The following is a 57,671-nucleotide window of genomic DNA, read 5'->3' as shown; positions in this document are numbered from 1 at the left end:
GGCAAGCTTGACGAAGTCCGGGCTTCCCGATAAATCGATATGGCTATACCTGCGGGAGTAGATCAGCTCCTGCCACTGTCGGATCATGCCAAGCGTGCCGTTGTTGAGCACGACGATCTTGACCGGAATGCGATGAATCGCGCAAACAGCGAGCTCCTGAGCGCACATCTGCATACCGCCGTCACCATTCACTGAGATGACGAGTTGGCCGGGATTGCCGATTTGCGCGCCAATCGCGGCAGGGAAGCCGAACCCCATCGTGCCGAGTCCCCCTGAAGTAATCAGCGAACGGGGACGTTTCCAACGATAAAATTGCGCGGTCCACATCTGGTGTTGGCCGACGTCGGTCGTGATGATCGCCTCCCCTTCCGTCGTACGGGAGAGCATTTCGATGACATATTGTGGTTTCAGCGTCGTACCGGGGTCGTCATAACGAAGCGGGTAATCGAACTTCAGCGCCGACAGCTTGGCAACCCACCCGTCGTGTTTTGTGCGGCCGCTTAACTCCATGGAGCACAATGCACCACCCGTACTTGGTTCGTTAAGCAGTTTCCGATTCAATCGCTCCAGCACTTCTTGCGCATCTCCCGGTAAACGGATCGCCGTCGGTACGAGCTTGCCGATCTCTGCGGCGTCGATATCGATATGGGCGATCGTTGCTTTCTGCGCAAAGCTGTCCAGCTTCATGGTCACCCGATCGTCGAATCTAGCGCCCACGGAGAGGAGCAGATCGCAATGGATGAGCGCGTGGTTGGCGGCCACCGTTCCGTGCATACCGGGCATGCCGAGCCATAATGCAGAGTCTCCCGTATACCCACCCAATCCGAGCAGTGTTGTCGTGACCGGAATACCGGTCAAACGAACGAGCTCGTCCAGCGCTTCCGATGCTCCTGAAGAAATAACTCCGCCGCCGCAGAGAATAAGTGGGCGTTCGGCTTGTCGCAGTGCGTCCGCCAACCGTTCGAGAGGCTGTTCCAACGTGTCTGTATTCGGCGTAACAGCTTTGCTGTGCAAAGAATTCTCGCCCGCCCGCACATATTCCTCAGAAGAGAAGCCGGTTAAAGCGGCGCTGACGTCTTTGGGAATGTCGATCAGCACAGGCCCTTTCCTCCCCGTCCCGGCGATATGGAACGCTTCCCGGATCGTACCCGCCAAGTCCTCGACGTTGCGAACGAAAAAGTTATGTTTCGTGACGGGCTGCGTAATGCCGATAATATCAGCCTCTTGGAAGGCGTCAGAGCCAATCAGGTCAGTCGCCACATTGCCCGTAACGACGACGAGCGGGACGGAATCCATGTACGCCGTAGCGATGCCGGTTACTAGGTTGGTCGCGCCTGGACCCGAGGTCGCGAGACATACGCCGATTTTGCCCGTCGAACGGGCATAACCGTCAGCCGCGTGAATGGCTCCTTGCTCATGACGAGTTAGCAGATGGCGAAAATCAGAGTTGCCGTGCATGGCGTCGTAAATATAGAGGACTGAGCCTCCCGGATAGCCGAACACGCACTCGACACCCTCGGCGAGCAGCGCCCGCAGCAGTATTTCCGAGCCGCTTATTAATGATGTTTGAGTGTTCAAACCGCTTTCCCCCCTAACCTGACTGATTAGGTCTACCGTAACATTGCTGCCATCGGAAGGGGCTACCCTTTCGGATAGTTCGATAGTATACTTTTCGATAAAATGTTGGATCGGAGGCAACGCAATGGGAGAAACGATCGGCGATCGACTGGCAGATATGCAAAACCGACACTTCGTGGGGCGTGAGTTCGAGCTCGATTTATTCATGGAATATGTCGGCCAACTCGCCGATCGGTCCGAACGCATCCTTAACGTCTTCGGTATAGCGGGTATCGGCAAATCGGAATTGCTGTCCCGTTTCGAATCTCTTGCGATCCTAAGCGGGGCCGATTCCGCGACAGTGGACGTTCGGGAGGCACTTGGGGAACCTGGAACGCTCTTGCGATTGATCTGGGAGGCGATGCCCGATTCTGAGCCGACTGGCGACCTTACACTGCGGGAATGCACGTCTTCGATTAATCGCCAGGCAGCAAATCGATCGTTCGTGCTCATGCTCGACAATTTCGAGGCAGTCGGCGGGGCGGATGCTTGGCTAAGGAAAGCTTTTATCCCGGCACTCGGTTCGAACGTGCTTATTGTTATTGCGGGGCGTTTCCCATTGGAGGGGCCGTGGGCTCACTCGCCCTCATGGAGAAAGTTAATCGTGCGCCTTCCGTTAAAGGAGCTTCAATACGAAGAGTTTTGCGCCTATTTGCCTGTGTGGGGCATATCCGATGACAATGACGCGGACGAGTTGTGGCTGCGAACGCTCGGTCATCCGTTATCGCTTGCGCTTGTGCTCGGCGATCTCCCGGGGGAAGGTACCATTTTCAGAAAAAGGATTATTACCCAGGATCCACTCGGTACACAGATCGGCCATTGGCTGGAAGAAGCGCCTGACGACGAGCTTCGCAAACTGTTGTACGCGAGCGCGGTATCTCGTTCGTTCCATCAAGATTTGCTAACCGAGATAACGGGTAAGGAAGTGCCGGACTCTTTATTCGACCGGTTGATCGGGCTTTCTTTCGTGAATCGATGCTCTCGCGGATGGGAGTTAAATGAGAGAGTATGGGAGACGCTGCGCCGTACGTTCAAAGAACGGACACCAGAAACGTTTCGTGTGTATGTGAAGAGGGCAACGAAGCATTACTATCGCGCTGTTACGCAAGATGCTGCGGGAGGCCGCTCTCCGGCATGGCCGCTTGCCCAACTGCTGAGGTTTACCTCAAACCCGGTGCTTCGAGCACATCTGAGGCATTCCCGAACATCGCGGTATTACACGGAACCGGCTGACGAAAGTCATATAGACGAGATTGAATCCTACTTCGCGAGAAGAAGAAACAACAACCGCGAATGGAAAATCCGCTGCTCCGATTCGGAAAATATTTTCCGCTTCGACATGCCGCCGGAGCATTCCGTCTTAAGGCTCGAGAAGATAGACGCACGTATGTTAATCGATTTGAACTGCGGAGCGCTTCGGATCGTTCGCGCGCCGGAAGGCCACATCGCCGGGCTGTTTGCAATCGTGCCAATCCAGGCGTCCACACTGCCCTATTTGCAGGAAGCGGCACTGTCGGCTTCGTATTTCCGAACGTTAAGCAAAGCGGAAGTACGAGCTTGGACGAGCGCGGCTACGGATCGATCGATCGGTTGGTTTATTTATGCTATGGACGCGGAAAATTTGGAGAACGAGGAACTGCGCGCGGAGATCGTTCAATGTGTATTCGAGCTGGCGCTGCAGGGCGCGCTGCTTGTGCAGTCGCCGCCGCCTCTCGATTATTATGAGTTTTCATGCGACGGTCTTGGCTTCGAATCCGTTCCCGGAACGGAGCACGACGGGTATGGCATGGACAGAGCCGCCTGCGCATACATTCTCGATACGAGAAAAGAGAAGCTTCCAACCTATTTGCGGAAAATGGTGCCGGAACTGCAGGATGAGGAAGCGGTAGATGGGGCGGAGCAGGAGACTTCGACGTCATCAAGAATGAATCAAACGCGATTGCAGCGCGAGACTGCGGTACTATCAGCATTAACGCCGAGAGAGCGGGAAGTCTCCGATCTGTTGGCTAACGGGCTGACCAACGCCGAGATCGGCGCCTCTCTGTTTATTAGCGAAGCGGCAGTCAAGAAACACGTCAACGCGATGCTGTCGAAATATCATTTGCGGAATAGAACCGAATTGGCTCGTGCGGTGTTGGCCGGCCGGACCGATAATGCCGAATAATCGAAGAAGACGGGTCATCCATGAAGGCCGGACCCGTCTTCTTTGTTATTTCTTTGTATCGACGTTCGACTGATTCGAGGAGCTTACCAATTTGAGCAACTCGCCTTGCAGCTTCACGATCTCTTTCTGGTGAGCGAGAATTTGCTTCTTCTGTTTGACGATCCCTTCGAGATCGTTCTTGGCGTTGCTCCATTGCTTGACTTCGGTATGCTGGTGAAAGCTTTCCCAAGCTTCACGTTTCTTGCCGCGCAATTTGTGTATGCTCTCGCGGGTCGATTTCATTTGTCCGATCAGCTTCAAAGCCGGTTTCTTTAACGAACTACGTTGGTCGCTCGTCAAAGCTTTGCGGGCTTCCCGGATCTGGTCGCGGTTTGCGTTCATTTGTTGGAACAGATTTTTCTGTTCTCCGCGAATTTGATCGAGCTGAGTTTTCAGCGCTTGAATATCGGCAGGGAAGCTGCTCCAGTCCATGACCGGCGCTTGCTCTTTGCCATGCTGGCGATGATGGTCGGGTGAGAGAGAAGGTTCTTCGCCGTGACCATGCCGTTCGTGATCCGGGTGAGAGACGATTTCCAGGCCCGTAGCCGAAGCGGTCGAGGCGAATGCCAGCAGCGCGACAAGCGCGAGCAATACGATTTTTTTAGCACGCATAGAGGTTCCTCCCAAGAGATGGATTCCCCTCTAGTATGGACATCATTTCCTTTTCCATTCTTTGGTTCGGCTCAATTCGGCTTTCCGCTTGCAATGTCTTCGTCGACATCTGCTTGATAAGCGATCAGACTGATCGGGTGTCCGACTTTCTCAGTCATTTTCTGCTCCATCGCACGGACTTCTTCCACTTCGTCTGGTTTGAGCAGGGCGAGCGAGAAGCTGTTTTCGTTAATTCCGGATTCCATTCGTGTGCGGCCTCCTTCGGTTTTGTGCTTCTAGTATGGCTCCTTGAAGCACAAAACCATCCCCCGGTAGGGAGATGGTTCGTGAAAAGGATATTCGCTCGTTCTAAGCCGTGGCCAATATTTCAGTCAATTTCGCCTGCATCGCCTCGATGCCTGCCCGTTCAACGAACTGGTGGAACGATTCGCCGGCTTCGCGGGATTCTTTGTAATGAAGGATGAGTTGGGCCAATACGCTGCCGACCTGATCGCTTCTTACGCGGCCTTTAAGTGCCGTGTTATACTTGGCCCCAGGTCCGAGCGTTCCTCCGACGGCGATGTCGTAAGCATCAACCATGCCTTCGGGAGTTTTGACCAATGAGCCCTGTAGGCCGATGTCGGCAACGTGTTTCTGGCCGCAGCCGTTCGGGCAGCCGATAAAATGAATACGAATCGGTTCGTCGATCTCGACGTGCTCGTCCAAGTAGAGGGCGATTCGGCGTGCGTATTCTTTCGTCTCGACGATGGCGAGGTTGCAGAACTCGTTGCCTGTGCAAGAGACGGTACGGCTCATGAACCGGTTCGGGTTCGGCGATAACCGTTGCAGGAGCGGTTCATTTAGCAACGATTCGACTTTATCGTCAGCGACGCCGGTCAGAATAATGTTTTGCGTCACCGTCGTGCGAATCGTACCGTCGCCGTACTTGTCCGCGTAATCGGCAAGTTGATTGAATTCGTCGCTGCTCGTGCGCCCGACAGGCACGTTAAGTCCGACGTAATTCAGCCCGGATTGAAGCTGAGGGTGTACGCCGTCGAAATAAGCCGCGTTCCATCCGACGGTGCGGTCATCGCCGAGAGGCGGCATCTCGCCGATCAGCTTCACGAGTTCCTCCTGGAACTTCTCGATGCCCCACTCCGCCACCAAGTATTTCAGACGGGCGTAGTGGCGCTTCTCGCGATAACCATGATCACGGAATAACGTTGTCACGCCAATGGCGACTTTCAGCGCTTCTTCCGGGCGAACGAACATATCAAGTCGTTTCGCCAGATGCGGCTTGGCCGACAGGCCGCCGCCGACGAGGACGTGGAACCCAAGCACCTCTTGGCCGTCAATGATTTTAGAAGCCGGAGTGAAGCTCAAGCACTGGATTTCCGCATTTGCGCTGTTATAGATATTCGAAGAAATGGAAATCTTATATTTCCGAGGCAAGTTGGAGAAGTCTCTGTTGCCCAGGAAAAAACGTTCAAGCTCGTCCACCCATGGCGTCGTATCGAACAGTTCGTTCGGATCCACGCCGGCCAGCGGATTGCCGACGATCGTGCGCGGACAGTCGCCGCAAGCTTCGAAAGCCGACATGCCGACCGCTTCGAGACGGTTGAAAATATCCGGCATATGCTCGATCTCGAGCCAGTGGTATTGAATCGCCTGACGGGTCGTCACATCGATCAGACCGCGCCCATATTCGCGCCCCAATTGAGCTAGCACGCGAGCTTGGGCCGAAGTAAGCACGCCGCCCGGAATCCGGATGCGCATCATGAAATGGCCGGTATTTGGCTTTTGCTGATAGACCCCCGCCCATTTGAACAAATTGAAGTCCTCTTGAGGAATAGAGGCGAAACCTTCCTTGGAGTACTTCTCGACAATGTCGCGAATGATGTCCAGGCCGTCCTTCTCCATTTTGTAAAATTCAAACTTATTAAGCTTGGACGGGTCGCGATCCATCCATACCGCCTTGTAAGTCATGTTGCGGCGACTCCCTTCGCAGGAATATTGATCATTCCGATTCGTTTGGTATGAATACAAATGCGCCTAAATCGTACCACAGATCAGATGAAGCGACAATATTCGCATAGGAAAACATCGCCAACCGAAACATGTGTCCCCGAGTTTGGGCAAGGCTCACGGGAGACGGTTACATGAATAAATCGAGCAACTCCCGCTCGGACGAGGCTCATAGGAGGCAGTTACAAGAAAAAATCGAACTACTCATGTACGAACAGGGCTCACGGGAGGCAGTTACGCGAAAAAATCGAACAACTCATGCTCGAACGGGCTCGCAGGATGTAGTTGCACGAAAAAATCGAACAACTCATGCTCGAACGAGGCTCACGGGAGACGGTTACACGAAAAAATCGAGCAACTCCCCCTCGAATGAGGCTCACGGGAGGTAGTTACGCGAAAAAATCGAACAACTCCCCCTAACTCGAAATGAGCCGTGACGAATCGGGACATCCTAACGTTGGAAGTGTGACAAAGTTGTTACGGCGCGAACTTCGGACTTGCAAGCGGGGCGCGCAGAAGCTAACATAGATAAAGATGGGTTCATTAGGTTCAAATGAATGCGAAATAGCGCCGCGAAGGAGGTCACTCTCATGAATTTTCTTGCTGAGAACGCAACGGAAGCTGTTAAAAGTACATACTCCCACTTCGATATTTTCATGCTCGTGTTTACGATCTTGATCGCAATCGGACTCGTGCGCCTGCTGATGCAGCGGCCGCGCAAGAACGTACTGGCAATCGGTTTCGCGACGGTTTCATTGCTCGTATTCCTTGCCGCCGATTACAAGATGGTTAGCGGTTGGGTATTTTAGAACGGATAGCAATAATAATGAACGACGTTAAGCGGGCTGGAGAGGCGAACTCTCCGGTTCGTTTTTTTTGTTGCGTTTAAACAGGTTAAAATCTCCATAAATCTAGTTTCCAGAAAACGCTAATTATGATAGAGTGAGCCTGTTAGAGATATAAAATCATTTCGATCTATTGCAAAGGGGAACTCATACGATGAAATTTCTCAACCAGATCCAATTAAGAAGCAAGTCCATATTGTTGGCAGCGCTCGCGTTCGTGCTTCTCGCTATGAATGCCGTTCCGGCGTCCGCGGCGACAACCGGCGTTACGATTCGGGTTAAAGTCGGCAGCACACAGATGAAAATCAATACCGAAATCGTTAAAATCACGGCGCCATACTTATCCTCCGGCAACGTCATGGTTCCGTTAAGCGTGTTTACGAATACGAAAGGTTTCGGAGCCAAGCTCCAACTGACCAATAATAAAGTCATTAAGTTGACGTATGGCACGCATAACATCGTCCTGACCGTCGGACAGAAATCCGCAACGATCGATGGCAAGAAAGCAACTGTCCCTGCAGCGCCTGCCAATAAAAGCGGAGTGATGACCGTTCCGCTGGCCAGCGTCATTAAAGCATTCGGGAAAACGGTGACGCAGGACGCGAAAACGAAAGAATACGTCATTAACGGTGTTACGAGCGCTTCGGGCACTTCGGGCAACAAGCCGACGGGCATCGATTCGGATTCCGGCAAATCGCTGATCGGGGACAGCTACTATCAATGGTCGATGAACTATCCTACCGGGTTGGTACAAGGGTATGTCAGCAGCTCGGGAAATTGGATCACATTCGGAGACGTGAAAGGCGATTATCGTTTGGCCTTGTCGGTTGAAGAAACTTCCGAATCGATGGACTCGAAGGATCAAAGGGATTACATTATCGACAACTTTATAGACGACGAACAGATTTTGGACGTTTCCACGATCAAAAAGCCGGGCGGCACTTTCCAGAAAGTCGTAACGAAATACAGCGATACGACGACGGAGTATCGGGGCATACAAGCAAACGATCATTTCTATACGGTAATACTGACGAAGAAAGGGAAAGCCGCTTCGAACACTAGCGCGTATGCCGCGCTGCTGGACAGCTTCAAACCGAGTTTCGACGCTTCTAATAAGTCGCTCAAAGATTTGACCAAAGTGAAGAACGGATTGATCGCGTTTGAGGATAAAGCCTATGGGTTGCAGATCAATCTGCCTGTAAAGTGGGTTAAGCATTCAGAATCGAATGGTTTGTCTTTTGTCGGGCCTGATGACGCTGAGCTGACTTTTGAGGTGACTTCGTCTGAGCCGGGCGATACGTTGGATCAATGGGTTGCAAGCAGGCAGAAGATGTACGAGGATTTGATGAATAGCGACTACCGCGCGAAATCGACGATTACGCCGACGACATGGAACGGTGTTCCTGCCTTGCTGTTAGAGATTTCTTACACGGATAATTTGAAAGACTGGACGAACGAGTACTCGATTTTCGTGATGAACGGCAAGCATAAGCTGGAACTGAACCTGACTTACCCGCAGAAAGACAAAGACAAAATACAAACGATCTTCGAGCAGATGAGCAAAAACATGAAAGTCGATTTAGGCAAAATAGAGAAGGACTTCGGTTATTTGCCGGATTCAAATGACATAGAGTTGCGAGAAACGACTGAGAAAACAAGCAAAAAATATGGGTACCGCATTACCGTGCCGAAATATTGGGCTCGCGGCGTCGACATGGAAAGGTCCGGAGTTCTTTTGGAAGGCATCGGTGTCTCTGTGAGGGTCGCAGCGTTGGAAAACGGGAATCTGACTGAAATGTTGGACAAAATGGACAAATACGCCAACTCCGGTTTAACCGGGACGATCGTTGAGTCGAGGACGAAGGAAACGTTTGCCGGCGTCGAGGCTTATAAATTTGTGGAGAAGACGCTGAGCGGTGCTGAGACGCCAACGCGCACAACTACTTATTTGTTTGAGAAGGCAGGCACGGTTTACCTTGTTCTAGGCGTCATCGAAGATATGTACACGTCGGAACTGAACGTGAAACAACTTCAGGATGCGCTGGCATCATTCAAATGGACGTCTAATTAAAGGGCTTGACGAGAGCCGCTCTGTGGGGACTATTCCTTCGCAGGGCGGTTTTCTTTCATCCCCCATCCGACGTAGAAAAATAATGTTGAGTAGAAGGGAAAAATCCCCAAAAATCTAGTTTCCAGAAAACACTAATTATGATAGAGTGAGCCTGTTAGAGATAAATTTCGGGGAGAGAGTCGACTTGATTAAAGTAAAACGTCGCCGGTGGCTGATCGCGGCTTCGCTAGTCGCGTGTTTGAGTATCGCTGGTACCGTCGGAGCGGCGAATGAAACAGGTAACGGGGTAACGGTAGATGCGAAAGTAATCGGCGGAGAAGTGTATGTGAAAGCATCGTCGCTTGCCGCACAGCTTGGGGGCACGGGTACTTACGACGCAAGCACGAAGAAATACACGTATTCGCCCGGGCCAAGCGTGCCGGACGTCGTGAAGAAAGTATCGCCCACGGTTGTAGCGATTATCGGCAAGCCGTCGGACGGGCAGTCGGGCAACCGCTTCTCGCTCGCGCACGGCACCGGTGTCATCGTTAAAGCCGACGGCTGGATCGTGACGAACGCCCATGTGGTCAAAGATATGAACGCGATCGTGGTCGTGACGGCCGATGGCAAAGAGTATGCGGGCACGCGCAAGCAAATCGACGTGACGAGCGATCTTGCGCTTGTAAAGATTAATGCGACGGGACTGAAGACGGCCACGTTCGCGCCTGCGCCGCTAAAAGTGCAAGTGGGAGAGACGGTTGTTGCGATCGGCACGCCGGTGTCCTTCTCGCTCAGAAACACGGCTACCGTTGGCGTGATCAGCGGAATGAATCGCTCCATCTCGTCGGATTACAATTTGCTGCAGACCGACGCGGCGATCAATCCCGGCAACAGCGGCGGTCCGCTCGTGAACATGAAAGGGCAGATCGTCGGCATCAACTCGATGAAGTTCGTCGACGTCGACATCGACAGCATGGGCTTCGCGATTCCGGCGGACACGGTGCAGTATGTGTTAAATCATTTTTACAAGTACGGTAAAGTGAAACGCCCTTCGCTCGGGCTGGAGCTTGAGGAGAGCTGGTCAGCGGTTGTCGGGCTGCCGACGGAAGAGCCGATGACGATTCTCGCTATCGCATCGCCTAACGCGCAGAAGGCCGGGATACAGACGGGCGACCAGTTATACGCAGTGAACGGCAAGCAAATATCGACCAAGGTAGAACTGAACGAGGTACTGAAAGCGTATCTGCCTGGGCAAACGGTCAATCTGACGATACTTTCCGACGGGGATCTCATAACGAAGGCGCTTGTTCTATCGGAAAGCCTGGCGAACTAATTTATCCTATTTATTCATCACACACCAATCGGAGGCAATGAGAAATGATTTCTCGATCCATCGGCACCAAAGCTCTGGCATTATTGCTCTCGCTTATTATGTTTATCGGTTATGCGCTTCCGGCAAGCGCGGCAACGGCGACGGGCACAAAGGAAATTCGCCTGAAAGTGGGCAGCGCCCAAATGATAATCAACGGTGAGGCAATCAAAATTCAAGCGCCTTTCCTGTCTGCGAACAACGTCATGGTGCCGCTTAGCGTGTTCACGAATGCCAAAGGCTTCGGCGCGAAGCTGCAGTTGACGAACAACAAAGTGATCAAGCTTACGTACTTGAAACACGTCATCACGATGACGACAGGCAACAAATCTGCGACGATCGATGGGAAAAATACGACGCTAGCCGTCGCTCCGGCGAATAAAAACGGCGTATTGACAGTACCGCTTGTTCCCGTTGCCAAAACGTTCGGCGCGAAGCAGTCGACGGACGCGAAAACAAAAGAAATCGTGCTGTCCGGCGTCGTATCTGCGACTGCTGCGGCGGGTACGGGCAACACAGGTAACGCAGGAAACGGCGGTTCGGTGTCCATTATCGACAGCGACTTCGGCAAATCGAAGATTGGCGACAGCTATTATGGCTGGACGATGAGTTATCCGACCGGACTGTTGATGGTCGATCAGTCGGACGACGGCGATTATATTATTTTTCAGGATATCAAAAAAGACTATGAACTTGGCGTATTCGTCGAAGAAGCGCAAAACGACCTGACGACGGCTGAGAAACGCACGTCCATTTACGGGCATTTCACGAAAACGGAAAAAGCGGTCGATATTCGCACGGTCGCCGGCGGTCCGACAGGAACTTACGAGAAGATCGTCTCCAAAAATAACGAAGGTTACTTCTTCGAATCGCGGGCCATTCAGGCGAACGGCTTCCTGTATGTCGTCTATTTCGGCAAGCGGGCGACATCGGCTACAGAATTGAATCGTTATTCGCAAGTGCTCGACAGCTTCAAGACGTCCTTCGACCGCTCTGACCGTTCTCTGAAAGATTTCACTCAAATTATCGACGGATACAAGACGTTCTCCAATGACGATTACGGCTTGGCCGTGAAGCTTCCGAAAGAATGGTCGATCGACGACAAGTCCGCTTATCCTTACTTTTACACAAGCGACGCATACATGTATGTCGATATCAGTTCCAAGAAAGCCGGCGACACGACGGACGCTTGGCTGAAGCGCAAGCAGGCGCGTTTCGAACAATCGTTCGCGCCGGAATACAGGAAAGTGCTCGAGCAGAAAGATGTTGTATGGAACGGTGTCCCTGCGAAAGCATTAAAAATTTCCTATTCGTTCGATACGGAAACGTGGTGGGAAGAGTACGAAGTGTTCGCAATTCAAGGCGAATATCGTTACTATACGGAAATCGCTTATCTGGATAGCCACAAATCGACGTACGCGAATTTGTTCGATACGGTACTGCGGACGTTGGAGGTCAATACGGGGACGGTCGAGAAAAACTTCGGACTCATTCTCGATGATGCCGATGAGGCAGACCGGGTAGCTACTGTGTCTAAGAAAAGCAATAAATACGGTTATAGCGTAATGTTCCCGCAATACTGGACTGGCTCGAAAAAGAACTTCGAGGAAGAAAGTATCGAGTATGATTTTGACGGCGGCGGTTTCGGCGTTGACGCTTGGAAAGACCCTGAGAGCAGCTTTAGCGATTTGTCGAGTTATCTCGACCAGTTTTATCGGGATCAGACCGCCAAAAACTCCAAAATGACGGTCATCGAAAATTCGGTGACGACGTTAAATGGATTGCAGGCGAAGAAAGTCGTGGTTGAAGACAAAACTAACGATGACAAAAGTACACCTAACCGAATGACAATGTACTACGTATACAACAATGGTCAAGTGTACACCGTATGGGGATTGTATTATCTCGCGAGAGGAACGGATTTCGTCAAGAAAAGCTTGGAATCCGCGATCAATTCCTTTACCATACCCGCTCGTTAATGTCTCATTGATTGCCGCCCTCTGGAGGAACCTTCCTCCGCAGGGCGGCTTTTCTCTTTTTTTGGCCTGTACTCCCCGTTTTTGGTATACTAGCGGAAGATACGCCGCGTGGCGACGCGGCTTGGAGGGTATTGATACATGACGGACAAGAACGCTTTACGGCGTGAAGATATTGAATTGCTTGCCCCAGCGGGGGATTGGGAATGTATGCGGGCGGCGGTCGCGAACGGGGCGAACGCGGTGTTTTTCGGCGTGGAGAAGTTTAATGCCAGGGCGAGGGCTCACAACTTTCAGATGAATGAACTGCCTGAGATTATGGCTTTTCTGCATAAGTACGGAGTGAAAGGGTTTCTGACGTTTAATATTCTCGTGTTCGAGGACGAGCTACCGGAGGCGCGCAAGCTAATCGAGGCGTGCATCGACGCGGGCGTGGACGCGGTCATCGTTCAGGATCTCGGCCTTGTGAAAATGATTCGCGAGATTTCTCCGGACTTCCCGATTCACGGCTCGACGCAGATGACGATTACTTCGCCGGAAGCGGTTGAGTTCACGAAGCCGTTTAACATCGAACGGGTCGTGCTTGGACGCGAGAACAACTTAAAGCAAATCCAGAAGATCGGCGAGCAAGCGAAGCTGCCGATGGAAGTGTTCGTACACGGCGCACTGTGCGTCTCGTATTCCGGTCAGTGTTTGACATCAGAAGTGTGGGGCGGCCGCTCGGCGAACCGCGGCGAATGCGCACAAGCTTGCCGCTTGCCGTACGATTTGATGGTCGACGGTGTAAAACAACCGATGGGAGACATCGCTTATTTGCTGTCGCCGAAAGACTTGGCAGCGATCGATATCGTGCCGGAATTGATCGAAGCGGGCGTGACGTCGTTCAAAATTGAAGGCCGGCTCAAAAGTCCGGAGTACGTCGCGAACGTCGTAAGTAAGTACAACAAGGAGATCGACAAGTACTTCGAGGGCGATGAATCCGGACCCTCTAAAGATGAAGTACGCGAACTGCAGCAGAGCTTCTCGCGCGGCTTCACGCATGGCTTCTTGGACGGTACGAACAACAAACAGCTTGTCGAAGGAACATTCCCGAAAAGCCGGGGCGTGTACTTGGGCAGAGTGGAGAAAATCTTGCGCGATGCCGTCATCTGTGTGCTGGAAGCGCCGCTGAAGCGCGGCGACGGCATCGTTTTCGACGCAGGGGATCCGACGAAGAAGGAAGAGGGCGGCCGCGTGTACGACGTGCGCAGCAGCGGAGGGATCAAGCTGGAAGGCGAAGCGGCCGAAGGTTCGCGGATCGAGATTGTGCCGGGACGCAACGACGTTGATCTGACGCGCTTGCACGAAGGGGATCGCATCTGGAAGACAAGTGATCCGGCGCTCGATCGCAGGCTACGCGGAACGTTCGAGACGGAGAAGCCATACCGAACATTCCCGCTTGCCGTGTCTGTGTTTGGGCATGAAGGTGCACCGCTGCGTACAATCTGGACCGACATCGGCAAAGGAACGACCGTAGCGGTCGAGTCGACGATGCCGCTCGAGCGCGCGGAGAAGCGGCCTCTTGGTGAGGAAGTGCTTGGCGAGCAGCTAGGGCGGCTCGGCGGCACGCTGTATGCGTTGGATAGGCTGGAGGTCGCCTTGAAAGGCGACGTCATCGTGCCGAAGAGCGAGTTGAACCGGATTCGTCGGGAAGCAGTCGAACAACTGGAAGCGATGCGAGAGTTGCCGCCTCGGTATATCAAGCGGACGATCGACGAGTTCGCGGATTCCGCCGATGGTGCGGATGTGTCCGTGGAGCCGAGCGAAGTCACGCTGACGGCGCTGTGCCGGACGCTGGAGCAGGTGAAGGCGGTCGCGGAGACGGAAGTCGGACTGATCTACGCCGACTTCGAGTTCATCAAGCAATTCCCGGAGGCGATACGCGTATGCCGCGAAGCGGGAAAACGCATTGCGCTTGTTACGCCGCGTATTCACATGCCGGGCGAGAACGGCTACCACAGGAACATTCTTAACCTGAAGCCGGATGCAGTACTCGTGCGTAACACCGGCGCGTTGTATTACTACTTGAAAGACCGGATGGAGAATCCGGACAAAGACCATCCGACACTGATTGGCGACTTCTCGTTGAATGTGGCCAATCATAAGACAGTCGATCTTTTCCGCGAAGCGGGACTCGATTGGGTGACGCCTTCGTACGACTTGAACATTCAGCAGATGGTCGACATGCTCCGCCGCTCCGACACGTCGCGGCTCGAGCTTGTCATCCATCAGCACATGCCGATGTTCCATACCGAGCATTGCGTCTATTGCACGTTCATGAGCGAAGGCACGAACTATACGAACTGCGGCCGCCCGTGCGAGGAGAAGCGCGCGTCGCTGCAGGACCGGATTGGCATGTCGCATCCAGTGCGCGTCGACGAAGGCTGCCGCAACACGGTATACAACGCGATCGAGCAATCCGGGGCGGAGTATTTGGATCTGTTCATGGAGTTAGGCGTTCGATCCTACCGCGTCGAGTTCCTGGAAGAGAACGCGGACAACGTGCGCGAGGTGCTGTCGCTGTACCGCGCGGCGATCGACGGTCGGATCGGCGGCACGGAAGTGTGGAAGAAGCTCAAGGCGACGAATCAGCTCGGCGTGACCCGGGGGCAGTTGGTGAAGTAGAAAATAGTTGTTATTCATAAAAAAGCGCGCTACGCGATTTGGCGAGCGCGCTTTTTTGCTGTTCTTATGCATATCAACCATTCCATGAAAATGCATATTTTTGCGAGAAATTAGTTGATTCGATAATATTCGACAACAATCAACAAAATACACCTCTACCATATTTGTGAAATACATATAAAATTCGATATTGTACTTCGTTTTGACCATTAAATCGGGAGGATCTGTGAGTCTATGAAGAAGTTGAGAATTGCATTACACGCGTTGCTTTGTTTTGTGTTTTTGATAGGAGGGTTGTTCTTAACGGAATACGACCAAGTTGCACAGGCAGCTACCGTTCGAACGACCCAAACTATTTTCCCGGATAGCAGTTCGAATGCAAGCCGTACGCAAACGGTGACGCTTCCGAATTTGAAATCAGTAACAAGTGTTACGGTTCAGCCAACAAACGCAACAGTTACTTACACAGTGAATGGGGATCAAGTTACGATTACGGCAGGGGGCGGGAGCCCTACTTCATCGATATACGATAGCTATAAATACTCAATGTATGCTTCAAAGTATGTTATTAGTGTGAGTGGTAACTTCCAAGATAGCTTCTATTATAACGATGGCTCTGGTTATACAGGATACCTTTACAAGAATGGAAGTCCTGTTCCAACGAATCCTTATCGCCCGCCTAGCTCCACTACTGTTTCTGCAACGCTAACTCAGTCAGGTTCTTGCCCATCAACAAGTAGTTATTCCTACTCATCGGGTTACTACTCAGGAAGCTTGCCTATGAGCGGTTCTTGTTATGTATCCACACCTGGATATACGTTATATCAAACATTTACAGGATCATTCACTAATACATGTACTTCAATCTATAAAAATGGCGTCTATCAGGGAAATGAATCGTGTACAGGGGCTGCTCCGAGTTCTCTGTCTATAAATTCGAATGGTTTCGTAGGGTCAATTCCAAGAGTGGGAACTACACTTGTTTCCGATAATGGCCCCTGTTCAACATGTACGAGAGTCAGAGTGTGGCGAGCTGATTACTCTGGAGATATAGGAAAGCCAATTCCAACAGTATATGGACAAAACTATTCTGGAACCGCTACCGACCCCGGAACGGGCTACTTGACCCAAAACTATACAGGCTATTTATATAGTGGTGGTTACAATTACTATTACTCCTACACCGTAACTATCAACTATCTAGAGAACAGCTCGCCGCAATTCGATCTCTCTTTACCTAAAGAGAATACGATCGTATCCAATCAGCCCGGTTACAATACGCTTACGATTAAAGGCATTATCAACAAACCGGATGCCGGCGATACCGTCACGGTGAAGTACAAAATAGACAATCAGGTGACGGCAAGTAATGTTCAAACGCTGACGACGACAGGCGGCATGCAAGCCTTTGGACCTTTGACACTCAACGCGGACCCGTCCTGGACGGAAGGCAATCATACGCTCTCCGTATGGTCGGAGGACCAATTAGGCGCGAAATCGAATGTGATCGCTCGTACTTTTAATTACGATAAGACAGCTCCGGCAGCTCCGTTGGGTTTGAAGTCCCCGAGACAGAACGTGACTTCGCTTGATTTGGCATGGGATCCCTCCGCTGATGCCGATGCCGTCGACTATCAGGTTTATCAGGACGGTCAACTCCTCGGCCGCTCGAACGGCATAACTTCATTCCCGGTAAACGGCTTGATCGAAAATCGCACATATAGTTTTACCGTAAAATCTATTGACCGGGGCGGCAATATTTCCGCAATGAGCAGCCCGCTTAGCGTGGCGACAGTTCCATGGGACGGCACTCCGGATACGCAACCGCCAAGCGTGCCAACATCGATCACGGCAACGAATGTTACATTTGATTCTGCTCAATTGCAGTGGGCCCCATCCACCGATAATTTCGGCGTCATGGTTTACGAGATTTACGATGCTGCAACTTCATCTTTGTTGGGAACATCGACGCGGCCAGTCTTTAATTTGAATCATTTAGAGTCTGATCAAACCTATCTGATTAGAATAATTGCAAAAGATGCTGCCGGAAATGCCTCTGCGGCTAGTTCCGAATACAGCTTTAGAACAACTGTTTATCCCTTAAGTCTGCAATCATCATTCCCTTCTTCCGGGAGCCAACAAGTTCCGTTAGACACAATGATAAATTTGAAATTTAATCAACCTGTTTCAATAATGCCGGGGCCATCCGAAATTACACTGTCAAGTCGCGGAGAAAAAGTTCAAGTGTCGATCACAGCAGAAGGTTCCAATATCAAAATTATTCCACAACAATTGCTGATGCCGGATACGAGTTATGTAGTAAAAATTCCGCTAGAGTGGGGGACATTAGGTCTAGCATTTCGAACGGAATCAAACGGTGAGCAGCGAAACCTAGTATTAAACGGCGGGTTTGAATCCGAGAACGCCACCACTCCCGGAGTCGGCGATAGCTGGGTCAGCGCGACAAATAACACGTACGGCTGGCAAACGGCTTCCGATGCCATCAATGGTGCATATGCAGGCTTATCGGGACAACCGCACTCCGGAACATACGCACAACAGTTGAAACTGATGGATGCGCCAGCAGGGGATATCGCTGAGGTGACCCAACAAGTCAGTATTGGCGGCTCGATGCCGTTTCATTTCGAGTCCCAAGTTAAGCTTTCGCAATCCATAGGGTCGAAGGCTTCTATCATCGTGGAGTGGTTGAACTCGGAAAACGTGCTGCTGGATACGCTGACGCAAGACGTTACGACGGTCGGCGGGGCTTATATTCCGATTTCGGTTGACGCTGTGACTCCGGTAGGCACTTCCGCTGCCAAAGTTCATTTGCGACTCGCCTCAACGGCAGCAAACGGACAAGGTTCGGCTGAATTTGACGATATCGTGCTAAAGCTCCCGGATAATCATAAACCTGTTGCGTCCTTAATTTCTCCGAACGGAACGGCAAGTGTTCCTACGATCGTGACACAAACTTCTCCAACGATCCAGTGGAATCAATCAGACGCCGATTCGGGAACGGTATTCATGAAGTATCAAGTACAAGCGTGGGATAGCGGATTAACTTCGTTAAAGTACGATTCCGGAGCCGTTTCTTATGCCGGAATCGGCAACCAAGGCGTGCATACGATCGATAGCTCGCTGAAACGTAATCAAGACTATCAAGTTCGCGTACGCGTATTCGACGGTATCAATTGGTCCGCATGGTCTGCGCCGGGCTGGCTGCGCATTCAAGATGCGCAAGAGCCGAACGATACGCCCGCGCAAGCATCGGCTGCCCAAGCGTTCACGGTTTATTCCGGAACGATCGAATCGGCAACGGACATCGATTACTACAAGTTTACGCCGCAATTCACAGGGCTCTATCATCTCACGGTTAAAGTGCCGGCGGGAGCGAATTACGCTGTCGCCATACTTGACGCTGCCCAGAATACGATTGCGGTCGGAAATCAACCGGCCGGAGAAGCTAAAGAGTTGAGCTTTAGAGCGACTGCGGGAGCAACTTACTACATCAAGCTATCAGGAGTAAACGGCGATTTCAGCTTAAAACCGTACACGCTCGGCATCAGTCGCGTGCTCTATAACTACCAATACGATGCCGCGGGTCGACTGAAAATGATGAACGTTCAAAAAGGCCTGCATCTCTACATGGCGGAATACAAGTACGACTTAAACGGCAATCAGACGGATACCGACTATCAAACGATCGAAGTGGACGAATAACGGAGGATGCGACTTATGATGAGAAGGAAGTTATCGATATTATTTTTCACGTTAATATTATTGTTCAGCTCGACTGTTCCTAACTTCGCATCCGCCGAAGCTCCCAATGTCGTGCCGATTACGGAGGAAGATTTTATTCCTTACGATGGTCTTCCGGTTCCGAACGTGCCAGTGGATTTGCCGGCTTCCAGGCCGAGCTTTAACGATATCGCAGGGCAGAAGCAGACGATCGATCCTTACGGCAATACGCCACTTCAAGATGCCGATCCCGCGCAGCCGGCCGACTTGGCGAAAGATCCAAGCAAAGTTCAGAAGGTCAAGGACCTGCTCAAGAGCAAGCTAAAGACGCCGAAATTGCGCGCCAAAAAGGCGAAAGACGAATTTTCATCCGCGATGAAGCAATTATCGTCTTATTACAATCCGAATTATTTCGCGCTGTTGTCGGATATAGAACAGAAGGAATTGCTGAAGTGGGAGTCGTCGAAGGTTGCTCAAGAGCTTTCGAAGCTTACCGCCAAGCAACTTGACGATTTGGACAGCGTAGCTCCCGCAGCCGTCGACAACTTCGACTACCTGACTAACAAAAAGAAATATATGGACAAGCATCCGATTCTCTACGACAAGTCGGAAGAGGAGAAGGACAAAGAAGAAGCGCGCGCAGATCGAGAGAAGTACAAGAAAGCCAAAGACAGAGAAGAGGGGCTTGTTGCTAGCAAGTCCGAAGTAAAAGCACTCGCGACTTCGTCCTACAAAGTGACGGAGTTTAAGAACAAGTACAACTACAAGACGAACACGGACGATCTCGTCGATGCGACATACCGCACGGCCAATCACGGGGTGACCGATCTGTCGCTTCCGGGCAAGAGCGGACTCGACATCGTGCTTTCGAGAAATTACAGCTCTCTAAGCAGTAAAATCTTGAATCCGGAATATACGACGCTGCTCGACGCCGCGACGAATACGTATGCCCAAGATCAAGGCAATCTCGGCAGAGCTCCGACGTTGACGGATATGCGAGGTTTTATCGCCACTGGCTGGACGTTGTCTTTGCCGGCGATGGAAAAAGCCGACATTCAGGCAGAAGTCCAGAACTACCGCTACAGCCAGAGCTGCAGCGGGGGCTATAACAATACGAACGTATGCTACAAGGACGGCTATGCGCTGACCCCGCTGAGTACCGCCTATGAGAAAGTATCGTTTACGCTGGATACCGGGGATTCGTTCGAATTCCGCAATGGACAAGTTTTCGACTATCCCTATCAGAATGTCAGCTATAACAAAACTCTCAATACGACTACGAACAAAAACGAGTACAGCATCACGGTAAACGGGCGGATTACGTATAAGTTCGACGACCAAGGCAATATCATGAGCAAAACGAATGAGTTCGGCGATCAGGTGACATATGCTTATGCGCCGGGTGCGATCACCATTACCGATTCGTACGGTCGCATCATTACTATCTCGCGCGACAGCACGACGCAGCGAATCACTGGCATTAAAGCGATGGACGGGACCAGCACGATTCGCGAGGTGCAATATAACGCCTCGCAGGCGACTTCCGCGGTGACGTACCGCAAATGGACGGTAAGCGGCTATCAGAACGTAACGGAGAATTTATCTTATTGGCAGCTTAACAACGTAACCGACATTCAAGCGAACAAGACGTTGGAATCCTATACCTACTATACCGTCGATTCTACGAAGCTAGCGGATTTCAACTTCAAGCCGGATGGCTACTCTTACTGGTCGACGCCTAACGGCGAGCCTTCCCGCGCGAACTATACGAGTTCAATCGATACGTGGAGCGACGGACAGTTCATTGAGCTGTCGGACATACGGCTGAACAATACGAGCACATACGGGGAGATTCCGTATTTGCTGCTGAAGAATATCAACTACTTCGACGGCTTGGCCGTTCAGTTCAACTATCAGAACTACAGCCCGAGCTGGTATACGCAGACGACGTGGCAGGCGCAAGAAGACGCGCGGGGCACGACGCGGACGTATCAGGACGATTTCGCTTTGCAGTACGTCTCCTACCATGCGGTAGAGCGGGTGGATTACAGCTATACACAAGACGGCATCACGAAGTCGATGTCGGATTATTACTACAACCTGCATATGGACCATGGATTCAACTGGAAGGAATATTGGAAGACGGATAAGAACGGCAACCCGAGACTTCGCTTAAGCTCCCGTTTTGGGGACAAGCAAACGGTTAAGAAAGGCGAAAAGAATGCGGACGACAGCTTCTGGAACTTCACTTACAGCCAATATGCCAATAACGGCAAGAACTTCGTCAAGACGTTCGATTGGACAGAAGTTACCGGGCTTAACCCTTGGACTTACACGTACCAGAATGTCCAGTATAATCAGAAATCGCATGAAGTCACGGCCTACGAATACGAGCCTGGACAGAAGCTTCCGCGGGCCACGCATACGTTTGTCGGGACGATAACGGATTTACAAAATCCGTCGATTCCGAACGTTGCGAACCGGATCACGAAGCAAACGACGACGAATACGTTCGACTCATGGGGTGAAGTGGCCAGCGAGACGGACGCGCAAGGCAATGTGACCGCATTCGAGTATAATGGTCCATTCCATCAGCTTAGCAAGAAGACTTACACTGCGCAGGATGGCACCTTGACGTCGGTAGACACGAATACTTATTACGCCGCTAACGATTCGGATACGAACAAGCGTAATTTGTTGTGGAAGCAAGTATCGTCGACGCAATACAAAGATGCTGCGGCTGTTGGCGGTACAAAGACGGATAGCTTGACGACCGAATATCTGGAGTATAACGGACTGCATCTTCCGAAGAAGACGATTGAGTCCGCTTCCGGCGATCAATACGGACAAGATACGACGACTACGACAAGAAGCTATACGTACACAACAAGAGGGCAAGTCGATATCGAAACGACACTTGCTTCGTTAGGAACGGGACAAGTGCAGACCGCGCTGACCGTCGATTACGACTACGATCTTCGCGGCAACGTGTTGAAGACGACTTATCCTGATTTTAGTTACGAGGATTGGACTTATGATGATAAGGATCGCGTTTTGACTGAAAAATTTACTCCTGCGCCGACGCCGAGCGCAGCGGCAAGACTGACTTCCATTGAATACGACGACTCGCTTCGCAAAGTGAAAGTCACGACGCCGGACGGCGAAATTCAGGAGACGTTTTACACACCTTTCGGACTGGACGTGAAAAGTCAACGTACCGTTAATGGTACGACGCGTGTCACTCAAGTTAACGAAACGAAAGACGGAATCAACGTACTGAAGTCTTTGCCGTACAATCAAACGAGTTTGGCGACGCAATATGCGTACGATTCCAAGTCACGCGTCAAGGCAACGACCAATCCGCTTGGTCAAACCACTGCGTATTATACGAACCAGGCGCTTTTGAACCAACCAGGCGGTTACGACAGCTGGACGGAGACGAGCAGCACGATCGCACCGGACGGCAGACAAACGATCGATATTCAAGACGCCTACGGCAGAACGATCCGTTCTATCGAGCAGACGCCGAACCAAGCCAAGGTTAAAACGACGGCGTTTACCTACAATGCATCCGGCCAGATGCTGGAGAAGAAGGAGTCCACGTCTTCGGGCATTCAGGTGACGACCTACGGCTACGACGGCAGCGGGAAACTGATTTACTTAAAGGACCATATCGGTCAAGTGTATCGGTTTACGTACAATCGGCTCGGTCAGATGCTTGCTTTTACGATTAACGGGAAAGTTCAGAAGAGCAAAGCCTATAACGAGCTGGGCTGGCTGCTGAAGAGCGTGAACGCGGAAGGCAAAGAGGAAAAGACGTATTACACGAACAACGGCTCTATCGATCATGTCACCGACAAAATGGGGCAAAACCGCTATTATACCTATACGCCTTACAACGAAGTCGATCGGATGTCGGTGAAGAACGCGGCGAATCAAGAGATTTACTGGCAGCAAAACAGCTATTATCCGACAACCCGATTGCTGCAGTCGGTGACGACAAGCGGGAACGAAACGCAAAGCTATCACTACGACCAGTGGAAAAGAAAAGATCAAGAAACGGTAGCCGGTCGCACCTACGGCTTCGGGTACGACGCATACGACCGGAACACGACGCTCACTTATCCGGACAACAAGCAGGTCGTCAATACGTTCGACGGAATGAATCGTTTAACGACGGTTACTTACCCGGACTTCGGCGCGACTCCGGTGAACTACACGTATACAGTGTCGAGCAATAACAACGCCACGACGGTACAGTTCCCGAATAACGTCAAGCAAGAGACGAAGCGCGATGCGCTGCTGGAATTGCAAACGCACACGATCAGCGCAGGCACCGTGACGAACTGGGCGGAAACGTACGGTTACGACGGTTTCGGTAATATCAACACGCTCGATCGTGTCCGGTCAGGCGTCAGCGACCATGCCGAGTACAAATATGACGGCGTGAACCGTATTCGGCAGGAAGACAAGGGTACGGAGCAGAAGAAATATACGTACAACGACCGCGGCGACCGTCTGACGATGGAGTCTAGCGAAGCGCCGATCGCGACAAGCGGAAGTGAACGCTACACGTACGATGCGCTTAACCAACTGAAGACGTATACGGACTCTAAAGGAACAACAGCTTCGTATACCTACTACGGAGATGGCAAACGCGCAACGAAAACGGTTAACGGCGTCACGACGCGTTACATCTACGTGGGCGGCAAGCTACTTGAGGAACTCGACGGCCAAGGCAATCTAAAAGCCCGGAATGTATGGGGGAACGATCTTCTCTACCGTCAGGACGTTAGCGCGAACAAAGCCGGCTACTACCAGTACAACGGCCACGGCGACGTCGTGCAAATCACGAACGCTTCAGGCACGGTGCTGAACAGCTACGACTACGACATCTGGGGCAACCTTGCCGCGAAGTCAGAGACGATGAGCAACCCGTTCAAGTACACGGGCGAAGTATACGACGACGAAAGCGGCTTGTACTACTTGAGCGCCCGGTATTACAATCCTAAGCTGGGCAGGTTTATTAACGAGGATACGTTTGAGGGGCAGATTGACAATCCGCTGACGCTCAATCTGTATATCTACGTCGGTAACAATCCGCTTATTATGACTGACCCTACTGGACATTCGTGGTTTTCAAGGTTGGCAGATGCAGCAAAAGCAGTAGGAAATGCGGCTAAAGGAATTACGATTGGCGTTGTAGAATCTCTTGGAGGTAAGACAGGTTACAGTAACGATTCCATCTACTATAAGCTCGGTAAGATGGCTGGCGATGTGGCTGTTATGTATGCAGGAGCAGCATTGGTCGTTGGTTCTGGTGCTGCAACTGTTCTGAGTGGGGGAACGCTGACTGCTGCTGCAGCAGTAACTGCTTCTTTAGGTGTGGCTATGGCTGCCAAAGCCGGTGGAAACCTTGCTAAGGATACTTATAGTTTTGCTAGTGGCATATCTTCAGGGTCTCCAAATACAGGTAAAGGGAAAAACAATCTGAAATCAGACCCAAATGCTACGGGAGACCATACGACTTTTAAGAGAGACCCAAAAACCAATGAAATAACGAATTATGAAACCTACAAGTCAAATCCTCAAAACCCTAATGGGTTTGATAAGGTTCAACGTTATGACGGAGTAGGAGCAAGTCACTACAATAAAGTATCAAAGCAAAATGTACCTACTCCACATGTAAACAGTAAGTCAGTTCCGGGTGGGGTAAGACCAGCTACCAAAAATGAAATGCCAAAAAAGAGGTGATTAAGTGAACGTTGTTTTATGGCTTGAAGATTGGTTTAACGGAAATTGTAATGATGATTGGGAACATGGATATGGAATACAGATTGTTACACTTGATAATCCAGGTTGGTCAGTTGATATTAGTTTGGTAGATACTGATATTGAACACGAGAGTTTTAGTGCAATGGAAATTGAACGCAGTGATGAGAATTGGCTGCATTGCTTTATTGAGGATGGGATTTTTAAGGGGAGAGGAGGGCCAAAGAATTTGGGAGAAATATTAAACATATTTAGAGACTGGGTAACTAATCTTAAATCAGAATAACATTACTACCACATGTGAGTGTAATAACTTGCATGTGGTATTTTTTGTTCCCACCAGGTGCCGAATGAAGCGGGCGGCTAAGTCAGGATGAACTTAACGCTCACTATCCCAAATAGAAAAACCGCCCGAGTTGGACGGTTAAGGTTCGTCGACGAGATCGACGATGTCGCGTATGTCGGCAATATCAAGTGCTTCGGCGATCTTCTCTATATGCTGGAAGTTGATGTTCTGCCGCTTGGAATTGGAAAGCTCGCTAAGCGCGGCGTGGCGAATGTCTGTGAGCTAGGCAAGATGGCTGGCGATATAGCTGTTATGTATGAAGGAGCAGCATTGGTCGTTGGTTCTGGAGCTGCAACTGTTCTGAGTGGGGGAAACGCTTCATGTCCATTGAACGGCAATAGGACGACTCCAATAAATCTTAAATATTATTGCAACATGCAGGTGTAATAGCTCCCATGTGGTTTTCATTTTATTTACACTCCCCTTACATAAAACTCGAAATCCGCCGACAGTCCGATGCTACACTCTGTTCAGATACTGGCGAAAGCGCCGTCTTAAGGAGCGTGGATGACGATGAAAATAACAGTCGTGGGAGCGGGGGTCGTCGGATTGACGACGGCGGCGGGATTTGCGGATTTGGGACATTTCGTGCACTGCGCGGATATCGATACGGCCAAAATTGCCTCCTTGTCGAGGGGGATTGTACCTTACCACGAGGCGGGGCTTGAGTCGATCGTCACGCGTAACGTGTCAGCGGGGAGACTGAGCTTCGGGCACGATCCGTCCAAGGCGTTGGCGGAATCTGAAATGACGTTTCTTGCGGTAGGAACGCCTTCCGAGGACAGCGGGGAGATGGCGCTTGGAGCGCTTTGGTCTGTCGTTGATCGGTTCGAGCCGTGGACGGATAAAGGGAGACGTGTCGTTGTCATCAAGAGCACCGTTCCGATCGGTACGGCGGAGCGGGCGGAGGCGCGGCTAAGGGCAAGATTGCCGGAAAATTGCGAAGTCGATGTCGCGTCCATTCCGGAATTCATGAGAGAGGGCAGCGCTGTTCGCGATTTCTTCGAGCCGACCCGAATCGTTATCGGTACGGCTTCGCCTGAGACAGCGGAACGTCTGACACTGCTGCATCAGCGGCTGCCGGGACCGATCATGTCGACTGATCGCCGCAGTGCCGAACTCGCGAAGCTGGCTGCCAACGCGTGCCTTGCGGTGAAAATCTCGTTCGCGAACGAGATTGCCGCCCTTGCGGAGCAGACGGGCGCCGACTATCCGTCCGTCGCTCATTCGCTTGGGCTAGATCCACGCATTGGCCCGCATTTCTTGGCGGCGGGACTAGGGTTCGGCGGCTCTTGCCTGTCGAAAGACACGCGGGCGCTCGTAAGAATCGCGGACGAAGCCGGCGCGCCGCAAACGGTCGTAGAAGCGGCTGTGCGGGCGAATGCGATGTTGCCGCTGCGGATGGTGCGCAAGCTGGAAGCGGCGCTGACCGATCCGTCCCGCCGTAAAGTCGCGCTGCTCGGGCTGGCGTTCAAGCCGGGCACAGACGATGTCCGCGAGGCGCCGTCGCTCCGCTTGATCGCAGAGCTGAAGCGCAGACATCCGGGTATTGCAATATCGGCATACGACCCTGGCGCAAATGCCGCAGCGAGGAAGCTCGTACCGTCTGGTGTCGAGATCTGCGAATCTGCAGAGGAGGCGCTGAAGGGGGCCGACGCAGCGATTGTCGTGACGGAATGGCGGGAATTTCGCCAAATCAAGGCACATGACTTTAAAAACTGGATGAACAGACCTATAATTATGGATGGAAGAAACGCGCTGGATGCGGCTGCGCTGAACGCGCAAGGTGTCGTTTGCATCGGTGTTGGCCGGTTGCCGGCAGCGCCGAAGGAGTCGGCGGCAACCGCATCGCGGAAGCTCAGCGAGCTGGCGTAAGCGCTGCGCGCGTTTCTCGTGATAGTTGGAGAGGGATGCAGGCCATGAGCATGAGAATACGCAAAGCGATTATCCCAGCGGCAGGACTGGGAACAAGATTTCTGCCGGCTACGAAAGCGATGCCTAAGGAAATGTTGCCGATTATCGACAAGCCCGGCATCCAATATATCGTAGAGGAAGCAGTCGCTTCGGGAATCGAGGATATTCTCATTGTGACGGGCAAAGGGAAGCGCGCCATAGAGGATCACTTCGACAGTTCCTTCGAGCTTGAGCAAAATTTGCTCGCCAAAGGGAAGCTCGACTTGTTATCGGAAGTCCAGAAGCCATCGGACCTCATCGACATTCACTATATTCGGCAGAAAGAACCGCGCGGTCTTGGTCACGCGATCTGGTGCGCGCGGAAGTTTATCGGCAACGAGCCTTTCGCCGTGCTGCTTGGCGACGACATAGTCCAATCGGACGACGTGCCGTGCCTGCGCCAGATGATGGATGTGTACGACCGTATGCAAGGTTCGGTGCTTGCGGTCAAGAAAGTGCCGGACGCCGAAGTTTCCCGCTACGGTATCGTTGACCCTGATCCGACAGGCGGCGACGGCGATCGCATCTTGAAGGTGCGCGGCGTCGTCGAGAAACCTTCGGTCGAGCGTGCTCCATCCAATGTGGCCATTATCGGGCGTTATATTTTAACCCCGGCTATCTTCGATATTCTCGAGACGCAAGACGTCGGCGCGGGCGGAGAAATCCAGCTAACCGATGCGATTTCCCGGCTTATGGCGGACGAATCGGTATTCGCGTATAACTTCGTAGGCACGCGTTACGATACGGGGGAGAAGCTCGGCTATTTGAAGACGATCATCGACTTCGCTCTCGAGAGGCCGGATTTGAAAGATGAGGTTCGCGCTTATTTGCTGGAGAAGTTGGGGCAATAAACTGCAGCGAATCAAGAAAACTAAGCAAACATTTCGGTACGAAAATAAACGGACCCCGCTCAAAGGCGAGGTCCGTTGTCTATTGTCCGGAGAGATACCGGAACTGAAGGGGGGTGACCCCGTTCATTTTCTTGAATAGCCGCCCGAAGTAATAAGGATCTTCGTAACCGACCTCGCGTCCGATCGCGGCGACGGTGTCGCCCGTCGTTTGCAGCAAATATTTGGCGCGTTGGAGGCGCAGGGAATGGGTGTAGGCGGTGATGGTCGTTCCGGAATATTTCTTGAAGATGGAACAGATGTGGCCGTACGTTCGGCCGATCGCCGCTTCGAACATCTCCTTGGAGAGCTCCTGTTGAAAGTTTTCATCCAGCGTATTGACGATTCTGCGATAAAGAATAAAAGACTCCGGCGTCGAGGAGTCCGGATGCTGGCTCTCCATAAAGTCGTTGGCGATCAGTTCCAGCACGGTCCAGATCAACACTGCAAGCCGCACGCGGAAATAACCGGCAGGTTTTCTCGTCTCGGCGATCATCCGCTCGAACTTCAAAGCCAGATCGAAACGGCATGAGGGCCGAGAGCGGCGAGGCAGCAGCATTCGGATCTCGGTCGAGGCTGCGCTGCGAAGATCCCCGGACGAACGGATATACGATAAATCCTGCGCGTAGTCGGTGTTGTCGTCTACCTCCTCGATCTGCGGATCGGCGCCGAACTGCACCCAGAAGAAGTTGAAATGATTACCGCCCTCCTGCCATCCGAAATGTCGCTCCCAAGGTTTGAGCAGCAAAATTTCCCCGGAATGCAAAGTCAGCTTTTCCTCTTCGACCTGCAAGTAGACGGGACCGTCGTTGACGAGAAACAATTGAAAATTCGGGTTGGCATGGGGCGTGTCGAAGAACAGCGGATCGCCCGTATGGCTGTTGACCCATTTTACGTCCAAGCGCGAACGGCTGGACAATGAAAAGAAAGTCACTGGACACCTCTCCGATCCGGACGAGCGCAAATCGTAATGTCGTCCATTTTATCGCGATATGCTCTACGGTATAGTCTGCTTGAATCGATTATATCATCGCGCAGAGGAGATGTACCTATGACCCGGCTATCCGACGAAGAGTTGTACGAAAAGGTGTATGGGGGTTGGTTAGGCAAAAATATCGGAGGCACGCTGGGTGTGCCGATGGAAGGGAAGAAGGAACTGCTCGATCTGACCTTCTATCCGGTGCTTCCGGACGAGCCGCTGGAAAACGACGATCTGGACATGCAACTCGTGTGGCTGCACGCGCTGGAGCAATACGGCGCCCGGCTGACCGCGAAGGAATTGGGGCAGGAGTGGGTGGAGCACATCTTCTTTCCATTCGACGAGTACGGCTATGCCTTGGGCAACTTGCGGCGGGGGCTCCCGGCACCGCTCAGCGGCTCGTTTAACAATCCGTTTAACGACTGTATGGGCTCACCGATCCGTTCCGAGATTTGGGCGATGGTTGCGCCGAACCGTCCAGACGTGGCCGCCTTTTATGCTTACCAGGATGCGATCGTCGACCATGCGGGAGGAGAGGGCGTCTACGGGGAAATGTTTTTCGCAGCCATTGAAGCCGCTGCTTTCTCCGAAAGCGATCGCGATCGTCTGATCTCTATCGGACTGTCGATGATCCCGGAGGACTGCCGGACGTCTCGGGCTGTTCGCGATCTGATCCGTTGGCACGGGGAAGGCGTCGACTGGAAGGAAGCGCGGGAACTGATTCTGAAGCATCATGGACGGGAAAATTTTACGGATGCACCGCAAAATATCGCATTTACGATTCTCGGCTGGTTGTACGGGGAGGACTTCGGGGACGCGCTGCTGAAGGCGACGAACTGCGGCTATGATACGGACTGCACGGCGGCGACGCTCGGGGCTATTCTCGGCATCATCGGAGGACGCGCAAGCCTGCCTGCGGAATGGGTCGAGCCGGTCGGGGACCGCGTCGTCGTCAGCCCGCCGGTGAAAGGTTTCCCTGCGCCGGCCAATCTGGACGAGCTGACGCGGCGGACGATTCGCATGTCCAAGGAAGTGCTCGCCGTCTGGGAGGATCGGACGATTCGCTTGGAGGATTACGAGATCGCTCCCACCGCGGTGCGCTGCCTTCTGCCTCAGGGCTCTTCCGAGCCGCAGGGGCTTTCCGTTACGGTTGATTACGGATCGGAAGGACCGTCGATCGGTGCCGGACAGCGCAAGCGCGTTCGCATCGCCGTGTCCAATCGTTCGCGCGAGGCTTGGAGCGGAACCTTGGAACTGGAGGTTCCGAAGGAATGGCATGCCGTTCCGGAGCAGCCGTTCGCCTTGGCGGTCGGAGAGACGTGCGAGTGGGAGGTAGAGATTGAAGCGGGGATGATTCTGAGGCCGACATATGTTCTCCAACTGAACGTTCACAGGCATCACGATCGCGTCGTATGGAGTACCGAACGCCTTCCTTTGGCATTGGCCGCCGCCCTCCATTGGCGGGTTGCCGGACCTGGCATGCCGGAAGGGAAGGACGTCGTCTTCCCGAGCCACCAACTGCGGCTTGCGGAAGCGTTAGGCGCCGAGAAGCCAGGGACATATCGCGCCTCGACTATGCTCGTCGTTCCGACGGCGCGCGACGTCAAGCTGATCGTCGGCACCTCGGTATCGGTTGCGGCGCGCTTGAACGGCGAAGTCGTCCTGGATAACACAGAGCCCGCGGAATATATGCCCGCCTTCCACCGTGCGGCGCACAACCGCTGCGTCTACGTGAACTTGCCTGCGGGGGAGCACGAGCTGGATCTGGAATTCCGCATCGACGGGAATCCGGCAGATACGGACATCTTCGTTCTGCCCGTGTCTCCGGAGCAATCGTCCTTGCCAGGCGGCACTTATTTGTATTCCGACGTCATTTTTGCCAAAAAATAAATGGACAAGGAGCCCGACTAAGCTACATTAGAGTTAGGGCTCCTTCTTCGATTCCGGAAAGATCATCTTGAGAGAGGCTGTGGTGTCTGTTGATAAAGGTATTGATCGCTGAAGACGAAATGCTGGTACGGATCGGACTCAAAAATTCGGTCGATTGGCAGAAATTCGGCATGCGAGTCGTTGCCGACGTGTCGAACGGTCAATTGGCCTGGGAGGCCGTCCAACGCGAACGGCCCGACCTTGTCTTGACGGATATCAAGATGCCGGTGATGGACGGTATAGAATTGATTACGAAAATGAAGGACAACGGGGCTCGCGCCAAGTTCGTCATTCTGACCGCGCACGAGGAATTCGGCTTGGTTCGGAAAGCGCTTCAATTGGGCGTGAAGGATTATATTTTGAAGCTGAAGATGTCAATCGAAGAGATCGAGCAATTGCTGGAACGTCTCGGCAAGGAGATCGACGCGGAAGCGGGGTCCGGTTCCGATGCAGGGGCTGTATACACCGAGAACGCGGTCGTTCGCAAGCAAAGTCTGATGAAGGATTTTCTGTTCTCCGGACGTTACTCGGAAACGGAGTTTGCGGCTCTTGCCGCCAAGCTGAACGTTCGCGTCCGCCCCGAGCGGATCGTTATGGCCGTTATGGCGATTGGCAAGTACGAACGGATTGAAACGAAGCTGAAAGATCGGCACGGCAGCCTGGTTCGCTTCACCGTGCTTAACATATTGGACGAAGTTATCGGCGATTCCGGGCAGGGAGAAGCTTTTCACGAGAAGGACGAACGCTATATTCTCGTATTCGGTTTCGAGGAGGAAGCGGACGATCGGCGCATCTATGAGACGGTCGAAGAGAAGATCGGGCAAATGCGACAGGTGATAAAAACCTATTTGGGCTCGACGCCGGTGTTCGGAGTTAGCTCGATTGGCCGGGACTACGCTTCGATGGGCCGTTTGTATCGAGAATGCGCTTCGTTGCTGGAGCCTCTCTATTTTTCGGGAAACGAGTCTATCGTCAGACAAGGGAATGAAGCGCCGCAATCGACCGCAGATCGGTGCCGCTCGCAATTGCGGAGTATGCTGGCAGAGCTCGGGGGAGCGGACGGCCGCTATCGGCGAGAGATGGCGTCCGACATCGATTGGCTTGACGGCGTCAGGGAGATCAAGAAGGATCAGATCGAGAGCTTGTTGATCAAATGGATTCATTGGCCGATCCTGCACCTTGAAGGTTATCGGAGTGGGGCGGACGCCCGGGCGCTGGCATGCGTCAGGAGAATTCACGGCTGCGCGACGCTGGAGGACGCGATTGAGACGTTCGTCTCTTATCTGGACGAGTTGATGCGCGAATATTCGGATGCACCGCGGCTGAGCCGGGAAATCGCCGAAGCCGTCTCGTACATGGAGCGACATTATTCGGAGGCGATCACTTTGCAGCAGGTCGCTGAGATAGTATTCATGAGCCCCAATTATTTCAGCAGCTTGTTCAAGAAGGAACTGCACATCAGCTTCGTCGAATATTTGAACGGGATTCGGATCGAACGCGCCAAGGAGCTGCTCGTTCAAACATTTATTAAGTCCTACGAGGTTGCCGAGAGAGTCGGATATGCCGATGAAAGCTACTTTGGGCGCATGTTCAAAAAAGCGACGGGAATGAGTCCTAACGCATACAGAAGGCGGTGCGTCGTACATGCTCAAGCGCATAGGCATACGGATGCTGAAGAGGTTCGATAGAACATTCCGCGGCAAGCTTTCCAATCAATTGATCGTCTCCTTTATCGGGATGTTTCTGATCGTGCTGTTCGCCAGCATGACGACGGTGTATTACGCAATTCTCGGCATTCTGAAAAGCAACTCGAAGGAAAACGGATTAAACGTCATGAGCCAGTACAGCTACAATCTGGATATGATCCGCAACGAGATGGATCAAATTTTCAGGCAGATGATTTTTCCGAACCAGGCGGGGACGACAGTTGTCGTACAGCGGCTGATTACCGCGAATCAATTGCCGGAGGTCGATCGGACCGTTCTGTTGTATTCCGGGTTTCGGTCGTTTAAGCAACTGATGTCTAACTATTCGTATATTCGTTCGATCAATTTCTATAGCGACGAAGGAACCGCTTTAAGCGCCAGCCGGACAGCCAACCAAATTGCGCTTGGAACGGACGGAGAATACTACGGCTTCTACCGGACCGTTCTAAGGGAAAAAGCGATGTCCGATCCGGATAGACCGGCATGGCTGGGAGGATACGGCGAGCGACAGTTCGATCTGGAGGGCGGCGCGCAACAGAAACATGCCGAATCCAAGCCGTACATCACAGCGGTAAGGGGCTTCCTCTCGGGGGGCAAAGCAGGCTTGATCGCAATCAATATCGATTTGAAGTATTTTACGAGCATCTATAATCGGGCGGGAGGCGCGCAGACCGACAGAATGTACATGGTCGACTCGAACGGAATGATCGTCGCTCATAACGATCCGTCCCGTATAGGGGAGCAGATCGATATTCGAAGCTTGCCGGAGTTATCGGAGGGGTCGCCGTCCACGAGTATGGAGCGAGATGGCCACCAGATTATGGCTTACCGCATTAGTGGTCTAGATTGGATTCTTATTCAGGAGATTCCGCTGAGCATATTCGTGCAAGATGCCGCTAAAATTCGTGTAATCGCGTTGGTAACTTTGTTTGCAAGCCTGGTTTTCGCCATTTTGCTGTCGCGCTATTGGATCAGTAGGCTTACGCTGCCGCTGGTCCGTCTAACCGCGGCTATTCGCAAAGTCAAAGCAGGGGGCTTGGGAACCAAGGTCGAAGTGCGAAGCAACAATAACGAATTAGGCATCCTGATCGATCAGTTCAACCGGATGTCGTCCGAGCTTGCCAACGTAATCGGCCAGAAGGAGAAGATCGAGGAGGAGAAACGCACGATAGAGGTTCAAGCGCTGCAGACGCAGATCAATCCGCATCTGATCTACAATACGCTTAATACGATTAAATGGATGGCGGTTATCATCAAAGCGAACAACATCGTGGAGAGCATTACCGCGCTGAGCGATATTCTAGGTCCTCTGTTCAAGAAGCAACAGGTGCTGTGCACGATTGAAGAAGAGCTCGATTACATTCATCCCTACATCAAGATCATGAGATTTCGATACGGAGGCAGCTTTAAGGTGGACATTGCCGTTTCGGAGGAGATGATAGCTTGCTTGACGCTGCGCTTCGTGCTGCAGCCGATTGTCGAAAATGCGATCTATCATGGACTGAACGGACGTCAAGGCGGCTGCCTGTCCATCACGGGCGAGCTGCGGGAGGGGAAGGCCGTTCTGACGGTAAGGGATGACGGGGAAGGCTTGACGGAGAGCAGGCTGGCCGAAATTCGAGGTCTGTTAAACGATACGGTCTCGGGCGAAGGGGAGGAGAGCGAAGCGGGCATCGGGCTGCGCAATGTGCAGAGAAGAATAAGGCTGCACTTCGGGGAACGATACGGAATCGCGATAGACAGCCGCAGTGGCACGGGAACAGAGGTAAGAGTAACACTTCCGGGCAAAGAGACGAGTGTGGAGAAAGCGCGCGCATCGAACGAATAATCGATGCACGCGCTTTTTTATGGTCGCAGGTACAGAAATCATAAAATCGTCCGATACGATCCGGATCGGCATGCAAGGCTTGAGGCAAGAGCGTAATTGCGTCCGATTAATCGTTGGGGATTTCATCGTATTCGCGCCGGGGGCGGCGATATAATGAGTTCACGTTGAACAGACTTAGCGAAAAAGGCGGAGGATACGGAAGTGACAAGCTTAACTAGAACGCCGAGGGCGAGAAAATATAGGAGCGGAAGCTATAAATCCAAGCGGGGGCTGCAATATTTCCTATACGCCTTGCCGTTCGTTGCATTCGTGTTCGCGTTCGCCTATGTCCCGCTGTTCGGGTGGATCTATGCTTTCTTTAATTACAAGCCCGCCCTCTCGATGGGGCAAATGGATTTCGTAGGCATGGACAACTTCGTCAAGCTGTACCGGGATCGCGAGGTCGTCGCCCAAGTGTTGACGAATACGCTGGCGATCAGCTTCATTTCTCTGTTGTTCACTCCTTTGCCGGTCATTATGGCTGTCCTGCTTAACGAGATCGGCAGCGGCAAGTTCAGAAGAATCGTGCAAACGACGACAACGCTTCCGAACTTCATCAGTTGGATCGTCGTGTTCTCTCTCTCTTATGCGCTCTTTTCCACGAACGGCGGGCTGGTCTACGAGCTACTAGGCAAGCTCGGCGTGCCGATTCCGATGATCGGAGTGCTCGGAAGCAATGAATGGGCATGGATGTTTCAAGTGCTTCTCGGCATCTGGAAGTCTCTCGGTTGGGGGATGATCATCTATATCGCGGGAATTGCGGGAATCGACTCGGAGCTGTACGAGGCGTCCAGAATCGACGGAGCGAACCGGTTTCAGTCCATCCTTCACATCACGCTTCCGGGACTGGCGCCGACCTTCTTCGTCCTGCTGTTATTGCAGATCAGCAATCTGCTCAACAACGGCTTCGAGCAATTTTTCGTATTCTACAATTCGCTTGTCTCGGAGAAGCTGAACGTCCTGGATTATTACGTGTACAGCTCGGCGTTCCGCGCTTACGACTATAGCTACTCGACCGTGCTTGGAATGCTCAAGACGTTCGTCAGCGTGCTGCTTCTGTTCGGAGCGAACCTGGTCTCGAAGAAGCTGCGCGGCGAGTCGCTAGTTTAACCCCAAGCAAGGAGGATAACGATGGCAGTCCGCACAAATACGGCTTTCTCCGGCAGACTTTTTAATGTTCTCAATTATGCGCTTATGACGGCGTTCATGATCGTCTGTCTCTATCCGTTCTACTACATCATTATTTATTCGTTAAGCGATCCTGGCGAGATCAGTCGCGGGGGCGTGTTCTTCTGGCCGGTGAATCCGACGGTCGACAGCTACGCCAAAATTTTCTCTTTGCAGACGGTGCCGCACGCCTTCCTGGTATCGGCGGCCAAGACAATTGTGGGTACGGCGCTGTGCATTTACTGTTCATCCTTGTTCGCTTACCTGATGACCAAACAAGAAATGCTGTTCCGCAAATTCATCTATCGTTTCGTCATTACATCGATGTATTTGGGAGCCGGGCTAATTCCGTGGTACTTGACCATGAAATTTTACGGCCTCCAGAACAATTTCTTGCTCTACATCGTCCCCGGAATGCTGAACGCTTTCTTCGTCATTCTGGTCAAGACGTACATCGAGTCGATCCCGCCTTCGATGGAAGAGTCCGCGGAGGTGGACGGAGCAGGTTTCCTGACGACCTTTCACCGGATTATTTTCCCGCTGTCGAAGCCGATCGTCGCAACGGTGGCCGTATTCTCAGCCGTCGGCATCTGGAATGCCTGGCAGGATAATTTTTTCTTGGTCAGCAACCCTGATCTGCAGACGATCCAACTGATTTTATATAACTATTTCAACGAATCGACCCGTTTGGCGGCCGAAGCGGCCCGCAACCCGTCCGGGATTAAAGAGGCGCCTAAGGTGTCCTCCGAAACGGTCAAAATGACGATGAGCGTCATCTCGATCGTACCGATTCTGCTCGTCTATCCATTCATGCAGCGCTATTTCGTCAAAGGCATCATGCTCGGGGCGGTCAAAGGCTGACGGGCGGCGGATTGCGATTTACACATCTACGGGGTCACCGGTTAACCCAAATAACCGTTAAACTCATAAATCATTACGGGAGGTTATGGCATGTTCAAGAAAAAGAAACGGGTTGCGAGTCTTGCTCTGCTCCTGTCCGCAGTTATGCTGATGTTAGCTGCTTGCTCGGGTAATGGAGGGAAGAACAGCACTGCGAGCGAGGCCAAGACGGAGGCGCCGGCGGCAAGCGGTCCGTCCGCATCCGCATCTGGGGGGACGCAGGAGTTGTCGCGGGACCCGATTACGCTGAAGCTGTACTGCTTCGGATGTCCTCAGGAAGGGATTCAGAATACGCCCGTTGATCAGGCGATCAAGGAAAAATTCAATGTGACTTTCGATGTGATCAGCGGTGATGAGCAGAAGCTTCAGGCGCTGATCGCAGGCGGAGAGCTGCCGGACGTCATCTCGTTGACCGGCGGCGTCGCCAATATGGCTGATACGTTGATTCAAGGCGGACAGGTTGTGCCGCTCGACGATCTCATCGATCAATACGGACCGAATGTCAAGAAGCACGGGGAACTGGCCATAAACGTGATGAAGAAGCTGTACAGCAACGGAACGGACAAAGTTTATTTTCTTCCGCAGAACCAGCAGAAATCCTACGATCTGATCAGCAGAGGTGGTTTCGTCGGCTTCTTTACCCGGTGGGACTTGTATAAGGAGATCGGCGCTCCCGAGATGAGCACCGAAGACGATTACCTGAACGTGCTGAAGCAGATTCAAGACAAGCATCCGAAAACGGCGAAGGGCAAAAAGGTGTACGCGTTCTCGGCCTGGACCGATTGGGGCGCATGGCCGTACCAGATCTCCTATCCGTTTATGCATGGCTACACGAACGTCGCCGATCAGCTGATGAATCGGGAAACGGGAGAATTGGAGGATATGTACACCGATCCGAACGGTGTCTTCTGGAAAGGAATCCAATTTTTTAATAAGGCTTTCCGAATGGGGCTGTTCGATCCGGAGGGCTTTCTTCAGAAGAACGATCAGTATACGGCCAAGGCGGAAAACGGGCAACTGTTGGTCACGGCGGCCAACTGGTTTGGCGGCAAGGCGCTTATGAACGCGGCAGGAACGGAACTGGCCAAACACATTGCGCTTCCGAGTCCGTTCCCGGTTATTTCGGGCGTATACCCCGACGATGCTCCGCTCGGTTACGGCATTGCGAACGCCAAGGCGATTACCAAAAACAATAAGTATCCGGAAAGAACGATGGAGCTGATCGATTACTTCAGCTCGCCCGAAGGCAATCGCCTGTTATGGGGCGGCATACAGGGCAGAGGCTGGGATGTCGTGGATGGTAAGCGGGTGCTGCTCAAAAACGATATCACTAACGATCCCGACTATCAGGTGAAGGAAGGCATCGCGAAGTACGCCAACAATTTCGGCGCATTCGCGGCGAATTATCCCGATGACGACGGCAAGCCTTCCACGCCGGGGATCGAAGTCGACGAGTCGTTCCTGGACGAAGCGGAGAAGGATTTCGCGGCTTATTACGGCGAGGGACTTAAGTATCCTGGGCAAGTGTACGACAAGCTGATCAAGGAGGGCCGTCTGAAATCGCCGACGAAGTTCTGGCTTGCCCAGTCCATGGTCAAGTATAGCTCGGATACCGCTCAGCAAGCGGCGAGCAAGGCGGCGGAGTATTTCATGGCGAATGTCGCCAAGTACATCATGGCCAAGGATGACGCCGCGTTCGAGTCGGAAAAGACGAAGGCGATCGAGGCTCTCAACAAGCTCGGAATGGATAAAGCGTACGAGGAACTGCACCAAAGCTTTGCGGAAGCGCAAAAGTTGGCTGAAGGCTTGACCCAATAAATCGAAACGAGGGACCGCGCCGATTGCCCGAAGTATTCGGGAAGCCGGCCGGTCCTCTACGAAAGGAAGGGATACGGATGATTCGCAAATTTTCGAGAGCGCTGGCTTTGGTAGTGGCCGTCCTCTTGCTTGTTCCTTCATCCTTCGCGGGGGTCTCCAATACGGCCAGCGCGAGCGACGCAAGCGGCGGCGGGTACGTGCAGGATCAGTTTTTCTTATCCACGTTCAGAGCGGCTCATTGGGGGGATGCGCTGAATTTGGACGATTACAAGGCGGTTATTCAGGCTACGAAGGATGCGAACTTTAATCTCGTCGAGAACGCCATTCTGCCCCGAGGCAAAATGCTTCAAGCGCTCGCGGCCTGCGAAGAGGTCCAAATTCAATGCTTAGCGCAAAATATTACGAACGACCTGGGCTTCTCCGGAATGGGGCAGAGCTATCCGGCGTTCACCGAAACAACCGTTCAATCGGCGGTAGCGGAGCTCAAGGACTTCGCGACGTTGGAAGGCTACTATATTTGGGATGAGGTTTTTAAACCGCATTTCGGCGTTGCGCGGCAGTTGAAGGACTATTTTAAGCAGCAGGACCCCGACAGGCTAGTCTATTCTATCGCTCTGCCCAGCTATGGACCTTATAGATGGGACGATACGACGGGGAACGCTTACGACGATTATATCGACGAGTACATTCGGACGGTAGACCCCGACGTGCTGGGCTTCGACTATTATCCTTTCTGGAACATTCTCGGACCTAATGCCGAGCAAGCGTCTCTGATCGAAAACGATCTGTGGAGAGATATGGGGCTGTTCCGCCAGAAATCGATCGAAACGGCGAAACCGTTCTGGTTTTATTTTCAAGGGGTGGATATGACTCCTGTTAACGAAAAATGGGTTCTGGGGCATATGACTCCAGAAAAAATGGGCGTGCAGATGAAGGCTGCTTTGGCGTACGGGGCGAAGACGGTCAGCTATTTCCTGACGCTCGATATGCTCACGGATGTTCAAGGCAACAAAATGCCAATCTACAGCGACATCCAAGCGCTAAACAAGGGAGTTATGAACCTTGGCAATAAGTTGTTCGATAAGCAATCGAAGAAGATTTATCACTTCGGAATTCCGGAGAACAAAAGGCAAATCTACTTCCTGGATGACGCGGCCGATGACGAACTGATCGAGAGCGCTCCCGATCATTCTATTGTAAGCGTATTCGCGGACTCTACTTCGACGGCATACGTGCTGGTGGTCAACAAAGATTACACTCAGCCGCTCAGCGGGCAATTAAAGCTGAAAGTGCCTGGGGAAGTAAAGCTGTACGATAAGACTAACGACGCTTCCCAGCTTCTCTCCGGCCTGACGGATACGATCGATCTGCAAATCGCCAGCGGCGATGCGGAGCTGTACATGATTGTACCCGAGGAGGATACGCAAGCGCCGACTTGGCCGCCGGAGGGCAAGCTGACGGCTGCGGACGCCGCTCAGACGAGCGTTAAGTTGAACTGGCCGGAGGCGACGGATAACGTTGGCGTGAAGGGCTACCGAGTTTACGTCGACGGAGCGGAGAAGGCGACTGTGGCCAAGGACGAACGGTCACGGCAAATCGAGAATTTGAATCCGGGCACGGTCTATACGTTCGCGGTTAAAGCTTATGATGAGGCTGGCAACGAAAGCGCGGAATTAAGCGTTTTGGCAGCGACTCTGACGCCTTCGGGAGGGTATTCGCCGCCGGAAGTGCAGCCAAAGCCGGAAACGGGGCAGGGAACCGAGCAGCCTGAACCGACGCCGCAGGGGCCGGGGGAACAACCGGTCGTCTCGTTCGCGGATATTTCTTCCCACTGGGCGATTGAAGCGATTAAGAAGGCGGCAGAGCAGCAGATTACAAGCGGCTATCCGGACGGTACCTTCAGGCCGGACCAACCGATTACGCGCGCGGAATTTATCGTCATGCTGGCGAAGGCGCTCGGGCTGGAAGGCGAGGACGACGAGCTGACGTTCAGCGATCGCGAACGAATCGGGCCGTGGGCGAGCCGGGCTGTAGCGCAAGCGGTACGGCAAGGCGTAATCCAAGGTTATACCGACGGCAGCTTCCGCCCGAGTGCGGTTGTCACCCGCGCGGAAATGGCGATGATGATCGCCAAGGCGCTAGGGTTGTCGCTGGCGGAGAATACGTCCACCGGCTTTGCCGACGACGGGCTCATTCCGTCATGGGCGAAAAGCTCTGTAGAGGCGCTGAGAAGGGAAGGTATCGCTACCGGTCGAAGCGGGGAACGTTTCGCGCCTCAAGCGTCGGCTTCCAGGGCGGAAGCGATCGTTATGCTGCTTCGCGCGGCGGGTTCTAAGTAAAACACGGGCTTTCCGGTTTCGTTGGCAGCTTTTCAGAAGCGCTTATGGAGCCGGAAAGTTTTATCAAGGAGGGATTTCGATGAGAAGAAAAAAGCCTCTAACGAGACCCGGCTGGAAAATCGCGGGGAGTCTGCTGGTTGCCGTGTCTTTAATGAACGTATGGACGGAAGAAGCTGTCCATGCATCCGCTACGGGTACGTTTAGGATAGGAGCGTTCTGGACTCCGCCGGTGTTATCGACGGATTACAACACGGATGCCAATTGGAAAAATATTAAAGACGCCAACATCGACGCCGCTTTCATCACGAATTCGGCGAGTGGGTTGAACTATTCCAGCAACGGCAACGGAATCACTAACAGCTTTAACAACGGCGTCAAGCTTTACGTGACGGATTCGGGGATCTTGAATCATCCGGTTTATTCGGCCGCCGACTATGCGGCGTTGGACACCGCGCTTACTCCGTACTTAAACGATCCGCGGGTTCCCGGCGTCGCGATCAAGGACGAACCTTACGGTTACGAAATGGAAGGCTATGCGAACGCCTACAAGTATGCCAAAGCTAAGGATCCCAATCGAGAGTATTATGTCAATTTGTTTCCTATAGCCATCGAGTCCTTGTTGCATAGTGCGCCGGGAAAGCTGGTGTTGTCCAACTCGAAGGCGAAGGAAACCGGGACTATGCTGACTTCAGCAACTTCTCTGGGACAAACCTTCAAGGTTCCGACCGGAATCTCCTACGTGGACGGGATCGATATTCATCTCGATCCGTCGCAGTGGTCTTCGAACGAGACGTTGACCTTGAAGCTGTACGATAATCCCGCCAAAACGACGCTTCTCTCGCAGGCTTCGCTCGCCGGCCCCTCCTCCGCGAATCCGTGGAACGCCTTTCCTTATTTCAGCTTACACGCTGCCGTAACGGGCGGGGCGACCTATTATTTCGAACTGACCCACAACGGGGGCGGAGACAACGGCGTCGGCCCGGTCTCTCATTCCACTGCAAGCGTTTATTCAGACGGCGCGGCTTACAAGGGCGGTGTCACCCAATCGTACGATTTATTTTTTAGACTGTATTCCAAGCGCGATCACGACGGCAGAACGTACGAAAATTACGTGGACGATTGGATCAACATGAGCGGGGCCGATTACGTCATGTACGATCTGTATCCTTTCGGGACCGGAGGGGACGATGCCACGTACTTTGAGAACATGGAGCTTGTAAGGTCCCGCTCCCTCGCGAATGGGGTGAAATACGGAGCGTTTCTTCAGAGCGCGGGAATCGGCAGCATCGCGCTTCGCTCGCCTACGCTGAACGAGAAACGTTACAACGTCTACACTTACTTGACTTACGGCTATAAATATTTGTCCTGGTTCACTTATTGGCGTCCCGGCGGCACGGATTTCTTCGGTACGCCGGTAGATTCGGACGGCACTAAACTGGCCGCTTACACGGAAATTCAAACGTTGAATTCGGAGATGCGCCAGTTGGGCGGTATGTTAAAAAATCTAGTCTCGCAAGCCGTCTATCATTCCGGCACGCTCCCGGCGGGCACGAAAGCCGTGCCGGGCAACTTCTTCGTCCGCCCGGCGGATGCTTCACAGCCGATTGTCGAAGGATACTTCACGGACGCGAGCGGCCGGGTCTACGTCATGTTGACTAATCGGGATTATACCCAGGCGCGGAACGTCGATTTTATTTTCAGCCCGCGACCCGCCTCGTTGACTGAAATCTCCAAATCCACCGGATTGGAAGTTTCTGTTCCGGGCTATAACGCGACCAATGGAACTGTAAGATTAGCCTTGAATCCGGGAGAGGGCCGCTTATTTGCGCTGCCGACAGGGTACTCCCCAACGCCTCCCGCCGTTAACTTGGCTCCGAACGCGATTCTCTCGTCGTCCAGTTCGTTGGAGACGGTGCCGTTTGGCTGGGGAATAAGCAAAGCGAACGACGGGCAGCTGAATTCGGTCAGCGGGTCTTATGGGTGGACGAGCAACGGAAACTTGACCGTTAACCATACCGAATCGATCACGTTCGATCTGGGCTCCGCCAGAACGATCCGTCAGATGAAATTGTATCCTCGCAACGATGCGGGGAACGTGAGTGAAGGGTTTCCTATCGATTTTACCGTCCAAATTGCGAACAGCGCCTCCGGTCCCTGGACGACCAAGGCCGCGGTTATCGCTATGGCGAAGCCGGGAAACGCTGCGATCAGCCTGCCTTTCGCCCAAGCCGGGGAGGGCAGATACGTCAAAATCGAAGGAACGAACCTCAGGCAGATTAGCACGGAGACGGGAAATCCATATCGTATGCAATTCGCGGAGGTGGAGATCTATGGCGACTCGCTGTTTCCCTACACGGCGGCCCGCGATTGGAACTTCAATACGGACGGCGATAAGGAAGGCTGGGCGGCAAATTATCAGATTGGGGCGATTGGGGTGTCTGCCGGGGCGATGAATATTACGTCCACGGGTAACGACCCCAGCATTCTAGGCCCGGTTAATCTGAACCTGACGACGTCGGCTACGCACAAATTCATTCGAATTCGGATGAAGAACAACTCAAGCAATAATTTGGCGCAATTTTTCTTCATCACGACGACGGACACGGTATGGAACGACTCGAAGTACGTGAACTTCACGATCAACCCGAACAGTCCATTTACGGAGTATGTCGTTCCGATAGGCGCGAATCCGAACTGGGCAGGCACGATTCAGCAGCTCCGGTTCGATCCTTTAACGGCTCCGGGTACGGTGGAAGTCGATTACATTCGAATTACCGATTAGCATACTGCATCGTTACGCGTGAGGCACTCGTCGCTTGTCCCCTCGAGGGGCGGGCGGCGTTTTTTATTTTTCGAGAAAGAGAGGGGCGGCACATGAGTTTCGAGAAGGCGTTTGAAGTGTTTCTCTCCCGCCCTCCCTCACTCCCTAGCATTGCTTCTTGGAAGATCAGCCGAATTCCTGTAGACTAGAATGTAAACACATGTTCTTATTTGGAGGCTGTCATGGTCCCTACTTTTTATAGCCAATGGCGGCATGTCTTTAAGCTGGATCCCGACCGGGCCATCGACGACGCGACGCTTGATGCGGTGTGCATGTCGGGGACGGACGCGATTCTCGTCGGCGGTTCGAGCGGCGTAACTTTCGATAATACGGTCGATTTGATGAGTCGGATTCGCCGGTACGAGGTGCCGTGCGCGTTCGAGCTGTCCGATCCTTCTTGCGGCGTGCCGGGCTTTGATGGTTATTTTATCCCAAGCGTGCTGAACACGCCGAAAACAGAATGGTTAATCGGTCACCATGCCGAAGCGATTCGCGATTTCGGGCACCTGATGCCCTGGGAGTCGATCGTCGGAGAAGCCTATCTTGTGTTGAACTCCAACTCGACAGTTGCTCGGTTGACCGGAGCGAACGCGAACATTTCACCCGATGAAGCGATCGCTTACGCCCAAGTTGCGGACAGGTTGTGGCATATGCCCGTACTGTACGTGGAGTATAGCGGCACATTCGGCGACATGGCGCTGTTGAAGCGTATCAAGCAAGGGCTGAAGCAGGCCCATCTCATCTACGGCGGCGGCATAGACGGTCCGGACAAGGCGGCGTTGGCCGCGGAGTCGGCCGATACGGTCGTCGTCGGCAACGTCATATACGATAATCCGAACGCGGCGCTGGCAACGGTTGAAGCCGTGCTTCGTTCGGCGGCAAAGGAGCAAGCAAATGTTTTTTGAACGCGATAACGACAACGTCGTCGACATTGACTCGGCCATCGAAAGATTAAACCCGCGGCAGAAGGAAGCTGCGATTACGACGCAAGGCCCGCTGCTCATTATGGCTGGCGCCGGAAGCGGCAAAACCCGGGTGCTGACGCACCGCATCGCTTATATCATCGCCAAGCGACTGGCTGCGCCATGGAGCATTCTAGCTATCACCTTTACGAACAAAGCGGCACGAGAGATGCAGGAACGCGTCTCCAAGCTGGTCGGCCCATCGGGCAAAGACATTTGGGTAAGCACGTTCCACTCCATGTGCGTGCGTATTTTGCGCAAAGATATCGAGAGAATCGGTTTCGGCTCCAACTTCAGTATTCTCGACTCGACGGATCAACTGAGCGTTATTCGCAACGTGATGAAAGACAACAATATCGACTCGAAGAAGTTCGAGCCGAAGGGTGTCCAAGCGGCGATCAGCGCGGCGAAGAACGAACTGATATCTCCGGCGCAGTATGAGCAGCAGCAGGGGGATTATTTTCAGAACATCGTGGCCAAAGTGTATGCACAGTATCAGAAACGCCTTAAAGCGAACAACTCGCTCGATTTTGACGATTTGCTGCTGATGACGATCCAATTGTTCAAAGACGTTCCGGAAGTGCTCGATTTTTATCAGAACAAATTCAAATACATTCACGTCGACGAATACCAGGATACGAATAAAGCGCAGTACACTCTCTGCAAGCTGATGGCGAGCAAACACCATAACATCTGCGTCGTCGGCGACAGCGATCAATCGATCTACCGCTGGCGCGGTGCGGACATTACGAACATTTTGAACTTCGAGGCGGATTACCCCGAGGCGAAGAGCATTTTGCTCGAGCAGAATTACCGTTCGACATCGAACATTCTGGACGCGGCGAATGCGGTGATCAAGAACAATACGGGCCGCAAAGCGAAAAACCTGTGGACGGATCAAGATGGCGGCGACAAAATCACGGTGTACCAGGGCGAGACGGAGCACGAGGAAGGCTACTTCATCGCCGGCGAAATCCGCAAAAACCGTCAGAGCGCGAAGCGGTATGGCGATCACGCGATTTTGTACCGGACGAACGCGATGTCACGGGTCGTCGAGGAAGTGCTTATCAAGTCGGAGATACCGTATCAGATCGTAGGCGGCATCAAGTTCTACGATCGTAAAGAGATCAAGGATATTCTCTCGTATCTTCGGCTTATCAACAATCCGGATGACGATAACAGTCTCGACCGTATCATTAACGTTCCGAAGCGCGGGCTCGGCGACACATCGATGGCGAAAGTGCACGAGGAGGCTAACCGCAAAGGCGTATCCGTGCTTCGCCTGCTGAATGAAGGAGACGGACTGCTCGGTGACGGTCTCTATCATCTCGATATCCAGACTCGCGCGAAGACGGCGTTGTCCGAGTTCCGTGACTTGATCCGCAATTTGAGTGCGATGGTCGAATACTTGTCGGTTACCGAACTGACGGAGAAGCTGCTCGAGATGTCCGGTTATCGGCTCGAATTACAGGCGGAGAACACGCTTGAGTCCAAATCCCGGCTGGAAAATATCGAGGAATTCCTGTCGGTTACGCAAGAGTTCGAGAAACGTAATGAGGACAAGTCGCTTACATCGTTCCTGACCGAGCTTGCGCTCGTTGCGGACATTGATTCGATGGACGATGAGGAAGAAAGCAATGACGCCGTCGTTCTGATGACGATGCACAGCGCCAAAGGACTGGAGTTCCCGGTTGTCTTCATCGTCGGCATGGAGGAAGGCATCTTTCCGAGCAGTCGTTCGTTGGCGGAGCAGGACGAGCTTGAAGAAGAGCGCAGACTGGCTTACGTCGGCATCACGCGCGCCGAGAAGAAACTCCTCCTCACTTCGGCTCGTACGAGACTGCTGTACGGGCGGACGAGCATGAACCCGCCTTCTCGTTTTCTCGAGGAGATTCCTTCGGCGCTGATAGAGATTTCCTCTCCGGGAGGCGGCGGCCGTGCGGGGGGCGGTTCCTACGGCGGAAGGTCTTTCGGAGGAAGCTCTTACGGTAGTGGAGGAGGAGGCTACGGCTCACGTTCTTCCTCGAGCTTCGGCGCCAGACCATCCGCATCCGCGCCGGGTTCCGAAGGAACAGGCGGGGGGCTCGCACCGTCCGGTTTCGGCGCCCGTCCGACGATTGCCCCAGCCAATCGTCCCCAAGTCGTTCCGCCTCAAGCTCCATCCGCAGCGAAACCGGCCGGAGACGGCATGGCGATCGTTGCGGGGGATAAAGTTCAACACGCCAAATGGGGTATCGGGACAGTTGTCTCCGTCAAGGGGACGGGCAACGATACGGAGCTTCAAATCGCGTTTCCAGCGCCGACCGGCGTGAAGCGATTGCTCGCGTCTTTCGCCCCGGTGACGAAAATTTGATCGTTGCGGCACGTTAGCGACAACACCAGAGAGGCTTCAGCACCTATAGGACGCTGAAGCCCCTTTGGTTTATGGGAGGAATGTTTGCTTAACGAGTCCTTTTCCGTCGACGGACACTTCGATCTCCGCATACGCGCCATTAATGAAAGTCATCTGCGGAGGAACGTGCCCGCAGTCGATGTCAAAGACGATCGGCACATTTAGCTCACGAGCCAAATCTTCGTATACATCGATTTCGGCGTAGTCGTCAAACGGGCGATTCGCGCCGCTGCGTCCGAACAGGATGCCAGAACAGCCGTCGAACCAGCCCGCCAGCCGCATCTGCACGAGAGAGCGGCGCAAGTCCACCGCGTTCAGATCGCAGTTTTCCAAGTACCAGACGATTGCGGAGCCTTCGGTATGCTTACGCCGAAATGTCGCAACGTCGCCGTACGGCGTACCGATCAGATGGCGAATGACGTCAACGCATCCGCCGAGCAGCCTGCCTTGGAACGTCGTGGGGCCGCCTGAGACGGTTTTCCATTCCGTCGGCTCATTCAGGTGAAATACGCACGGAGAAGGTTTGTCATGGGTCCATTCTTTCTGGTAGAACGGGGAGGAACGTTGCTCGAAGCTTCGGCCGCTGGGCGTCGAGAGCGCCGCGTGCCAAGCTGCCGTTGTTTCATCCGAGTATTCCCCACGCACGTCGGCCAAATTCGTGCCGTGTGCGGTTGCAATGCCTGTTCGCAGCGTGATCGAGAGCAGCAGCACACTAACATCGGAGTAACCGAGCACCCACTTCACCGGGAAGGTATCGAAATCCAGATGCTCGAGAATTTCTACCAACAGTTCGCCTCCCCACGGAGGGAAAATGAGCCCGACCGCATTGTCCCGCAGTAAGTCGGTCAGTTCAAGCGCCCTAACGTTTGCAGGCGCCGATTTCGCCTTATTTTGCAGCCATGGCGTCTTGCCGATTCGCATCTTAAATCCTTCGCGCGTCATCCGTTCGCTGGCTTGTTGCAGTAAGAAATGCAACTCGACAGGGATTCCGGACGAGGGAGCGGTGACGCCTATCGTCGTGCCGGGTGTGAATCGTGGATACTGGATCATATGCCAATCTCCTTCCATCGAGTGCAGGCCAAGTATGACGCTTATTATAGAACGAATTGTCTTGATTTGACAGCGCCTAGGCGCTCAAATAGACTATTGGAAAAGCCGATATTTCACTTTGAAAAAAGCGAGGTTGCCCATGACACTTACGAACGCCCCGGAGCGGATGCGAAAGCTCGTCGCCGAGCTTAACGAGCATGGTCATCGATATTATACCGAAGATAAACCGACGATCAGCGATAAGGAGTACGATGCGCTGTACGATGAACTAGTTACTCTGGAGCAATCCAGCGGAATCGTGCTTCCATCCTCCCCTACGCGCAGAGTTGGAGGAGGGCTCTTGAAAGGTTTCGAGCCGCACCGGCATTTGGCGCGACTATGGAGCTTGGACAAGGCGCAGAACCTTGAGGATTTGAACGCGTGGGCGGCCCGTGTGAACCGCTTGATCGCTGACTACAATACACGCAATCCCGAACAGCCGCTTCCGAACCCGGAATACGTGCTGGAGCTGAAGTTCGACGGACTGTCGCTGAACTTGACGTATAGCGGCGGGGAGTTAACGCAGGCGTCCACTCGGGGCAACGGGGAAGTCGGTGAAGGTATTCTCGCGCAGGCCCGCACCATCCGTACGATCCCTCTGCAGATCGGATTCGAAGGTGGAACAGTTGAAGTGCAGGGCGAAGGCTTTATGCGATTGTCCGTCCTTGAGGCATACAATAAGACGGCGGCAGAGCCGCTGAAGAACGCTCGTAACGGAGCGGCCGGCGCGCTACGCAACCTGGACCCGAAACTGACGGCTGCCCGGCGATTAGATGCGTTTTTCTACAACGTCGGTTACTCGAACGGCGTCACGTTCGCTAACCATCGCGATATGATTGCTTTTTTGAAAGAGAATCGTTTCCCGGTCAACCCGTATACGGTCTACTTCTCCACAATCGAAGACTTGGCGGCGGAGCTCGACAACGTCGTGGCCGGCCGTTCGGAGCACGACTATCTCATCGACGGAGCGGTCGTTAAGCTAACGGATATGCGTACGCGGGAAGTTCTCGGATATACGGACAAGTTTCCGCGTTGGGCGGTAGCTTTTAAGTTCGAAGCCGAGGAGACGACGACCGTGCTGGAGTCCGTCTCTTGGGAAGTTGGCCGCACGGGGAAAATAACGCCGCTCGCTCGAGTAGAAGCGGTGGAATTGGCCGGCGTTACCGTTCAGAACTGCACGCTTAATAACATCGGGGACATTGAGCGGAAAAATCTAATGAACGCCCTCGGAACAAGAGTGTTTATTCGCCGATCGAATGATGTGATTCCAGAAATTCTCGGTAAAGCGGACGATGAAGAAGGCGGAGCAATCGACGTCCCGACTGTTTGTCCAGGCTGCGGTTCTCCGCTGGAGATGCGCGGTGCGCACTTGTTCTGCAACAACCGGTTTGGCTGCAAAGAGCAATTGATCGGTCGCATTACCCACTTTGCGTCGCGGGACTGCATGGATATCGAGACGTTCAGTGGCAAAACAGCGGCGCAATTGTATGATGAGCTCGAGGTTCGCGATCCGGCTGATCTGTATGCTCTCGCGTTCGACGATCTCGTCAAGCTCGAGCGTTTTGGGGAGAAGAAGGCGGAGAACCTGTTGGCGGCGTTGGAGAAATCGAAGTCCCGCGAGCTTGCTCAATTCTTGAATGCGCTCGGCATCCCGAATACGGGCAAGGCGACGGCCAAAGTGCTTGCCGATCACTTCGGCGATCTGGATCGTCTAATGTTAGCCGAGACAGAAGAGCTGATAGGCTTACCGGACGTCGGCGGCATCGTTGCCGAAAGTATTTACTCGTTCTTCCGCGATCCGGCTATGCGTGAGAGCATCGATAAGATGCGGGCGCTTGGCGTCAAGGCGGAGGCCAGCCGTCCGGCTTCCGCTTCCGCAGATGCGAATCACCCGTTGTTCGGCAAAACAGTCGTGCTCACCGGTACGCTCTCCCTCATGTCGCGGGATGAAGCGGCGAAGAAACTGGAAGCACTCGGCGCCAAAGTGTCGGGCAGCGTCTCCAAAAAAACCGATCTCGTCATTGCAGGCGAGAGCGCCGGCAGCAAGCTGACGAAGGCGCGTGATCTCGGCATTCAAGTGCTCGAGGACGAGCAGGAGCTTCTTCGTCTACTCGGCGAAGAGGTGTGAACTCCTCCGTCATTGTGATTGCAAGGCGAATCCCCTCCTTCGGTGGATTCGCCTTCTTCATGATCCAATCATCGCTACATAATTATATGCTGAACTACAAATATAAGCTTAGAACGAATATATGAATGGAAAAATAATGTAACTTCTTTATCCTCCTGTCGTCTAATGGATATCGTTACATGATTCGCGAGATGCGTTTGGAGGTTAACGAATGAACGGGAAAACGATCGGTACGGTGGCAGCAGTGTTCATCTGGCTTGCGGCGGTGACTTCGTCTTGTACGGGAGATTCGTCTTCATCGGAGATGAGGGGGCCGAAGACGGTTTCGACGACAACACCTCCTTCGGCATCGACAAGCGGGATCGACACGGCTAAGCCGTCGGCGATTGCTATAGAGACGACTTCGCCTTACATGAACGGCAAGCTGAGCGTAGAGGCTGTGGAGGGTTTTTATGCAGCGGGGCTCTTGTCACAGGAAGCGGCGAGGATCGTGTTCGGAACAGAGTACGAACTCGAAGCGTCTTTCCTGTACTCTGGCTCGGATTGGACGCAGCCAGAAGTTTGGGTGTACACCGATCCTAATATCGGTGCAAGCTTGAAGTTATTCTGGTCGGTCGAGGATCGAAGCCTGCTATACTCCATTTTCTATTATCAAGACTCTTCAGGCGTTAAGCGAAGTTTCGTGCCCGCCACGGGAGCGCTTAAAGCTTATGATTCGAAGGATCACTCGTTCCAGGACCGTGTCGGCCTCCGGATCGGGGCACAGATCAAAGTGTCCGCCAGTTCGCCGGGCTTCGATCTCGTCTGGCATACGGTGCCGATTTTCTCTTATGTGGCCATCCCTGGGAGATCGCTCACCCTCAAAGCATTTACGGACACCTTCGCTCAAATCGACGATGACGGTATGACTTCGTGGATGCCGATGTGGTACTTAACGAAGGAATGGGCCAAAGCAAAACCGATCGGGCCGCTGGAATTGACCTTTCGTCAATCCGTTGCCGGTCTCTGGTTTCCGGATGCGGCCGCGGAATCGGCTTCATTCGCAACGGGCGAGAAGGCGACTGCGCTATACGAATACGGGGATTGGTACGGCGTCGCTAAGCAAACGTATCGTTCAGGAGATTCGCCGACGTCGTTAGTGTGGATCCGCAAGGAGGATACCGACAGGGGAGAGAAGAGCGAACCTCTCTATAATAAGGGAGCTAATTTCTCTTTCCGACGGATCGCTTCCGTCGCGATCGCTGAACTGCGGAAAGGGCAATCCCAGTCCAGGGTGGAGGCGCTATTCGGTAAACCTAGATTCGTAGAATCGTCCGAGAACGTTGAAGAACCCGGCAAGCTTAAGACGCAGGAAGTATGGCGGTACGAGAACGCATCGACCGAACTGACGATTACTTGGACGGATGACCGGCAAGTGACCGGATACCGGTTGCGGGGCAAATCGGCTGGCGAAGATTTCGGAGTGAACTACCGGCATTCGGATGATGAGCCGACGCGCGTGCAAACCCGTTGGGCAGTCGAGGCAGATAGACCGGTAGTTCCTTCTGTAATGCAACGATTCGAATGGCGGATTCAAACCGATCTTCCCTATAACTTTTTGGTAGGCAAGGCGGAAGAAACGTTGATCGTCGCAGGTGAGGACGGCGGCTTCAGCGGTATGCATGAAACGTCCCAGCTGTATGGCATCGACCGCCGTACAGGGAAGCGGTTATGGAAACATGATTTTGGCCACGACATTCACCTCTACGCGGTATCGGAGAAGGAACGGACGATCGTCTTTTACGAACCGGGCGACAGCGTCAGTACCGGCAACGGTGCTTATCGTTTACGAGCGATAAGCACGGATACGGGAAAGCAGATTTGGATAAAGGAATTGGCGGCCGGCGGGTTAGTATGGGATATGGGGTTAGCGGTTTCGGGCAACGTAGCCGCCTTCTCGTATACTGTGCAGAAAGACAAAGAGAACGAACAGTCCAAGACGACTTACGTCGACGCATGGAATATCCGCAGCGGTAAGAAACTCTGGAGCAAAGCATTCGAAGGCACGGGCGCGTTACTTTCGCAAAACGGCGGTATGCCGGTATTCGTGTTGCAGACGGGGTCGCTGGAGTCGTTGGATGCGAAGCTGACGGCGATGAACGCAGGCAACGGTTCGACGAAATGGACTGTTCGCGACCGCACCTCCATCGAGAATTGGGAGGAAATGTTAACCTTCGATAGACGGTTTCCGGGTCGGGAGCCGAGTGGTTATTGGACGAAGTCGAAAGACACCCTTTTCTTAGCGGACGCTTCGACGGGCAAGACGAAGTTGTCTATCCGGATCCCTTTCGATAGAGCGGTGCATGTTGATGTTGTCGACGATCGGTACTTGTTCGTGCAACGTTCGAATGACGGCCTGCCTTTGTACGATAGCAAAGACGTGACAAGCGCTCTGGTCGAGACGCGAACAGGTAAGGAGTTATGGATGGTAAAAGGAAAAGCGGATCGGGGAACGATCGATGGCTCTCGGATCGTTTTTCGACTGGACGGTATACTCGTTTCCGCGAACTTATCCGACGGCAAACAGCTTTGGAACGCCGGTTTTACCGCATTCGGGAGTATTGTTCCCTTCGCGGGAAGCTTTCTAGTTGCGGGTTGGCCGGACGTCTATCTCGTGAACGGCGTTAACGGCGTCGTAGAACATCGATTCGCGGACCAGGACGTCGGCTATTACGACGGCATGCCGAGCAGCCAAGTGCTCGGGAGCTTGACGGCGCTGGATGGGGCGTTGTATGTCGGATCGTCCAATGGCTTTTTCGGCAAAATCGGACCTAAAGGCGTACTTTAAGTGTAGCAGAGACGTTTATATTTTCCTTGAAGGGGTAATGAAGATTACCTATTATAGTAAATATAGACTAGGATCATTAAGCTGTCGGGGGATGCCACGATGCCGAAACATGCCGAACTGCGCAAAGAGTTAGAAGAATCGCGGAAGTCGAAGGGCCAGCCGGAAGCGGCAGGCGAAGTTTCGGACACGGCTCAATCCGAACAGGCTTCCGATAAGAAGTCGATTATGAAGAGATTAAAGGCGCAGGGGGCGGTGAGCGTCTTCCCGTTTCTTGGGGGCGGGGGCGAGGAAGAGGAGGCGCCAGAGACGGAAGCGACAGAACTGGCAACCGAAGAGCCGAAGGCGACGACCGAGGCCGCGAATACGGCGCCTGTACCGGAATCGGAAACTCCGGAATCCGAATCCGGCGAAGTCGAATCTACGGAAACCGGCACTGGGCAGGTCGATCAGTCATTCCATGATCGCGTAAAGAAAATGACCGATGCCGCCAACGATCCGAAGTGGTACGACCTCCCCCAACATATCGAGAACGCCCGGTATGGCAAGTGGGACCTGTCTCAGCAACGGGAACGCAGCGGCGGGCGGGCGCGAGATGTTTCTATGGAAGAAGACGTTCGAACAAACAAGATTGAGAACGAGATGAATCCGGGGTTGTTCGACGTAGGGCAAAAGGCTAAGAACGCCATCAATGACGTGACGAGCAATCCTGCACAGACCGCCGCAGGCATGGTCCCGGTCATCGGCAAAGGCATCAAACAGAAGATGGCGGAGAAAAACGATGTCAAAGAACGGGATTTGCTGAAAGGTATAGCGGCAACTACGACTAGCGATTCGATCAGGGAGAGTACCGCATCCCAAGCGAGTGCTGTCGGTACAAAGATCAACAACGACCGATTCAAAGCCGGAGTCGGCATGGTGACCGGTGTAGTCGGTGATCTCGTGCCTGGCGCGGGCAAGATTGGAAGCGCGGTCGGCGCCGTCGCGGGACTGGCTGCAGATCAGGTGAACAAGAAAGAAATCGCTCAAGTTCGAAGTTCCAGAGCAAGGGCCCAAGCCCGCAAGGATATGGGGAAAGCCGAATTCGGCGAATATGAGAACGTCGACGACTTCATGAACATGGAGAAGCAGCGTAAGGCGCTCGTTGCCGCAGGTAAAGGCGGCTCTGCCGCGAGCGCGTCGGCTCCGGCCGTCGATTCGGCGGAACAAGTGCAGCGGCTGACGGCGCATGCTCGAGGAGAGACCGCCCACCATAAGTTCTACAAGCAGCGGGCCAAGGAAGTAGAGAAGGAGCGGGCGGCTGCGGCTAAGCCGAAGGAGGAAGGGACGGGCGTGCTGTCCCGGATCAAAAATTTCTTCGGACGTTAAGCAGGAGGCAGATACAGCATGCATAAGGGGATTCCACTAACGATGCCGTCGTCACTGACGGCATCGCTTGCTTATCGGGACGACTGGGATTATGTCGCCGAAAGACTGGGATGGCTGGATTATCGTATTGCAATGAGGCTTCATATCCAGGAGACGTTGGAGCCATCGTCGGGTGGTTCGGATCGTTCCGCGTTCGAGACGAAGGCCTTGCAGGAACTGCTTGACGGCATTGAACAATATGAACGCCGATGGACCGCAAGGATGGAGGAGAGTACCAAGCGAGGGCATCGTCTCTCACTGCCGCACCTTGTCAACGTATTCGGTTTAAGTCCGCTGGAGGAAAAAATCATACTTGTCTGTCTGGCTCCCGAGTGCGACCGGAAATACGAATCGTTATTTGAATTGCTGCAGCCAGGTCCCGGGGGCAAGCAATTGACGCCGGATGTGATCGCGACAATCGTAAGTGACGACGCGGAGGAACGGCGCGAAGTCATTCGCGCGCTTCGGCCGGACGGGATGTTGCGACGGTTTTTCGTGAAAGCCGCCAGCTCCCCCAGAACCGGAACTTTGCTTGCCCAGCCGATATCGCTCGACGAAAGAGTCGTTCGGTTTGTTCTTGATGCCGAAGTCGGCTTGCCGGCAACTATGGCCGACTATACGATGCATGCCCGTCCAGCCGATGTACTTGAGCCGCTGCTTGGCAATCAAGACGTGCAAACGAAACTTAGGCGATGGCTTACGAATCGAAGCGTACGAACGGAAGCGGCCGCTGCGCCGATTATTCTTTCCCTATGGGGAGAGAAGGGCGTCGGCAAGAAGACGCATGTGCGTTATTTGGCCCGCTATTTCGACGAGCCGCTCCTCATCGTGGACATGGTGAAGTTGCTCCGTTCGGAGTCGAACGCGGAGAATGCGCTCCAGAACGTTTTTCGCGAAGCGACGATTAGCCAATCGATCCTCGTATTGGACCGTTTTCGCCCGGAGGATGGCGACAATCCGGCAATTGTGAACGCGGAACTGACACTGGACAAGCTTTCAGAGATGACGGGCATCGTCGTTCTGCTGTCGGATCGCCCATGTCGGACAATCGATCGCCGCAACCGGATTGACCTGGAGATCGAAATCGCGCCATTGCAGGATGAGGAAAGGACTGCCGCTTGGCGGACGTTGGCTGAGCCGTATGAGGTGGCTCCTGAACTCGACTGGGAGGCACTGGCAGCTCGGTTTCTTTTTACCCCCGGACAGATAGCTCAAACGTTTAAGTCTGCCGCCTCGCTCTCAGAGTGGAAATGGGGCGTAGAAGGGACTGCGCAGATCGGATGGACGGACATGATTGAAGCCGGTTACGGGCAACTTAACCATGGACTTGCCGCGAAGTCGAAGCGTCTGTCTCCGAAAAATCGTTGGGACGATCTCGTTCTCCCGGAAGCGCAAAAAGAAAAGTTACGTCACGCCTGCAATCATATTCAGTACAAGCACACCGTCTACGGTAACTGGGGATTCAACAAGAAGCTGAGCTACGGGACAGGAATCAGCCTTCTGTTCTCGGGGCCTCCGGGCACGGGTAAGACAATGGCTTCGGAGATTGTCGCGAAGGAACTGGACATGGAGATTTACAAAATCGATCTGTCCCAGATCATCAGCAAGTACATCGGCGAGACGGAGAAAAATTTAAGCGAAATTTTTGACGAGGCACAGAAAAGTTACGCGGTGCTGTTCTTCGACGAAGCGGACGCCCTGTTCGGCAAACGTTCCGAGGTGAAGGACTCGCACGATAAGAACGCGAACACCGAAGTCGCTTATTTGCTACAGAAAATGGAAGAGTACCGAGGCATCTCGATTCTCGCCACGAACTACTTGCAGAACATGGACGAAGCGTTCCTCCGCCGCATCAACTACGTCATTCGGTTTCCATTCCCTGACGAGAAACAGCGCGAGGAGATATGGAAACATATTTATCCGGTTCAGACGCCTCTGGACCCGGACATCGATTACCCGTTCCTTGCCCGCAAGCTGCAGTTGGCGGGTGGCAGCATCAAGAATATCGCGCTGACTTCGGCGTTCCTTGCGAGCGGAGGTCGGGAGCGCGTGGGCATGAAGCACATTTTCAAAGCCTATCAATATGAGTTGGACAAAACGAACCGGGCTCTTACACGTGGGGAGCTTGGGGAATACGATTATTTGTATGAAGAATTGAATGATGGGCAGTGAGCTTTGGCTTACCGTTGATCTGCATCGGTAATGGATCAGTCGAGGATTTCTTGAACAAGCCGGCTATGCTCGGGACTGAGTGAAATGTAACCTCCGCTGGATTCTTTCACGATCTTGATGGAGGAGGGATCAGGCGCGCGAGTAACTGAGAATGTTTCGTACGAAGAAGGGCAGCCGTCGGTTACTTGAACCGAAGGGCTGCCCTTAGTGATCTGGAGGGAATTAGAAGATCCGTCTGCCGGCTCGAATTTGCTTAACCCAGAAGTAGACGGTGCAGCCGATGCAGTAGCCGAGCAACGCAATACTTGCGGCGAGTAACAGCATAGCCGCGAACACGTAACCTGCAATCTGCCAGCCGAGAACGAAAGAAAGAAGAGATAATGTAAGAAATAGAACAGCGAGCAGGTTATTAAAGCGAGTCAGTTCGAGCGCTTGCGTTTCCTGTCCAGGGTTTTTCAATACTGCTTTACCTATCCGTGCGAACAAGTTGAGCTTGCCATCGGTCGCAATACCGATGAGCTGAATCGCCCACAAGACAGCCAGCAGCCAAGGCAGATCAAGGAGGAGAGCAAGAAGAACGGTGATTACGATACCGGTTTGATTCGCTTTTACATATCTCATTGGCACTTCGCGCATTCGTATACACCCCAATGCTGATAAGTTTACTTAGAATTAATGTAATGGAACTACGAAGCGAAGGCAATAGGCAGATTTTGAGCCTGATAGAAACAGGAATATATTTCTAGTATAAAAAGGGGTTGCAATTCTATTTCAAGCTGTGGTATATTCTTTAAGTCGCCTCGAGCGGGGCGCTAAACGAAAGAAAACAAGCTATAAATTGTACTTTGAAAACTGAACATAGAGCGTAAGAAACAAAAGTAAGACCAGCAGTGAATGAGCCTCAAAAGGCTCTGTAATAAAGAAGCTTCGGCTTCAACTATTATGGAGAGTTTGATCCTGGCTCAGGACGAACGCTGGCGGCGTGCCTAATACATGCAAGTCGAGCGGATCTTGTTCGAGAGCTTGCTCTCGAACTTGGTTAGCGGCGGACGGGTGAGTAACACGTAGGCAACCTGCCCCTCAGATCGGGATAACATTCGGAAACGAATGCTAAGACCGGATACATCGCTTG

Annotated in this window: 32 protein-coding genes, 1 rRNA gene and 1 pseudogene (1 of these 34 running past the window's edge); 26 read left to right on the top strand and 8 right to left on the bottom strand. The window is 53.1% G+C overall.

The features are described 5' to 3' along the window. Nucleotides 1–1,578: the 5' portion of a biosynthetic-type acetolactate synthase large subunit gene (gene ilvB / locus ACFPOF_RS02995; protein WP_378129485.1), read on the bottom strand. Its footprint begins 204 nt before the window's first position; 1,578 of the gene's 1,782 nt are visible here — the first part of the coding sequence; its start codon is at nt 1,576–1,578; its stop codon lies off the left edge, out of view. A 124-nt stretch (nt 1,579–1,702) separates the two neighbouring features. Between ilvB and ACFPOF_RS02990 the strand changes: the two genes are divergently transcribed. Further along, a complete protein-coding gene (locus ACFPOF_RS02990; RefSeq protein ID WP_378129483.1) occupies nt 1,703–3,781 on the top strand; it encodes a LuxR C-terminal-related transcriptional regulator in 2,079 nt (692 codons plus the stop codon). Between the two features lie 45 nt (nt 3,782–3,826). Here the strand turns inward: ACFPOF_RS02990 and ACFPOF_RS02985 are convergent, their stop codons facing one another. From ACFPOF_RS02985 to ACFPOF_RS02975, 3 genes are all read right to left on the bottom strand, one after another. Further along, nucleotides 3,827–4,432, bottom strand: a complete 606-nt coding sequence (locus ACFPOF_RS02985; RefSeq protein WP_378129481.1) for a hypothetical protein — start codon at nt 4,430–4,432, stop codon at nt 3,827–3,829. Between the two features lie 71 nt (nt 4,433–4,503). Next, nucleotides 4,504–4,677: a hypothetical protein gene (locus ACFPOF_RS02980; RefSeq protein ID WP_378129479.1), complete on the bottom strand. Its 174-nt coding sequence runs from the start codon at nt 4,675–4,677 to the stop codon at nt 4,504–4,506. A 103-nt stretch (nt 4,678–4,780) separates the two neighbouring features. Beyond that, nucleotides 4,781–6,397 carry a nitrite/sulfite reductase gene (locus ACFPOF_RS02975; RefSeq protein ID WP_378129477.1) on the bottom strand — a complete coding sequence of 539 codons (1,617 nt, stop codon included), beginning with the start codon at nt 6,395–6,397 and terminating at the stop codon, nt 4,781–4,783. Between the two features lie 629 nt (nt 6,398–7,026). Between ACFPOF_RS02975 and ACFPOF_RS02970 the strand changes: the two genes are divergently transcribed. The 8 genes from ACFPOF_RS02970 (at nt 7,027) to ACFPOF_RS02935 (ending at nt 25,139) form a co-directional block, all read left to right on the top strand. After that, nucleotides 7,027–7,245 (top strand): DUF2759 family protein, encoded by a 219-nt coding sequence (locus tag ACFPOF_RS02970; protein ID WP_378129475.1) that lies wholly within the window; start codon nt 7,027–7,029, stop codon nt 7,243–7,245. Between the two features lie 190 nt (nt 7,246–7,435). After that, nucleotides 7,436–9,352 (top strand): copper amine oxidase N-terminal domain-containing protein, encoded by a 1,917-nt coding sequence (locus ACFPOF_RS02965; protein ID WP_378129473.1) that lies wholly within the window; start codon nt 7,436–7,438, stop codon nt 9,350–9,352. Nucleotides 9,353–9,536: 184 nt separating this feature from the next. After that, entirely contained in the window at nt 9,537–10,664 is a 1,128-nt protein-coding gene (locus ACFPOF_RS02960; RefSeq protein WP_378129471.1) for a S1C family serine protease, read from the top strand. 44 nt (nt 10,665–10,708) lie between these two features. Further along, complete coding sequence (locus tag ACFPOF_RS02955) at nt 10,709–12,679, top strand: stalk domain-containing protein (protein WP_378129469.1); 1,971 nt, start codon at nt 10,709–10,711, stop codon at nt 12,677–12,679. A gap of 138 nt (nt 12,680–12,817) precedes the next feature. Next, nucleotides 12,818–15,340, top strand: coding sequence for a U32 family peptidase (locus ACFPOF_RS02950; protein WP_378129467.1), 2,523 nt, complete (start codon nt 12,818–12,820; stop codon nt 15,338–15,340). Between the two features lie 1,122 nt (nt 15,341–16,462). Next, the gene (locus tag ACFPOF_RS02945; RefSeq protein ID WP_378129465.1) at nt 16,463–19,063 is read left to right on the top strand and encodes an Ig-like domain-containing protein; all 2,601 of its coding nucleotides are present in this window, start codon (nt 16,463–16,465) and stop codon (nt 19,061–19,063) included. 15 nt (nt 19,064–19,078) lie between these two features. Next, nucleotides 19,079–24,835 carry an RHS repeat domain-containing protein gene (locus tag ACFPOF_RS02940; protein WP_378129463.1) on the top strand — a complete coding sequence of 1,919 codons (5,757 nt, stop codon included), beginning with the start codon at nt 19,079–19,081 and terminating at the stop codon, nt 24,833–24,835. A 4-nt stretch (nt 24,836–24,839) separates the two neighbouring features. Next, on the top strand, nt 24,840–25,139 hold the full coding sequence (locus tag ACFPOF_RS02935) for an immunity 53 family protein (RefSeq protein ID WP_378129461.1): 300 nt from the start codon (nt 24,840–24,842) through the stop codon (nt 25,137–25,139). Nucleotides 25,140–25,277: 138 nt separating this feature from the next. On the opposite strand, the pseudogene ACFPOF_RS02930 reads toward ACFPOF_RS02935, so the two are convergent. Beyond that, nucleotides 25,278–25,421, bottom strand: a pseudogene (locus ACFPOF_RS02930) (helix-turn-helix domain-containing protein); the annotation flags it as partial. A gap of 291 nt (nt 25,422–25,712) precedes the next feature. On the opposite strand from ACFPOF_RS02930, the gene ACFPOF_RS02925 reads away from it, so the two are divergent. Both ACFPOF_RS02925 and galU read left to right on the top strand, forming a co-directional pair. Further along, a complete protein-coding gene (locus tag ACFPOF_RS02925) occupies nt 25,713–27,074 on the top strand; it encodes a UDP-glucose dehydrogenase family protein (RefSeq protein WP_378129459.1) in 1,362 nt (453 codons plus the stop codon). 50 nt (nt 27,075–27,124) lie between these two features. Next, nucleotides 27,125–28,003 carry a UTP--glucose-1-phosphate uridylyltransferase GalU gene (gene galU / locus ACFPOF_RS02920; protein ID WP_378129644.1) on the top strand — a complete coding sequence of 293 codons (879 nt, stop codon included), beginning with the start codon at nt 27,125–27,127 and terminating at the stop codon, nt 28,001–28,003. 79 nt (nt 28,004–28,082) lie between these two features. On the opposite strand, the gene ACFPOF_RS02915 is transcribed toward galU, so the two are convergent. Continuing rightward, entirely contained in the window at nt 28,083–28,973 is an 891-nt protein-coding gene (locus ACFPOF_RS02915; protein ID WP_378129457.1) for an AraC family transcriptional regulator, read from the bottom strand. A 117-nt stretch (nt 28,974–29,090) separates the two neighbouring features. On the opposite strand from ACFPOF_RS02915, the gene ACFPOF_RS02910 reads away from it, so the two are divergent. From ACFPOF_RS02910 to pcrA, 10 genes are all read left to right on the top strand, one after another. Further along, nucleotides 29,091–30,908, top strand: a complete 1,818-nt coding sequence (locus ACFPOF_RS02910) for an ADP-ribosylglycohydrolase family protein (protein WP_378129455.1) — start codon at nt 29,091–29,093, stop codon at nt 30,906–30,908. Nucleotides 30,909–30,997: 89 nt separating this feature from the next. Next, on the top strand, nt 30,998–32,635 hold the full coding sequence (locus ACFPOF_RS02905; protein ID WP_378129453.1) for a response regulator: 1,638 nt from the start codon (nt 30,998–31,000) through the stop codon (nt 32,633–32,635). After that, nucleotides 32,592–34,481, top strand: a complete 1,890-nt coding sequence (locus ACFPOF_RS02900) for a cache domain-containing sensor histidine kinase (protein ID WP_378129451.1) — start codon at nt 32,592–32,594, stop codon at nt 34,479–34,481. The genes ACFPOF_RS02905 and ACFPOF_RS02900 overlap by 44 nt, the downstream gene beginning before the upstream one ends. 201 nt (nt 34,482–34,682) lie before the next feature. Next, nucleotides 34,683–35,630, top strand: a complete 948-nt coding sequence (locus ACFPOF_RS02895; protein WP_378129450.1) for an ABC transporter permease subunit — start codon at nt 34,683–34,685, stop codon at nt 35,628–35,630. 21 nt (nt 35,631–35,651) lie between these two features. Beyond that, nucleotides 35,652–36,548, top strand: a complete 897-nt coding sequence (locus ACFPOF_RS02890) for a carbohydrate ABC transporter permease (RefSeq protein WP_378129448.1) — start codon at nt 35,652–35,654, stop codon at nt 36,546–36,548. 90 nt (nt 36,549–36,638) lie between these two features. Beyond that, nucleotides 36,639–38,405, top strand: a complete 1,767-nt coding sequence (locus ACFPOF_RS02885) for a type 2 periplasmic-binding domain-containing protein (RefSeq protein ID WP_378129446.1) — start codon at nt 36,639–36,641, stop codon at nt 38,403–38,405. Nucleotides 38,406–38,482: 77 nt separating this feature from the next. Then, nucleotides 38,483–40,744, top strand: coding sequence for an S-layer homology domain-containing protein (locus tag ACFPOF_RS02880; RefSeq protein ID WP_378129444.1), 2,262 nt, complete (start codon nt 38,483–38,485; stop codon nt 40,742–40,744). 79 nt (nt 40,745–40,823) lie between these two features. Beyond that, nucleotides 40,824–43,526 carry a discoidin domain-containing protein gene (locus ACFPOF_RS02875; protein WP_378129442.1) on the top strand — a complete coding sequence of 901 codons (2,703 nt, stop codon included), beginning with the start codon at nt 40,824–40,826 and terminating at the stop codon, nt 43,524–43,526. Between the two features lie 221 nt (nt 43,527–43,747). Further along, nucleotides 43,748–44,470, top strand: a complete 723-nt coding sequence (gene pcrB / locus ACFPOF_RS02870; RefSeq protein ID WP_378129440.1) for a heptaprenylglyceryl phosphate synthase — start codon at nt 43,748–43,750, stop codon at nt 44,468–44,470. Continuing rightward, a complete protein-coding gene (gene pcrA / locus ACFPOF_RS02865) occupies nt 44,460–46,880 on the top strand; it encodes a DNA helicase PcrA (RefSeq protein WP_378129438.1) in 2,421 nt (806 codons plus the stop codon). Before pcrB ends, pcrA begins: the two co-directional genes overlap by 11 nt. Nucleotides 46,881–46,949: 69 nt before the next feature. Here the strand turns inward: pcrA and ACFPOF_RS02860 are convergent, their stop codons facing one another. After that, nucleotides 46,950–47,969, bottom strand: a complete 1,020-nt coding sequence (locus ACFPOF_RS02860) for a S66 family peptidase (RefSeq protein ID WP_378129436.1) — start codon at nt 47,967–47,969, stop codon at nt 46,950–46,952. Between the two features lie 139 nt (nt 47,970–48,108). On the opposite strand from ACFPOF_RS02860, the gene ligA reads away from it, so the two are divergent. From ligA to ACFPOF_RS02840, 4 genes are all read left to right on the top strand, one after another. Continuing rightward, nucleotides 48,109–50,136 (top strand): NAD-dependent DNA ligase LigA, encoded by a 2,028-nt coding sequence (gene ligA, locus ACFPOF_RS02855; RefSeq protein ID WP_378129434.1) that lies wholly within the window; start codon nt 48,109–48,111, stop codon nt 50,134–50,136. Nucleotides 50,137–50,347: 211 nt separating this feature from the next. Further along, entirely contained in the window at nt 50,348–52,963 is a 2,616-nt protein-coding gene (locus ACFPOF_RS02850) for an outer membrane protein assembly factor BamB family protein (RefSeq protein WP_378129433.1), read from the top strand. Between the two features lie 99 nt (nt 52,964–53,062). After that, the gene (locus ACFPOF_RS02845) at nt 53,063–54,328 is read left to right on the top strand and encodes a hypothetical protein (protein ID WP_378129431.1); all 1,266 of its coding nucleotides are present in this window, start codon (nt 53,063–53,065) and stop codon (nt 54,326–54,328) included. Between the two features lie 18 nt (nt 54,329–54,346). Beyond that, nucleotides 54,347–56,539: an AAA family ATPase gene (locus tag ACFPOF_RS02840; protein WP_378129429.1), complete on the top strand. Its 2,193-nt coding sequence runs from the start codon at nt 54,347–54,349 to the stop codon at nt 56,537–56,539. 222 nt (nt 56,540–56,761) lie between these two features. On the opposite strand, the gene ACFPOF_RS02835 is transcribed toward ACFPOF_RS02840, so the two are convergent. Then, nucleotides 56,762–57,175, bottom strand: a complete 414-nt coding sequence (locus ACFPOF_RS02835; protein WP_378129427.1) for a DUF4395 family protein — start codon at nt 57,173–57,175, stop codon at nt 56,762–56,764. Nucleotides 57,176–57,478: 303 nt separating this feature from the next. On the opposite strand from ACFPOF_RS02835, the gene ACFPOF_RS02830 reads away from it, so the two are divergent. Next, nucleotides 57,479–57,671: ribosomal RNA gene (locus ACFPOF_RS02830) — 16S ribosomal RNA — on the top strand; the annotation flags it as partial.

Source organism: Cohnella soli, from assembly GCF_042655525.1.
Classification (GTDB): domain Bacteria; phylum Bacillota; class Bacilli; order Paenibacillales; family Paenibacillaceae; genus Cohnella; species Cohnella soli.
The sequence above is the reverse complement of the archived record's forward strand: the minus strand, read 5'-3'. Positions and strand labels throughout refer to the sequence as shown.

Coding starts and splice junctions, on each gene's coding strand:
- ACFPOF_RS02975 (WP_378129477.1), bottom strand. CDS start 6,397: ATGACTTACAAGGCGGTATGGATGGATCGCGACCCGTCCAAGCTTAAT.
- ACFPOF_RS02910 (WP_378129455.1), top strand. CDS start 29,091: ATGACCCGGCTATCCGACGAAGAGTTGTACGAAAAGGTGTATGGGGGT.
- ACFPOF_RS02890 (WP_378129448.1), top strand. CDS start 35,652: ATGGCAGTCCGCACAAATACGGCTTTCTCCGGCAGACTTTTTAATGTT.
- ACFPOF_RS02880 (WP_378129444.1), top strand. CDS start 38,483: ATGATTCGCAAATTTTCGAGAGCGCTGGCTTTGGTAGTGGCCGTCCTC.
- ACFPOF_RS02925 (WP_378129459.1), top strand. CDS start 25,713: ATGAAAATAACAGTCGTGGGAGCGGGGGTCGTCGGATTGACGACGGCG.
- ACFPOF_RS02860 (WP_378129436.1), bottom strand. CDS start 47,969: ATGATCCAGTATCCACGATTCACACCCGGCACGACGATAGGCGTCACC.
- ligA (WP_378129434.1), top strand. CDS start 48,109: ATGACACTTACGAACGCCCCGGAGCGGATGCGAAAGCTCGTCGCCGAG.
- ACFPOF_RS02955 (WP_378129469.1), top strand. CDS start 10,709: ATGATTTCTCGATCCATCGGCACCAAAGCTCTGGCATTATTGCTCTCG.
- ACFPOF_RS02950 (WP_378129467.1), top strand. CDS start 12,818: ATGACGGACAAGAACGCTTTACGGCGTGAAGATATTGAATTGCTTGCC.
- ACFPOF_RS02965 (WP_378129473.1), top strand. CDS start 7,436: ATGAAATTTCTCAACCAGATCCAATTAAGAAGCAAGTCCATATTGTTG.
- ACFPOF_RS02845 (WP_378129431.1), top strand. CDS start 53,063: ATGCCGAAACATGCCGAACTGCGCAAAGAGTTAGAAGAATCGCGGAAG.
- ACFPOF_RS02970 (WP_378129475.1), top strand. CDS start 7,027: ATGAATTTTCTTGCTGAGAACGCAACGGAAGCTGTTAAAAGTACATAC.
- ACFPOF_RS02980 (WP_378129479.1), bottom strand. CDS start 4,677: ATGGAATCCGGAATTAACGAAAACAGCTTCTCGCTCGCCCTGCTCAAA.
- ACFPOF_RS02900 (WP_378129451.1), top strand. CDS start 32,592: ATGCTCAAGCGCATAGGCATACGGATGCTGAAGAGGTTCGATAGAACA.
- ACFPOF_RS02835 (WP_378129427.1), bottom strand. CDS start 57,175: ATGCGCGAAGTGCCAATGAGATATGTAAAAGCGAATCAAACCGGTATC.
- ACFPOF_RS02850 (WP_378129433.1), top strand. CDS start 50,348: ATGAACGGGAAAACGATCGGTACGGTGGCAGCAGTGTTCATCTGGCTT.
- ACFPOF_RS02985 (WP_378129481.1), bottom strand. CDS start 4,432: ATGCGTGCTAAAAAAATCGTATTGCTCGCGCTTGTCGCGCTGCTGGCA.
- galU (WP_378129644.1), top strand. CDS start 27,125: ATGAGAATACGCAAAGCGATTATCCCAGCGGCAGGACTGGGAACAAGA.
- ACFPOF_RS02875 (WP_378129442.1), top strand. CDS start 40,824: ATGAGAAGAAAAAAGCCTCTAACGAGACCCGGCTGGAAAATCGCGGGG.
- ACFPOF_RS02990 (WP_378129483.1), top strand. CDS start 1,703: ATGGGAGAAACGATCGGCGATCGACTGGCAGATATGCAAAACCGACAC.
- ACFPOF_RS02940 (WP_378129463.1), top strand. CDS start 19,079: ATGATGAGAAGGAAGTTATCGATATTATTTTTCACGTTAATATTATTG.
- pcrA (WP_378129438.1), top strand. CDS start 44,460: ATGTTTTTTGAACGCGATAACGACAACGTCGTCGACATTGACTCGGCC.
- ACFPOF_RS02840 (WP_378129429.1), top strand. CDS start 54,347: ATGCATAAGGGGATTCCACTAACGATGCCGTCGTCACTGACGGCATCG.
- ACFPOF_RS02885 (WP_378129446.1), top strand. CDS start 36,639: ATGTTCAAGAAAAAGAAACGGGTTGCGAGTCTTGCTCTGCTCCTGTCC.
- pcrB (WP_378129440.1), top strand. CDS start 43,748: ATGGTCCCTACTTTTTATAGCCAATGGCGGCATGTCTTTAAGCTGGAT.